General features: G+C 68.3%; 52 protein-coding genes, 4 pseudogenes and 2 riboswitches. Of the genes and pseudogenes, 26 read left to right on the top strand and 30 right to left on the bottom strand.

Annotated elements, in window-relative coordinates; all coding sequences use genetic code 11:
- Window positions 1-20: 20 nt before the first annotated feature.
- The 3 genes from ACFFIO_RS09050 to ACFFIO_RS09040 all read right to left on the bottom strand — a co-directional run bounded on the left by ACFFIO_RS09050 (window position 21) and on the right by ACFFIO_RS09040 (window position 3,545).
- Window positions 21-1,436, bottom strand: coding sequence for an ATP-binding protein (locus tag ACFFIO_RS09050; protein ID WP_378041243.1), 1,416 nt, complete (start codon window positions 1,434-1,436; stop codon window positions 21-23).
- Between the two features lie 141 nt (window positions 1,437-1,577).
- Window positions 1,578-3,203 carry an AMP-binding protein gene (locus ACFFIO_RS09045; RefSeq protein ID WP_378041242.1) on the bottom strand — a complete coding sequence of 542 codons (1,626 nt, stop codon included), beginning with the start codon at window positions 3,201-3,203 and terminating at the stop codon, window positions 1,578-1,580.
- 210 nt (window positions 3,204-3,413) lie between these two features.
- A complete protein-coding gene (locus tag ACFFIO_RS09040; protein WP_378041255.1) occupies window positions 3,414-3,545 on the bottom strand; it encodes a hypothetical protein in 132 nt (43 codons plus the stop codon).
- Window positions 3,546-3,575: 30 nt separating this feature from the next.
- On the opposite strand from ACFFIO_RS09040, the gene ACFFIO_RS09035 reads away from it, so the two are divergent.
- From ACFFIO_RS09035 to ACFFIO_RS09020, 4 genes are all read left to right on the top strand, one after another.
- Window positions 3,576-5,585, top strand: a complete 2,010-nt coding sequence (locus ACFFIO_RS09035) for a heavy metal translocating P-type ATPase (protein WP_378041254.1) — start codon at window positions 3,576-3,578, stop codon at window positions 5,583-5,585.
- Window positions 5,586-5,595: 10 nt separating this feature from the next.
- On the top strand, window positions 5,596-6,162 hold the full coding sequence (locus ACFFIO_RS09030; protein WP_378041241.1) for a hypothetical protein: 567 nt from the start codon (window positions 5,596-5,598) through the stop codon (window positions 6,160-6,162).
- 103 nt (window positions 6,163-6,265) lie between these two features.
- Window positions 6,266-7,426, top strand: a complete 1,161-nt coding sequence (locus ACFFIO_RS09025; protein WP_378041240.1) for a CueP family metal-binding protein — start codon at window positions 6,266-6,268, stop codon at window positions 7,424-7,426.
- A 42-nt stretch (window positions 7,427-7,468) separates the two neighbouring features.
- Window positions 7,469-8,878 carry a cytochrome P450 gene (locus ACFFIO_RS09020; protein WP_378041239.1) on the top strand — a complete coding sequence of 470 codons (1,410 nt, stop codon included), beginning with the start codon at window positions 7,469-7,471 and terminating at the stop codon, window positions 8,876-8,878.
- A gap of 10 nt (window positions 8,879-8,888) precedes the next feature.
- Here ACFFIO_RS09020 and ACFFIO_RS09015 read toward each other — a convergent pair whose 3' ends face one another.
- A complete protein-coding gene (locus ACFFIO_RS09015) occupies window positions 8,889-9,371 on the bottom strand; it encodes a pyridoxamine 5'-phosphate oxidase family protein (RefSeq protein ID WP_378041238.1) in 483 nt (160 codons plus the stop codon).
- Between the two features lie 176 nt (window positions 9,372-9,547).
- Between ACFFIO_RS09015 and ACFFIO_RS09010 the strand changes: the two genes are divergently transcribed.
- Window positions 9,548-11,101 carry an SDR family oxidoreductase gene (locus tag ACFFIO_RS09010; protein ID WP_378041237.1) on the top strand — a complete coding sequence of 518 codons (1,554 nt, stop codon included), beginning with the start codon at window positions 9,548-9,550 and terminating at the stop codon, window positions 11,099-11,101.
- 4 nt (window positions 11,102-11,105) lie between these two features.
- Here ACFFIO_RS09010 and ACFFIO_RS09005 read toward each other — a convergent pair whose 3' ends face one another.
- Window positions 11,106-11,339 carry a hypothetical protein gene (locus ACFFIO_RS09005; protein ID WP_378041236.1) on the bottom strand — a complete coding sequence of 78 codons (234 nt, stop codon included), beginning with the start codon at window positions 11,337-11,339 and terminating at the stop codon, window positions 11,106-11,108.
- 196 nt (window positions 11,340-11,535) lie between these two features.
- Window positions 11,536-12,051: a MarR family winged helix-turn-helix transcriptional regulator gene (locus tag ACFFIO_RS09000; protein WP_378041235.1), complete on the bottom strand. Its 516-nt coding sequence runs from the start codon at window positions 12,049-12,051 to the stop codon at window positions 11,536-11,538.
- 83 nt (window positions 12,052-12,134) lie between these two features.
- On the opposite strand from ACFFIO_RS09000, the gene idi reads away from it, so the two are divergent.
- The 9 genes from idi to ACFFIO_RS08955 are packed head-to-tail and all read left to right on the top strand — an operon-like array spanning window position 12,135 to window position 19,616.
- Window positions 12,135-12,698 (top strand): isopentenyl-diphosphate Delta-isomerase, encoded by a 564-nt coding sequence (gene idi, locus ACFFIO_RS08995; RefSeq protein WP_378041234.1) that lies wholly within the window; start codon window positions 12,135-12,137, stop codon window positions 12,696-12,698.
- Complete coding sequence (locus ACFFIO_RS08990; RefSeq protein ID WP_378041233.1) at window positions 12,695-13,849, top strand: polyprenyl synthetase family protein; 1,155 nt, start codon at window positions 12,695-12,697, stop codon at window positions 13,847-13,849. The genes idi and ACFFIO_RS08990 overlap by 4 nt, the downstream gene beginning before the upstream one ends.
- On the top strand, window positions 13,846-14,700 hold the full coding sequence (locus ACFFIO_RS08985) for a phytoene/squalene synthase family protein (RefSeq protein ID WP_378041232.1): 855 nt from the start codon (window positions 13,846-13,848) through the stop codon (window positions 14,698-14,700). Before ACFFIO_RS08990 ends, ACFFIO_RS08985 begins: the two co-directional genes overlap by 4 nt.
- Window positions 14,697-16,559 carry a phytoene desaturase family protein gene (gene crtI / locus ACFFIO_RS08980; protein WP_378041231.1) on the top strand — a complete coding sequence of 621 codons (1,863 nt, stop codon included), beginning with the start codon at window positions 14,697-14,699 and terminating at the stop codon, window positions 16,557-16,559. The genes ACFFIO_RS08985 and crtI overlap by 4 nt, the downstream gene beginning before the upstream one ends.
- Window positions 16,556-16,957 carry a lycopene cyclase domain-containing protein gene (locus ACFFIO_RS08975; RefSeq protein ID WP_115932251.1) on the top strand — a complete coding sequence of 134 codons (402 nt, stop codon included), beginning with the start codon at window positions 16,556-16,558 and terminating at the stop codon, window positions 16,955-16,957. The genes crtI and ACFFIO_RS08975 overlap by 4 nt, the downstream gene beginning before the upstream one ends.
- Window positions 16,954-17,331, top strand: coding sequence for a lycopene cyclase domain-containing protein (locus tag ACFFIO_RS08970; RefSeq protein WP_378041230.1), 378 nt, complete (start codon window positions 16,954-16,956; stop codon window positions 17,329-17,331). Before ACFFIO_RS08975 ends, ACFFIO_RS08970 begins: the two co-directional genes overlap by 4 nt.
- A complete protein-coding gene (locus tag ACFFIO_RS08965; protein ID WP_378041229.1) occupies window positions 17,328-18,215 on the top strand; it encodes a prenyltransferase in 888 nt (295 codons plus the stop codon). The genes ACFFIO_RS08970 and ACFFIO_RS08965 overlap by 4 nt, the downstream gene beginning before the upstream one ends.
- A complete protein-coding gene (locus ACFFIO_RS08960) occupies window positions 18,205-18,822 on the top strand; it encodes a DUF2238 domain-containing protein (protein WP_115932248.1) in 618 nt (205 codons plus the stop codon). Before ACFFIO_RS08965 ends, ACFFIO_RS08960 begins: the two co-directional genes overlap by 11 nt.
- Before the next feature lie 56 nt (window positions 18,823-18,878).
- A complete protein-coding gene (locus tag ACFFIO_RS08955; protein WP_378041228.1) occupies window positions 18,879-19,616 on the top strand; it encodes a glycosyltransferase family 2 protein in 738 nt (245 codons plus the stop codon).
- A 258-nt stretch (window positions 19,617-19,874) separates the two neighbouring features.
- On the opposite strand, the gene thiD is transcribed toward ACFFIO_RS08955, so the two are convergent.
- The 5 genes and pseudogenes from thiD to thiO all read right to left on the bottom strand — a co-directional run bounded on the left by thiD (window position 19,875) and on the right by thiO (window position 24,353).
- On the bottom strand, window positions 19,875-20,693 hold the full coding sequence (gene thiD, locus ACFFIO_RS08950) for a bifunctional hydroxymethylpyrimidine kinase/phosphomethylpyrimidine kinase (protein WP_378041227.1): 819 nt from the start codon (window positions 20,691-20,693) through the stop codon (window positions 19,875-19,877).
- Window positions 20,694-20,844: 151 nt separating this feature from the next.
- Window positions 20,845-22,029, bottom strand: a complete 1,185-nt coding sequence (moeB, locus tag ACFFIO_RS08945) for a molybdopterin-synthase adenylyltransferase MoeB (RefSeq protein WP_378041226.1) — start codon at window positions 22,027-22,029, stop codon at window positions 20,845-20,847.
- Window positions 22,026-22,862: a thiazole synthase gene (locus ACFFIO_RS08940; RefSeq protein ID WP_115932245.1), complete on the bottom strand. Its 837-nt coding sequence runs from the start codon at window positions 22,860-22,862 to the stop codon at window positions 22,026-22,028. Before ACFFIO_RS08940 ends, moeB begins: the two co-directional genes overlap by 4 nt.
- A 3-nt stretch (window positions 22,863-22,865) precedes the next feature.
- Window positions 22,866-23,036 (bottom strand): annotated as a pseudogene (gene thiS / locus ACFFIO_RS08935) (sulfur carrier protein ThiS); the annotation flags it as partial.
- A gap of 68 nt (window positions 23,037-23,104) precedes the next feature.
- Window positions 23,105-24,353 (bottom strand): annotated as a pseudogene (thiO, locus tag ACFFIO_RS08930) (glycine oxidase ThiO).
- Window positions 24,354-24,398: 45 nt separating this feature from the next.
- Window positions 24,399-24,500: riboswitch (TPP riboswitch) on the bottom strand.
- 15 nt (window positions 24,501-24,515) lie between these two features.
- On the opposite strand from thiO, the gene ACFFIO_RS08925 reads away from it, so the two are divergent.
- From ACFFIO_RS08925 to ACFFIO_RS08915, 3 genes are all read left to right on the top strand, one after another.
- A complete protein-coding gene (locus tag ACFFIO_RS08925) occupies window positions 24,516-24,911 on the top strand; it encodes a thiamine phosphate synthase (RefSeq protein WP_378041225.1) in 396 nt (131 codons plus the stop codon).
- Window positions 24,823-25,221 (top strand): thiamine phosphate synthase, encoded by a 399-nt coding sequence (locus ACFFIO_RS08920; RefSeq protein WP_378041253.1) that lies wholly within the window; start codon window positions 24,823-24,825, stop codon window positions 25,219-25,221. Before ACFFIO_RS08925 ends, ACFFIO_RS08920 begins: the two co-directional genes overlap by 89 nt.
- Window positions 25,222-25,362: 141 nt before the next feature.
- The gene (locus ACFFIO_RS08915; RefSeq protein ID WP_308421946.1) at window positions 25,363-25,629 is read left to right on the top strand and encodes a hypothetical protein; all 267 of its coding nucleotides are present in this window, start codon (window positions 25,363-25,365) and stop codon (window positions 25,627-25,629) included.
- Window positions 25,630-25,637: 8 nt separating this feature from the next.
- Here the strand turns inward: ACFFIO_RS08915 and ACFFIO_RS08910 are convergent.
- The 3 genes and pseudogenes from ACFFIO_RS08910 to ACFFIO_RS08900 form a co-directional block, all read right to left on the bottom strand.
- Window positions 25,638-26,030, bottom strand: a pseudogene (locus ACFFIO_RS08910) (LLM class flavin-dependent oxidoreductase); the annotation flags it as partial.
- An 86-nt stretch (window positions 26,031-26,116) separates the two neighbouring features.
- Window positions 26,117-26,200 (bottom strand): annotated as a pseudogene (locus ACFFIO_RS08905) (hypothetical protein); the annotation flags it as partial.
- A gap of 22 nt (window positions 26,201-26,222) precedes the next feature.
- A complete protein-coding gene (locus tag ACFFIO_RS08900; RefSeq protein ID WP_115932243.1) occupies window positions 26,223-26,987 on the bottom strand; it encodes a 3-oxoacyl-ACP reductase in 765 nt (254 codons plus the stop codon).
- Between the two features lie 46 nt (window positions 26,988-27,033).
- Window positions 27,034-27,137, bottom strand: a riboswitch (TPP riboswitch).
- 277 nt (window positions 27,138-27,414) lie between these two features.
- Here ACFFIO_RS08900 and ACFFIO_RS08895 point away from each other — a divergent pair.
- A complete protein-coding gene (locus ACFFIO_RS08895; protein WP_378041224.1) occupies window positions 27,415-28,590 on the top strand; it encodes a zinc-dependent alcohol dehydrogenase in 1,176 nt (391 codons plus the stop codon).
- 117 nt (window positions 28,591-28,707) lie between these two features.
- Here the strand turns inward: ACFFIO_RS08895 and ACFFIO_RS08890 are convergent, their stop codons facing one another.
- Window positions 28,708-29,217, bottom strand: coding sequence for a pyrimidine dimer DNA glycosylase/endonuclease V (locus ACFFIO_RS08890; protein ID WP_115932241.1), 510 nt, complete (start codon window positions 29,215-29,217; stop codon window positions 28,708-28,710).
- A gap of 181 nt (window positions 29,218-29,398) precedes the next feature.
- Here ACFFIO_RS08890 and ACFFIO_RS08885 point away from each other — a divergent pair, with 181 nt between their 5' ends.
- The 3 genes from ACFFIO_RS08885 (at window position 29,399) to ACFFIO_RS08875 (ending at window position 32,751) form a co-directional block, all read left to right on the top strand.
- Complete coding sequence (locus ACFFIO_RS08885) at window positions 29,399-30,235, top strand: TspO-related membrane protein (RefSeq protein ID WP_378041223.1); 837 nt, start codon at window positions 29,399-29,401, stop codon at window positions 30,233-30,235.
- Window positions 30,236-30,350: 115 nt separating this feature from the next.
- Window positions 30,351-31,760: an MFS transporter gene (locus tag ACFFIO_RS08880; RefSeq protein ID WP_378041222.1), complete on the top strand. Its 1,410-nt coding sequence runs from the start codon at window positions 30,351-30,353 to the stop codon at window positions 31,758-31,760.
- 271 nt (window positions 31,761-32,031) lie between these two features.
- Window positions 32,032-32,751, top strand: a complete 720-nt coding sequence (locus ACFFIO_RS08875; RefSeq protein WP_366218486.1) for a class II glutamine amidotransferase domain-containing protein — start codon at window positions 32,032-32,034, stop codon at window positions 32,749-32,751.
- Window positions 32,752-32,863: 112 nt separating this feature from the next.
- Here ACFFIO_RS08875 and ACFFIO_RS08870 read toward each other — a convergent pair whose 3' ends face one another.
- From ACFFIO_RS08870 to ACFFIO_RS08845, 6 genes are all read right to left on the bottom strand, one after another.
- A complete protein-coding gene (locus ACFFIO_RS08870) occupies window positions 32,864-34,315 on the bottom strand; it encodes an alanine/glycine:cation symporter family protein (protein ID WP_378041252.1) in 1,452 nt (483 codons plus the stop codon).
- A 79-nt stretch (window positions 34,316-34,394) separates the two neighbouring features.
- On the bottom strand, window positions 34,395-35,294 hold the full coding sequence (locus ACFFIO_RS08865) for a PaaX family transcriptional regulator (protein WP_378041221.1): 900 nt from the start codon (window positions 35,292-35,294) through the stop codon (window positions 34,395-34,397).
- A gap of 47 nt (window positions 35,295-35,341) precedes the next feature.
- Window positions 35,342-36,622, bottom strand: coding sequence for a cytochrome P450 (locus tag ACFFIO_RS08860; protein ID WP_366218488.1), 1,281 nt, complete (start codon window positions 36,620-36,622; stop codon window positions 35,342-35,344).
- A gap of 1 nt (window position 36,623) precedes the next feature.
- Window positions 36,624-38,267, bottom strand: coding sequence for a phosphonate ABC transporter, permease protein PhnE (phnE, locus tag ACFFIO_RS08855; RefSeq protein WP_378041220.1), 1,644 nt, complete (start codon window positions 38,265-38,267; stop codon window positions 36,624-36,626).
- 1 nt (window position 38,268) lies between these two features.
- Window positions 38,269-39,057 carry a phosphonate ABC transporter ATP-binding protein gene (phnC, locus tag ACFFIO_RS08850; RefSeq protein WP_366218490.1) on the bottom strand — a complete coding sequence of 263 codons (789 nt, stop codon included), beginning with the start codon at window positions 39,055-39,057 and terminating at the stop codon, window positions 38,269-38,271.
- Window positions 39,047-40,039, bottom strand: coding sequence for a phosphate/phosphite/phosphonate ABC transporter substrate-binding protein (locus ACFFIO_RS08845; RefSeq protein ID WP_366218491.1), 993 nt, complete (start codon window positions 40,037-40,039; stop codon window positions 39,047-39,049). The genes phnC and ACFFIO_RS08845 overlap by 11 nt, the downstream gene beginning before the upstream one ends.
- Before the next feature lie 405 nt (window positions 40,040-40,444).
- Here ACFFIO_RS08845 and ACFFIO_RS08840 point away from each other — a divergent pair, with 405 nt between their 5' ends.
- From ACFFIO_RS08840 to ACFFIO_RS08830, 3 genes are all read left to right on the top strand, one after another.
- On the top strand, window positions 40,445-43,228 hold the full coding sequence (locus ACFFIO_RS08840) for an alpha/beta fold hydrolase (RefSeq protein ID WP_378041219.1): 2,784 nt from the start codon (window positions 40,445-40,447) through the stop codon (window positions 43,226-43,228).
- 139 nt (window positions 43,229-43,367) lie between these two features.
- A complete protein-coding gene (locus ACFFIO_RS08835) occupies window positions 43,368-44,267 on the top strand; it encodes an enoyl-CoA hydratase-related protein (RefSeq protein WP_378041218.1) in 900 nt (299 codons plus the stop codon).
- A gap of 31 nt (window positions 44,268-44,298) precedes the next feature.
- Window positions 44,299-45,153 carry an SDR family oxidoreductase gene (locus ACFFIO_RS08830; RefSeq protein ID WP_378041217.1) on the top strand — a complete coding sequence of 285 codons (855 nt, stop codon included), beginning with the start codon at window positions 44,299-44,301 and terminating at the stop codon, window positions 45,151-45,153.
- 7 nt (window positions 45,154-45,160) lie between these two features.
- Here ACFFIO_RS08830 and ACFFIO_RS08825 read toward each other — a convergent pair whose 3' ends face one another.
- Complete coding sequence (locus ACFFIO_RS08825; RefSeq protein WP_115932235.1) at window positions 45,161-45,430, bottom strand: DUF6480 family protein; 270 nt, start codon at window positions 45,428-45,430, stop codon at window positions 45,161-45,163.
- Between the two features lie 103 nt (window positions 45,431-45,533).
- On the bottom strand, window positions 45,534-46,400 hold the full coding sequence (locus ACFFIO_RS08820) for a metal-dependent hydrolase (protein WP_378041216.1): 867 nt from the start codon (window positions 46,398-46,400) through the stop codon (window positions 45,534-45,536).
- Window positions 46,401-46,596: 196 nt separating this feature from the next.
- On the opposite strand from ACFFIO_RS08820, the gene ACFFIO_RS08815 reads away from it, so the two are divergent.
- The gene (locus ACFFIO_RS08815) at window positions 46,597-46,860 is read left to right on the top strand and encodes a hypothetical protein (RefSeq protein ID WP_378041215.1); all 264 of its coding nucleotides are present in this window, start codon (window positions 46,597-46,599) and stop codon (window positions 46,858-46,860) included.
- A gap of 48 nt (window positions 46,861-46,908) precedes the next feature.
- On the opposite strand, the gene ACFFIO_RS08810 is transcribed toward ACFFIO_RS08815, so the two are convergent.
- From ACFFIO_RS08810 to ACFFIO_RS08780, 7 genes are all read right to left on the bottom strand, one after another.
- Window positions 46,909-47,199: a DUF4287 domain-containing protein gene (locus ACFFIO_RS08810; protein WP_378041214.1), complete on the bottom strand. Its 291-nt coding sequence runs from the start codon at window positions 47,197-47,199 to the stop codon at window positions 46,909-46,911.
- 80 nt (window positions 47,200-47,279) lie between these two features.
- On the bottom strand, window positions 47,280-49,400 hold the full coding sequence (locus ACFFIO_RS08805; protein ID WP_378041213.1) for a GmrSD restriction endonuclease domain-containing protein: 2,121 nt from the start codon (window positions 49,398-49,400) through the stop codon (window positions 47,280-47,282).
- A 72-nt stretch (window positions 49,401-49,472) separates the two neighbouring features.
- Window positions 49,473-49,814: a hypothetical protein gene (locus tag ACFFIO_RS08800; protein ID WP_115932227.1), complete on the bottom strand. Its 342-nt coding sequence runs from the start codon at window positions 49,812-49,814 to the stop codon at window positions 49,473-49,475.
- Window positions 49,815-49,979: 165 nt separating this feature from the next.
- Entirely contained in the window at window positions 49,980-50,768 is a 789-nt protein-coding gene (locus ACFFIO_RS08795; RefSeq protein WP_378041212.1) for an Ltp family lipoprotein, read from the bottom strand.
- 288 nt (window positions 50,769-51,056) lie between these two features.
- Window positions 51,057-52,142 carry a Fic family protein gene (locus ACFFIO_RS08790; protein WP_378041211.1) on the bottom strand — a complete coding sequence of 362 codons (1,086 nt, stop codon included), beginning with the start codon at window positions 52,140-52,142 and terminating at the stop codon, window positions 51,057-51,059.
- Between the two features lie 336 nt (window positions 52,143-52,478).
- A complete protein-coding gene (locus tag ACFFIO_RS08785; RefSeq protein ID WP_378041210.1) occupies window positions 52,479-53,327 on the bottom strand; it encodes a phosphatidylinositol-specific phospholipase C/glycerophosphodiester phosphodiesterase family protein in 849 nt (282 codons plus the stop codon).
- 164 nt (window positions 53,328-53,491) lie between these two features.
- Window positions 53,492-54,403, bottom strand: coding sequence for an HNH endonuclease (locus ACFFIO_RS08780; protein WP_378041209.1), 912 nt, complete (start codon window positions 54,401-54,403; stop codon window positions 53,492-53,494).
- A 211-nt stretch (window positions 54,404-54,614) separates the two neighbouring features.
- Here ACFFIO_RS08780 and ACFFIO_RS08775 point away from each other — a divergent pair.
- On the top strand, window positions 54,615-55,863 hold a 1,249-nt coding region (locus ACFFIO_RS08775; protein WP_378041208.1), incomplete at its 3' end, for an ISL3 family transposase.

The following is a 55,863-nucleotide window of genomic DNA, read 5'->3' as shown; positions in this document are numbered from 1 at the left end:
TCATGTCAGCGGTGCGAGTATCAGTCGACCAGGCGCCACGTTGCGCGCGGATCCTTGGGGGACTTGCCCTCCCAGGCAACCACCCCGGCCTCCCGCAGGGTTTCGAGTACGGTCCGGACCCATGGCCTGGACCGCCCGGACTCTTCCACGATCTCTCCCGTGCCGATGGCACCGCCGTGCTGCCGGAGCATCCGGACCAGGTCGTCGGCTCCGGCGGGCAGCTTGCTCTCCAGCTCTGGATCGAGCCGTGACGTGGCCGCCAGTGTCAGGCGAACACTTCCGCCGGTCTGTTCGTACAGCGGGTCGACGAGGCCCAGCCCGCGCATCTCCTCGAACATGCGGCGGATTCCCTCGCCGCGCTCCAGCGTGATCCCCAAGTCCGAACACACGCGGGCAATGCGCGGATTTCTCGCATACCGGGCGATGTCCAGGGGATGGGTCGGGTCGGCGAGTCCTGGAAACCGGCCGGGGCTCTCCACCTCGATCCGGTCGGGAAAGATGCTGACGCGGATATGGTCACCGGCGAGGCTGTAGGAGCGGTGGACCACGGCATTGACCAGTCCCTCCAGCCATACATCGTCGGGTAGCAAGGGGATGTCCTCGAACCGGCGGGATGCGCCCAGGGCGCGGCGCTTCGGCATCCACTGCGAGATGCATTCTGCTGCCTGGTCGATGATGGTGGGGATGGGTCCCTCGAAGCGTCGGTCTTTGCCACTCTCGAGAGACTGCCGTGAACCGGTTCCAGGATCCCGTTCGGAGAAGCGCATCACGCGGACCAGAGCCTGGGGTAGGTATTGCTGGGGGGAGTGGCCCAGTAGCAGGACACCAGCCACCGTGAGGTCGCCCGTGCGTGTCAGCAGACTGCGCGCCCTGAGCGCCGTCGGGTCGTCTGCGCCAGCGCCGATGGCGTCGCGGTAACGCTGGAGTTGATCTGACTCCAGGTCATCAGTGCTTGCCCCTGGTGCTGCTTCTCCCTCGAACTGCGCTGAGCCTCGGTCATACGCCAACTCACGCCGTTGGTTGAATCCCAGTTTCCGAGTCTCGTCGCCGACCCGGAGGTAGGCATCGCCCTTGCTGGTTTCGTAGACCTGGTCGCCGGGGCGGACGTGTATCAAGAGGACGGAACGGTCATCTCCCACGCTGACTTCCTCGGTCTCCATGCGGACCGGCGGATTGGTGTGGTCCATGGCCGCTTGGCGTAGGGCACTGTTCCGGGCTGGTGTGAGGAGATGCCCGTCGTACTCGCCATCGTGCACACCGATGGCGACAGTTCCACCCTCTGCGTTGGCCAAGGCCACCAGTAATGAAGCGAGGTCCTTGGGTGCTACTCGGGCGGACTTCCGGTCGAACCACTGGTCTTCAGTGGCTTCCTGCAGCGCTTTGAGTCTGGCGTCTTCCGGAAGAGAGGCGATGTGACTTGCGGGGGTGCCATGCATGAAGCCACTCTAAGCTACTCTAAAAAATTTAGAGTAGCTTAGAGTGGCTTCGAGCGGCCCAGGGGGAGCCGGAAGGGCGATGGCCTCGCAGGCAAGAGAACACTCGCAACTTCTGCTCGCAGAACACCGTCGGGGAGCAGGTCAGCGGGGGCTCTCCGCCAGCAGGTCCATCGCCTGCGCTCGAAGGTCCACCTTGCGGACCTTGCCGGTGACCGTCATGGGGAACTCCTCGATGACCTGCACGTAGCGGGGCACCTTGTAGTGGGCGATCTTCCCGGAGCAGAACTCGCGCAGCGAGTCGGAGGTCGGTTCCGGGGCGCCCTCGCGGATCCGGATCCAGGCCATCAGCTCCTCGCCGTACTTCTCGTCCGGCACCCCGACCACCTGGGCGTCCACGATGTCCGGGTGCGTGTAGAGGAACTCCTCGATCTCGCGCGGGTAGATGTTCTCGCCGCCGCGGATCACCATGTCCTTGATGCGACCGGTGATCTGCACGTAGCCGTCCGCATCCATCAGGCCGATGTCCCCGGTGTGCATCCAGCCCTCGGCGTCGATGGCCTCGGCGGTCTTGTCCGGATCGTTCCAGTAGCCCTTCATCACGGAGTAGCCCAGGGTCTGCAGCTCGCCGGCCTCCCCGCGGGGCAGCACCTCACCGGACACCGGGTCCACCACGCGGACCTCGAGGTGGGGCCCCACGCGCCCCACGGTGCCGACGCGCTGGTCCAGGCTGTCCGACGTCGTGGTCTGCAGGGAGACCGGGGAGGTCTCCGTCATGCCGTAACAGATGGAGACGTCTCGCATATTCATCTGCTCGATCACCTGGCGCATCACGTGCTCCGGGCAGGGCGAGCCGGCCATGATGCCGGTGCGCAGGGTGGAGAGGTCGTAGGAGGCGAAGTCCTCCAGGCCGAGCTCGGCGATGAACATGGTCGGCACCCCGTACAGGGAGGTGCAGCGCTCGGTGGCCACGGCGTGCAGGCTGGCGGTGGGGTCGAATCCCGGGGCGGGGATGACCATGGCCGCTCCATGGGTGGTGCACGCCAGGTTGCCCATCACCATGCCGAAGCAGTGGTAGAAGGGCACGGGGATGCAGACCCGATCGGCCTCGGTGTACTGCACGCGCTCGCCGACGAAGAAGCCGTTGTTGAGGATGTTCCGGTGGGACAGGGTGGCGCCCTTGGGGAAGCCCGTGGTGCCGGAGGTGTACTGGATGTTGATCGGGTCGTCCGCGGTCAGGTGCGCGGCGATCCGCTCCAGGCGGACCGGGTCCGCATCCGTGGTGGCCAGCCGGTTCCAGTCCTCGCCGCCGATGATCACCACGTCCTGCAGCTCCGGACAGTCGGGCTTGACCTGGGCCAGCATCGCCTCGTAGTCCGAGGTCTTGAACGAGCTCGCCGCCACCACCGTGCGGACCCCGGACTGGTTGAGCACGTACTGCAGCTCGTCCGTCCGGTAGGCCGGGTTGATGTTCACCAGGATCGCGCCGATCCGGGCCGTGGCGTACTGCGTGAGCGTCCACTCGGGCAGGTTCGGCGCCCAGATCCCCACCCGGTCAGCTGTCTCGATGCCCATTTCCAGCAGTCCGGTGGCCACGCGGTCGACGTCGGCCGCGAACTCCGCGTACGTCCAGCGCCTGCCGCTCGGCACGTCCACCAGCGCTTCGCGCTCGCCGAAGGCGGCGGCGGTCCGGGCCAGGTTCGCGCCGATGGTCTCCTCCAGGAGGGGGGTGGTGGTCTCACCGCGGTCGTGGGAGAGCTGGGTGGTCATGGGACTCCTGTCAGCGGGTGTGATCGGGATCACGAGGGTCGGTCGATGCCGACTCTAGTTACTGATCGCTAACTGGTCTAGTGGCGAAGGGTCTCGCGGCGCGGGTCTTGATTCATATACCCCCCGGGGGTATTGTTGCCGCGACGGGGCCCCGGGGGCGAGGCATCACCAGGAACACGAGGGAAAGGAACGACCGTGAGCAAACACGACTCACTCGATCAGCACGCCGGTCATGATCATCGCCAACAGCCGCAGAGCGAGCACGGCAGTCATGGGGAGCCCGGCGGTCATGACGGTCACAGCGAGCACGGCGGCCACGGCGGTCACGATCACTCGCACCATGTCGATCAGTTCCGCCGCCTGTTCTGGATCATGCTCGCGATGGGCGTCCCAGTGGTCGCGACCTCGCCCATGTTCGGCATGATCCTCGGCTACGAGGTTCCCGGCTGGGCCTCCTGGATCGCCCCGGCACTCGGCACCGTGATGTACCTCTGGGGCGGCCAGCCGTTCCTGACCGGGGCGTTCAGCGAGATCCGCCAGCGCCAGCCGGGGATGATGCTGCTCATCGGCCTGGCCATCACGGTGGCGTTCCTGGCCTCCTGGGGCGCGACCCTCGGCGTCCTGCACCACGAACTCGAGTTCTGGTGGGAACTGGCCCTACTGATCGTCATCATGCTGCTGGGCCACTGGGTGGAGATGCGCTCCCTGGCCCAGACCACCTCCGCCCTCGACTCCCTGGCCGCACTGCTGCCGGATGAGGCGGAACGCGTCGATGGACCCGACGGCGGCACCATCACCACCATCGCTCCGGCCGAACTGCGCCACGGGGACGTGGTCATCGTCCGGCCGGGAGGCCGGGTGCCGGCCGACGGCACCGTGGTGGACGGTTCGGCGTCCATGGACGAGTCGATGATCACCGGTGAGTCGGCCAGCGTGCGCCGGTCCGAGGGTGATCCCGTGGTGGCCGGCACCGTCGCCACGGACTCCGGGATCCGCGTGGAGGTGACCGCTATCGGCGAGGACACGGCTCTGGCGGGCATCCAGCGGCTCGTCACGCAGGCCCAGTCCTCATCCTCGCGTGCGCAGCGACTGGCGGACCGGGCGGCCGCCTGGCTGTTCTGGTTCGCCCTCGGGGCCGCCGTCATCACCGCGATCGTCTGGACCGCCCTTGGGATGCCGGACGAGTCGGTGGTCCGCACCATCACGGTGCTGGTCATCGCCTGCCCGCACGCCCTCGGCCTCGCCATCCCGCTCGTCGTCTCGATCGCCACCGAGCGGGCAGCCCGCGGCGGCGTGCTCGTCAAGGACCGGCTCGCGCTGGAGGCCATGCGCACTGTGGACACGGTGCTGTTCGACAAGACCGGCACCCTGACCAAGGGTGCTCCGGCGGTCACCGGCGTGGAGCCGGCCCCCGGGTACGACGCCGGCCGCCTCCTGGCGCTCGCGGCCGCGGCCGAGGCGGATTCCGAGCATCCGCTGGCGCGGGCCATCGTCGCCGCGGCGGCCGAACGGGACCTCGAGGTGCCCGCCGCGAGCGGTTTCTCCTCCTCTCCAGCGGTCGGGGTGCGGGCCGACGTCGTCCTGGGTGCGGACGGGGACACGGACGAGCACCGGGACCGAGGCGGGGAAGGGGCTGAGGCCCGGGCCCACACGGTGATGGTGGGTGGGCCGTACCTGCTGGAGCAGGTGGGGATGGCCGAACTGCCGATCGCCGACGACTGGCGTGAGGAGGGGGCGATCATCCTGCACGTGATCGTGGACGGCCAGGTTGCCGGCGCGCTGAGACTGGCCGACGAGATCCGGCCCGAGTCCAGGGACGCCGTGGCCGGGCTGAGGGACCGCGGCGTCCAGGTGGTCATGATCACCGGCGACGCCGAGGCCGTGGCGGCCGCCGTGGCCGGCGAGCTGGGCATCGAGCGCTACTTCGCCGGGGTGCGGCCGGAGGACAAGTCCGCCAAGGTCAAGCAGCTGCAGGAGGAGGGCGGCAAGGTGGCCATGGTGGGAGACGGTGTCAATGACGCCCCGGCGCTGGCCCAGGCCGACGTCGGGATCGCGATCGGTGCCGGCACAGACGTGGCCATCGCCTCGGCCGGCGTAATCCTGGCCTCCGACGATCCGCGGGCGGTGCTGTCCGTGGCGGAGCTGTCCCGTGCGAGCTACCGGAAGATGAAGCAGAACCTGTGGTGGGCCGCCGGATACAACCTGTTCTCCGTGCCCCTGGCCGCCGGCGTCCTCGCACCGATCGGATTCGTGCTGCCCATGAGCGTCGGGGCGATCCTGATGTCCCTGTCCACCGTGGTGGTGGCGCTGAACGCCCAGCTGCTGCGGAAGGTGGACCTGCGGCCGGCTGCCGTGGCCGGTGGAGCGGGCGCAGGATCCTAGACTGGACGCCGTGTTCACCCTGTCCAGCGCATCGAGCGGGAGCCACCTGCGAGCAGGCTCCCGTCCTGTCCTGCGGGCCGGTCTGTTGGCCCTACTGGTGGCGCTCGGGTTCTTGGCCATGCACACCATGCATGGGCACGAAGTAGTGGCGGGTTCGGACGTGGTCCAGGGTGCCTCCGTAAAGTCCGGCCATGCCGACCATGCTGCGGGTTCCCCTGCCATGGGGCACTCCGGTGACGGGCGCACTGTGTCCGTGGCCGGCGTCGGGATGCACCATGCCGACGGCACTGCGGGCAGCACGATCGCGGCCGCCGCGGCCGCCGCGGCCGCCACGGCCGCCACGGCCGGCGGCGGCGCGACGGGAGACCTTGACTGCGAGGGCTGCCCCGCCGCCCACCTCGGCCTGGCGATGACCTGCCTGGTGGCGTTGCTGCTGGTGCTCTTGGTGCTGACACCGCCACGCCTGCAGCGGGTCTCGTTCGGCCAGAGGCTGCGCGCGGGACCGAAGACAGGGCTGGCGCACCCTGTCGTGCCGCGGCCACCTTCCCTACAGGTTCTCTGCATCAGTCGGACGTGAGTGGCTGGCATCCACGCTCCGTGGGATGCCTCAACCCCCTGTGCCTGGCCGGCCGATCAGCCGGGCACGTCCCCGATCAACGACTGCAGAGACGAGATCCACCATGAACACCACCCTGAAGAAAAACACCCTCATCCTGGGTGCGGCCCTCGCCGCGGCACTGACCCTGAGCAGTTGTGCCGGAGACACCGGGACGAGACCGAGCGATAGTGCCGGCACGTCATCGACCGAGTCGCCAGCGGCCTCCAGCGGGGAGGCGGGCCAGGCCGACGTCATGTTCGCGCAGATGATGGTCCCGCATCACGAACAGGCCGTCGAGATGTCCGACATCCTGCTGGCCAAATCTGGTCTGCACCCGGAGGTTGCCACCCTGGCCGAGGGGATCAAGGCCGCACAGGCTCCGGAGATCAAGCAGATGAACGCGTGGCTTGAGGCCTGGGGCGTGGATCCGCAGGCGGTGGATCACGGCTCGATGGACCACGGGGGCATGGACGGCATGCTGGCGCCCGCCGAGCTCGAGAGGCTGGAACAGGCCGACACGGCGGAGGCGACCCGCCTGTACCTCGAGGGCATGATCGAACACCACCAGGGGGCCGTGCAGATGGCCGAGGATGAGGTTGCCGACGGAGAGCATCCGGAGGCCGTCGCGCTGGCCGAGGCCATCATCGAGACGCAGAATGCCGAGATCCGCGATATGCAAGAACTGCTGGATGCCGGACCGGCTGCGGCAGGTCGAGACGGTGCCGCCGGCTCGGATTCCCCCGTGGTGGACGATCCGGACCTGCTGGCCGATCACGACTTGGCCGGTCTGGACGCCAAAACGATCATCGAGCGTCTGGATACCCAGGCCGTGGCCGAGCGGCCCGCCGGCCTGGTGGCATCCGTCCAGTCGGAACAGCTGATCGTGGCCGACGCGCGCGGTCGGCAGGCAGCGGTGCCGATGCCGGCCGACGAGGTCTACGTCTCCGCGGCGCCGTACGAGTCGCAGACGCACGAGTGCCACTTCCACAGTCTGACGACGTGCCTCGGTGAACTCCGGAATCAAGACGTACGCGTCACCGTCCTGGACCAGGCGACCGGTGAGGTCCTCGTCGAGGAACGGCTCCAGACCTTCGACAACGGTTTCGTGGGGCTGTGGCTCCCGAGGGGGATCGACGCGAAGCTGACGGTGGAGCATGACGGCAAGACGGCGACGTCGATGGTCTCCACCCGCAACGCCGACGACCCGACATGCCTGACGGATCTGCGACTGACCAACACCTGACCGGTATTGCCGGGGCTATGACCGCCGTGGAAGTCTGGCGTCATGTCTGACGCAACGCCAAACCTGCCCGACGCGGCCGTGCCGAGCCTTAGCCCGGTGGACCACGCCCGAGTCCTCACGCGGGTGCTGCTCAGTCCGGTGGTCAAGGGGCCGATCGTGCGCCGACCGAGGGTTGTCGGCCTGGCCGAACGCATCGACCTCGACTCGGCCGGGGTGGCCGAGATGCAGCGGTTGCGCAGTCGCTACGGAGCCGGCCCGGTGCAGTTGCGGATCCCCGGCCGCCGGATCGCCCTGCTATTGGCCCCGGAGGACGTGCACCGGGTGCTGAACGAAGGCCCCGAGCCGTTCTCGCCGGCCACGCTGGAGAAGCGCGGAGCGCTGAACCACTTCGAGCCGGGCAGCTCGCTGGTCTCCTCGGCGCAGCAGCGGCTGTCCCGCCGCCCATTCAACGAACAGGTCCTGGAGACGGATCGTCCCGTCCACAGCCACGCCGAGCAGATGACGGCCATCATCACCGAGGAGGTCGAGGCCCTGCTGGGGCACGCGGACTTCACCGGGACACTGGATTGGGACGGTTTCGCGGTGATGTGGGGCCGGATGATCCGGCGCATCGTGCTCGGTAACGGGGCGCGCGAGGACGATCAGGTCACCGATGACCTCCGCCGGCTGCGGGATCGCGGCAATCTCTCCTACCTCATGCCCCAGAACCGCCGGTTACGGGAGAGGTTCCTCGGGCGGCTGCAGGTATACGTTGACAGGGCGGAGCCGGGGAGCCTGGCGGCGATGGTCGCGCAGACCCCGGCGCCGGCGGATGCCGAGCCGGTCCAGCAGATGCCGCAATGGCTGTTCGCCTTCGACGCCGAGGCGTGGGCGACGTTCCGGGCGCTTGCACTGCTGGTGTCCCATCCGGGTGCGGCCGAAGACGCCCGGGCGGAGATGGCGGGCGCGGTGCCTGCTTCGCCCGGCGCCGAAGCAGCGCCGCGCACCGAGGGTCGTGCGGATGCGGGTCCAGCGGGGCCGTGCGGTCCCCGGGATCAACCCTTGCTGCGTGCCGCCGTCCTGGAATCTCTGCGCCTGTGGCCCACCACTCCGCTGATCCTGCGGGACAGCACCGCCGACACCCGCTGGCGCAACGGCACCCTCCCGGCAGGCGCCGGACTGGTCATCTTCGCACCGTTCTTCCACCGCGACGACCAGACCCTGCCGGAGGCCCACCGCTTCAGCCCAGAACTGTGGTCCGGTGACCGGGATGACAGTGACTGGCCGCTCGTGCCGTTCAGTGGCGGACCCGGCATGTGCCCGGGACGCAACGTCGTGCTGCTGACCGCCAGCCTGGTGCTCGGGGAAATGCTGCGTCAGCGGCGGCTCACGGCAGAGAAGCCGTTGGATACCGGCAAGCTGCCCGGAACGCTCAGCCCGTTCCACCTGCGCTTCGCCGTCCGGCGGGGTTGAACGCGGCGGATCAGAGCTCGACGGTGTTGCTCTCCCCGGGGCGGGCGGGTTCATCACTGACCATGCCCTTGATGACCTCCACCACGGTGGCCGGAAGGCCCGGGGAATCCCAGTACTCACCCGTGTCCGGGTTCACCTTGAGCAGGACGATGTCCGAGTCCTCCGGCTGGGATTCGCCGAAGAACGCCTCGGTGGTCTTGGACCAGTAGCGCTTCTTGCGTTCCACGTCCCCCTCCACAGTGGCGGTGCCGGTGATGGAGGCCCAGAAGCCCTTCTCGGCCACGGTCACGTTGACCGGCTGGCTCCCGGACACCTCGCCGATCTTCGGCGTGCTGACCCGAGTGATGAACCAGATGGTGTGGTCCGGCTCGATCTCCTGGATGGCCATCGGCCGGCTGACGATGCGCCCACCGGCATCAGTGGTGGCCAGCATGGCCACGCCCGCCTTCTCGGTCTTCTCCAGCAGGGTCTTCACAGGATCGTGGTCAACCATGGTTCCTCCTCGGTGGTGTCGATCCGACTGGTCCGCAGACCATCGGGTGGATGTCGCCAGTCCAGCACAGATGGCACGGAGCGCAACAGGGGTGCAGGCTGGTGGGGTCACATGCACGGGAAGCTCCCAGCGGGGAACCGTATTCAGCTCCCAGGGTGACCCGTACGGTGGGGCTCATGACTTCCGAACCACTGTCGCCACTACAGCTGTCTCTCCCGGCCGGAGAGGGGCGCCGCGTACTGGTCACCGGAGCCACCGGTTATGTGGGCGGCCGGTTGATCCAGGAGCTGCTGGCCGCCGGCTTCACGGTGCGGGCCACCGCCCGGAATGTGGAGGACCTCTCCCAGCGGCCGTGGGCCGGGTCGGTGGAGACGGCCCAGGCGGACCTGCAGGACGATGAGCAGGTGCGGGCGGCGATGCAGGACGTGCACACGGTGCTGTACCTGGTGCACTCCATGGGATCCGGCAAGGACTTCATGGAGCGAGAGGCCGCGATGGCGCGCACCGTGGCGCAGGCCGCCGCCGAGGCCGGCGTCCACCAGATCGTCTTCCTGGGAGGGCTGCATCCGGACAAGCCGCTGGAGGAGCTCTCAGACCACATGCGCTCCCGCGAGCAGGTCTCCCGGATCCTGCTGGCCGGCGAGGTCCCCGCGCTGGTGTTCGAGGCGGGAGTGGTCATCGGCTCCGGCTCGGTGTCCTTCGAGATGATCCGTCACCTGGCCGAACGGCTGCCGGTGATGCCCGGGCCCAGCTGGCTGACCAACAGCATCGAGCCGATCGCGATCCGGGACGTGCTGTACTACCTGGCCCACGCCTGCGCGCTGCAGGAATCGGTCAACCGCACCTTCGACATCGGCTGCGGGCAGGAGCAGTCCTTCGCCACCATGCTGAAGGAGTACGCCGACGTCGCCGGCCTCTCGCCCCGCAAGGTCTACGCCCTGCCCATCCCGGCCCAGCGGCTCTCCGGGTTCTGGATCGGCGTCGTCACCCCGATCCCGCGGGGCATCGCCATGCCGCTGTCCGCCTCGATGGCCGAGGACGCCGTGAGCGAGGAACACGACATCGCTGACCTGATCCCCGACCCGCCCGAGGGGCTGACAGGCTTCCGTGAGGCCTGCCGGCGGGCGATCGAACGCCAGCGTTCGGGAACCGTGGACCAGACCTGGGATGACGACGTCCTGGCGACGATGGCGCTCGACCCGGCCGAACCGCTGCCCTCCGACCCGGAGTGGGCGGGGAACACGGTCTTCACGGACGTCCGGGAGCATGACGGCGAGGCCTCGCCCGAGGCGGTCTGGCAGGTGGTGGAGTCCATCGGTGGTCAGAACGGCTGGTATTCGGCACCGGTGCTGTGGCGGATCCGCGGGCTGATGGACCAGGTGATGGGCGGCTACGGGTTGGCGCGTGGTCGGCGGGACGCCCGCCGGCTGCGCGTCAACGACCACGTCGACTGGTGGCGCGTGGAGAAGATCGAGCCGGGACGCTCGGTCACGCTGCGGGCGGAGATGAGGGTCGGCGGCCGGGCCTGGCTGCAGTTCAGCGTGGAGGGGCGCGACGGCGGCGGGTCACGTCTGCGCCAGCGTGCGGTGTTCTTCCCCTCCGGCCTGGTCGGCCGCGCCTACTGGCGGGCCATCCAGCCGTTCCACGCCCTCGTCTTCCCGACGATGGCCAAGAACATCATGGCCGCAGCCGCTCCCCAGCCCAGCGGGGAGCGGCCCGGCGCTCGGTGACGGCTCAGCGTTTGAGGGGCGAGCGGTCACCCTCTTCCAGCTTCAGGGCCACTCCGAGGGCGAAGAACGTCGGGGTCCATTCGCCGACGAACAGGCCCCAGCGGTCTGACTGCGACTTCGAATCGTCCTTCTTGCCCCGGGAAATGGCCCAGGACAGGAACGTCAGGCCGATGGAGGCGAAACCGGCGGTGTAGAGGTGGTCGGACTTGATGCCCATGTCGGACAGCTTCTTCAGCATGGTCTTCCTTCCCTTGGAACGGAGTCCGAACCGTATGGCTGCGGTGTGGAAGCCGCGTGGGTCGACGTCAGGTGGGGTCCGGACGCGAACATTCGATCATGGCCGGGAATGGAATTACTAGCCTTGCTAGCGAGTTGCGTTGACAAGGGTCACGAAGGAATCACAGGTTCATCGCGAATGCGGCCGTCCGGACCGGTCAGCGGTCTGACGCGTCGCCTCGGGTTTCCGGGTCGAGGCAGTCGGCCATCGATTCCAGGAAATCCGTCACGGCCTGGCGGGACTCCTCGGGGACTCCGTGGGCGATCTCCAGCATCCGTTGGTGCATATCCGTCAGCCAGTCGCGGACCTCCGCATGGGCATGGTCCGTGGCTGTCACGATCACCGAGCGCCGGTCGTCAGGGTGCGGATGGCGTTGGACGTGACCGGACTCGGTGAGGCGGTTGAGCAGTTTGGCCGTGGACGCTGTCGAGATGTCCAGGTGGGTCGCGAGCTCCCTGGCCGTCACCGATGACCCTGCTGCGTTGTGGGCGATGATGTGGCGCAGCGCCTCGACGTCCGTGGCATTCAGGTCCATGTCGAAGCTCATGCGCCGCCGCATCCGCTGATCGGCTCGCCGGAACCGGCGCAGGGCGTGGAGCAGGCCGACGGTGGGATCGGAGTCCTCGTACCAATAGGGTGACGAGGAGACGCCGCGTCCCGGTGGATTGTCCATGGTGGTCAATGCTAATGTCGGGATCACTAGACAGGCTAGCTAGATTGTCGAGTGAATTTTTTGATCGCACGAGGGAGAAGCCAGTGAGCACCGTTCCGGAAGACCACGTGGTGCTCGTGGACGAACACCGCAACGCCCAGGGCCTCGCTCCCCGGGCCACGGTCCACACCACGGACACCCCTCTGCATCTGGCGTTCTCCTGCTACGTCTTCCGCCCGAACGGGGACCTGCTCCTCACTCGCCGTTCCCTGGCAAAGGTGGCCTGGCCCGGGGTCTGGACCAATTCGTTCTGTGGGCACCCGAGGCTCGACGAGTCGTATGAGCAGACCATCGAGCGGTATGCCGTCCATGAACTCGGCCTGCAGGTCAAGTGGCTCCACTGTGCCCTCCCGGACTTTCGCTACCGTGCCGTCGATGTCTCCGGGATCGTCGAGAACGAGATCTGCCCCGTCTACGTGGCCACGGCTCTCGGGGAACCCGTGCCGAACCCGGACGAGGTCATGGATTATCGCTGGGTCCCGGCGGATGAGGTCGCGGCTCTCGTCCGGGCCGCCCCCTGGGCCGTGAGCCCCTGGATGGCCGAACAACTCCCCGGCGTGCTCGCCTACCGGACGCATCCGGCCGCGACCGAGGGGGAGAAGGCATGAAGGACACCTCCGACGGGGTCACGGAGGAGCTGGACCGGCTGTTGGCGTCCGGCGTGGACCGCTCTGCCCGGCTGGGACAGGACCACCGCGATCTCTGGGAGGCCCTCTCCCTGGCCTCCGGCGGCGGCAAGAGGTTCCGTCCCGGTCTGGCGGTTGCCACACATGACGCCCTCGGCGGGACCTCGACGGAGTCCGTGGCTCGCGTCGGCGCAGCCCTGGAACTGCTGCACACGGCCTTCGTGGTGCATGATGACGTGATCGACGGTGACGATGTGCGCAGGGGGCGCCCCAATGTCTCGGGGACCTTCGCCGCCGCCGCCCGGGATGAGGGAGCGGACCGGCCCACAGCCCGTCACTACGGTGAGGCTGCCGGAATCCTGGCCGGTGATCTGGCCCTGGTCTCCGCGGTCCGGCTGGTCGCCCGGTGCCCGGCGCCGGCTGCCCTCGTGGACGAATTGCTGGACCTGCTCGAGGACACGGTGCACGCCACCGCCACGGGCGAGCTGGCGGACGTGCGGCTCGGGCTGCACCTAACAGGGCGTCCGGTCACCCTGGACGAGGCCCTGCGGGTGGCTGAGCAGAAGACGGCCGTCTACTCCTTCCAGCTCCCGCTCCAGGCTGGGGCCATCCTCGCCGGCGCCCCCGCGGACGTGACTGCGGCCCTGGCGCGCCTGGGCCGTCTGGTCGGCATCGGCTTCCAGCTGTTGGACGATCTCCTTGGGGTGTTCGGTAATGAGACCCGCACCGGCAAGAGCGCCCTGACGGACCTGCGCGAGGGCAAGCACACCGCCTTGCTGGCCCACGCCCGGACCACCCCGGCCTGGCCCGACCTGCAGGGCCTGGTCGGGGATCCGGACCTGGACCACCACGACGCCGGCCGCGCACGTGCCCTGCTCGAAGACTGCGGCGCGAGGGACACCGTCCAGGAGCTCGCCGACCGCCACCTCGAGGAAGCGCTCGCCGCCGCCGCGCGAGAGCCGATTCCAGCCGCGCTGGCTCGAGTCCTCACCGATCTGGTCGGCGACATCCGGGACACCGCCGCCCTGGCTCTTGACGGTCCGGTGACCGGCAGGAGTGCGGACGCCCCGGGAACGCCACGGACCCCAGAACCGGCACAGTTCGCTGACGCCTCCCGGGCGGGGGCCCGATGAACGTACCAACCGCCGCCAACCGCTACGACCGGGTGGCCCAGGCCAGTGCCGCTGAGGTGATCAGCGGATACTCGACGTCCTTCGGCTGGGCCTCCCGGTTGCTCGCCGAACCCGTGCGCTCCGACGTGCGCAGCATCTACGCCCTGGTGCGGGTGGCCGATGAGATCGTCGACGACCCGGACCCGGTCCTCACGCCGGCCTTGCGGGCGAGCCAACTGGACGGACTCGAGGCCGAGACCATCAAGGCCCTGGAATGCGCTCGCAGCACGAATCTGGTGGTCCATGCGTTCGCGAGCGTGGCCCGCCGGTGCGGCATCGGCACCGAGCTCGTGCAACCGTTCTTCGCCTCCATGCGGGCGGACCTGAGCCAGAGTTCACATGACAGCCAGAGCCTGTCCGAGTACGTCTATGGCTCGGCGGAGGTGGTGGGGCTGATGTGCCTGAAGGTCTTCACCGCCGGTGACCCCGGATCCTTCGAGCGCCTCGCCCCGGCCGCCCGCAGCCTCGGCGCGGCCTTCCAGAAGGTGAACTTCCTCCGAGACCTCGCTGATGATCATGACCTGTTGGGCCGCACCTACTTTCCGGGACTCGACCCGGCGACCTTCAGCGACACCCACCGCGACGCCCTGCTGGATGACATCGACGCAGACCTGGCCGTGGCCGCCACGGCGATCCCCCACTTGCCGTCCAGCAGCCGACGCGCGGTCCAGGCCGCCCACGGACTGTTTGCCGCCCTGTCCCGGCGCCTGCGGCAGACCCCGGCCGCGCAGATCCGCCAGGCGCGGGTGCGCGTCCCGGACCCCGAGAAGGCCCTCATCCTGTTCCGGGCGCTGACGGGATGGTCCCCATGAGCGCCGGACACCGCTCGAGAACGACGGCGGCGCACGACGCAGGCGCCGGGGCTCTCCGGCCGGAGGGCGAGGGTCGGGTCCGCCCAGACGGCGAGGATGCGTCCGGCCCGAACGGCGAGAATGTGGTGGTGATCGGCGGGGGCATCGCCGGTCTCGCCTCCGCCGCCCTGCTGGCCCGCGAGGGGTACAGCGTGGACCTCGTCGAAGCGCGGGACGCCTTCGGTGGCCGCGCCGGCAGCTGGGAGCACGAGGGCTTCCGGTTCGACACGGGGCCGTCCTGGTACCTGATGCCGGACGTCTTCGACCACTTCTTCCGACTCCTCGGCACCACCGCCGAGGCGGAACTCGACCTGCAGCAGCTCGACCCCGCCTACCGGGTCTTCTTCGAAGGCGAAGGCGAAGGCAATGACGGCGGCCGGCCCGAACCCCTCGACATCGCCGCGGACCGGGATACCAACATCGCCCGGTTCGAGGCGGTCCAACCGGGCGCAGGCCGGGCCCTGGCGCGCTACCTCGACTCGGCGCAGCGCACATATGACATGGCCATCGAGCGCTTCCTGTACACCTCCTTCTCCTCGATCCGGCCGTTCCTGTCCCGGGACGTGGCCGGCCAGGCCCACCGGCTCGGGCCGCTGCTGCTGCAGTCCTTGGAGAGGTTCGTGGCCCACCGCTTCACGGATTCGAGGATCCGTCAGGTCCTGGGCTACCCGGCGGTCTTCCTGGGGTCCTCGCCGGACCGCACCCCCGGGATGTACCACCTGATGAGCGCCCTGGACCTGACCGGCGGGGTGCTGTACCCGCAGGGCGGCTTCGGCCACCTCATGGACGTCATGGTCCGGCTGGCCCGTGAGTCCGGCGTCCGCCTGCATGCGGGCACCGCCGCGACCGCGATCCTGACGGAACCTGCTCTCCGGGATCTCAGCGCTCACCAAGATCACCAAGCTCACCCAGCTCCTCGCGATCACCGTGCCCGCCGCAGCGGAGGCCGAGGTCGCCGTCTACGAGCTCGCGCCACCGGCGTCCGGGTCCGCGGACGGGACGGGGAGGAGCGGGAGCTGCCGGCCGGCGTCGTGGTCTCCGCCGCGGACCTGCACCACACGGAGACGACCCTGCTGCCGCGCTCGCTGCAGACGTTTCCCGAACAATGGTGGCGTCAGCGCACCAGCGGGCCGGGCGGCGTCCTGGTGATGCTGGGGGTGCGCGGTCCGCTGCCGGAGTTGCCGCATCACAGCCTGTTCTTCACGCGGGACTGGACGGCCAACTTCTCCGCGATCGCCGCTGGGACCGTGCCGGAGCCGGCCTCGGTGTACGTGTGCAAACCCTCGGCCACGGACCCTGGCGTGGCCCCGGAGGGACACGAGAACCTCTTCGTCCTGGTGCCCATGCCCGCCGATCCGGACCTGGGCCGCGGCGGCCTGGACGGCAACGGTGATCCGGTGATCGAGTCGATCGCGGATGCCGCCCTCGAGCAGGTGGCCCGCTGGGCCGGCATCCCCGACCTGGCCGAGCGGATCGTGGTCCGCCGCACCGTGGGGCCCACAGACTTCGCCGAGGACCTGGGCGCCTGGCGCGGCGGCATCCTGGGGCCGGCGCACACGCTGGCCCAAAGTGCCTTCTTCCGGGCCGGCAACGTCTCCCGTCGCGTGGAGGGGCTGTACTACGCCGGTTCCAGCACCATCCCCGGCATCGGTCTGCCGATGTGCCTGATCAGCGCCGAGATCCTGCTCAAGCGGTTGCGCGGGGACCACTCCGCCGCCCCGCTGCCGGAACCGGAATTGCGCCCTTCGGGGATGCGCCCTTCGCAGTTACCCCCCTTCGGGCTGCTCGGCACACCGCTGCCCACCCCGGGGCAGCCATGACGGCGTACCTCTACCTGGCCGCCCTGATCATCTCGGCCGGCTGCATGGCTCTGCTCGACCACCGCTTCCGGCTCGTGCTCTGGCGCGCGCCGCGGGCCGGGACGATCACCGTGGCGATCGGCATCGCGTTCTTCCTCGCCTGGGACCTGGCGGCGATCGCGTCCGGGCACTATGCCGCCGGCCAGAGCGAGGGCATGACGGGGATCATGCTCGCCCCCGAGCTGCCGCTGGAGGAGGTCGTCTTCATCACCTTCCTCTCCTACCTCACCCTGGTGCTGCGCGGGCTGATCGTCCTCCTCCTGCGCCGGGCCGGTCGTGGCGAACCTCCCGGAGCCAGCCTGCACGACGCCGGCCGGCCGTCCCCGCGCCCGGCCGCCGGTCAGGAGGTGGCGCAGTGAGCTACCTTGCGCTCGCCGGACTCTTCCTGTTACTCCCGGTGGCCGTGGCCGCCTACGCCTCCTGGCGCCGTGGACTGGGGCGGCGGTGGTGGGCTGCCACCGCACTGACCATCGCCGTGCTCGTGGTGCTGACCGTGGTGTTCGACAACCTGATGATCGCCGCCGACCTGTTCCGGTACAACGAGGAGCTGCTCACCGGCTGGCGGGTGGGCCTGGCCCCGGTCGAGGACCTGGTCTGGCCGGTGGCGGCGGGACTGCTGCTGCCCGCGGTCAGCGCCCTGCTGTCCGGGGCCAGGCGGAACGGGTCGAGCCGGGTCGAGCCGGGACGGAATGACGCCGGTCGGCATGAGGCGGGACGGGAGGTGGACGCATGACGACGGTCAGCGCCACCGCCCCCGAGGCGGCCCGCCAGCTGCTCGGATCCTCCCGCCCGATCAGCTGGGTCAACACCGCCTACCCCTTCGCCGCGGCGTACCTGATGGCCGGAGGCGGCTCCACCGTGGAGCTGATCGTGGGCGTCCTCTTCTTCCTCTTCCCCTACAACCTGTTGATGTACGGGATCAACGACGTGTTCGACTACGAGTCGGACCTGCGCAACCCGCGCAAGGGCGGGGTGGAGGGCATCGTCCTCTCCGATCGATGGCACCGCTTGACCCTGTGGTCTGCCGGACTGCTCTCGCTGCCCTTCGTGGTGTTCCTGCTGGCAGCCGGCACGCTCGTGTCCGGCGTGGTGCTCGCGGTGGTGCTGGCCGCCGTCGTGGGATATTCGGCCCCGCGGATCCGGCTGAAGGAACGGCCGCTGCTGGACTCCATGACCTCGTCCACGCACTTCGTGGGCCCCGCGGTTTTCGGGCTGGCGCTGGCCGAGGCCCCGCCGACCCCGGCCGTGGTGGCCTCCATGGTCGCGTTCTTCTTCTGGGGCATGGCCTCGCAGGCCTTCGGTGCGGCGCAGGATGTCACCGCGGACCGTGAGGCCGGCATCGGCTCCATCGCCACGGCGCTGGGAGCCCGCGGAGCCGTCCGCACCGCGATGGTCCTCTACGCCGCCGCCGGACTCGTGATGCTGCTGGCCGGGTGGCCCGGTGCCCTGGCCGGGGTGCTGGTGCTGCCGTACCTCGTCAGCATCCTGCCGTTCCGCTCCCTGCCGGATGAGCGGTGCGAGGAGGCGAACCGGGGCTGGCGGCGGTTCCTCTGGCTCAACATGGTGACCGGGTTCCTCGTGACCTTGCTGCTGATCTGGATCGCCCGTGGCGGCTGAGGCGAACGCCAGCCGCGCGGCGCGGTTGTGGCAGGAGGCCGTGAGGACGCTGCGGGTGGACGGACCCCTGCCTGTGCGCTTGATCGCCGACGCTGCCGCCCTGCTCACGCTCCTCAGCCTGGTCCTGGGACTGTGGGACAGCGGGGTGGCCGTGGCCCTCTACTCCCTGGTGCTCCTGGGCCAGACCGTGGTTCGCCTGACACCGCTACGGGCGTCCGTCCAAGCCGGAACCGCCGTCATCCTGCTGGCTGCCGCCTGGGCGGCCCTGCTGGACGCGTACCAGCTGATCCCGTGGCTCGACCTCGTCACGCACGTGGTGGCCACCGGCCTCCTGGCCGCCATCGGTACCGCCGCGCTGCTGCGTAGCGGCTGGCTGCAGACGGGTCCCTCAGCCGGCCGCGCTGGCCAGACCCTGCTCACCGCCGGATTGGGCGCCCTGCTGGCCGTGCTCTGGGAGGTGGGCGAGTGGTTCGGCCACACCCTGCTCGATCCCGCCATCCAGGTCGGCTACGAAGACACGATGGGTGACCTGGCCGCCGGGGTGCTCGGCGCGCTGCTGGCCGGGCTGTTGCTGGACCGGCTCGTGAAGGACGGGCCGTGGCCCTGAGTTCCGAGACGCACGGTTCAGTGCCAGTACCAGCACCAGCTCCGAAGCGGGAGTTGGTGAGTGTGGTGATCCCCGCCCGAGACGACGCCGTCCTGCTGGACCGGTGCCTGCGCGCCCTGGCGCAGCAGACCGTGGCGCCGGCCGAGGTGATCGTGGTGGACAACGCCTCCGAGGACACCACAGCGGCTGTGGCCGCGTTCCACGGGGCGCGCGTGCTGGTGGAACCGACGGTCGGCATCTGGGCCGCGGCCGCCACCGGTTACGACGCCGCCGAAGCCCCGGTCATCGCCCGCCTCGACGCCGACTCGCTGCCCCGCCCAGACTGGGTCGAGCAGATCACCGAGGCCATGGCGCAGCGCCCGGAGGCCGCCGCAGTCACCGGCTGGGGTCGTTTCGTGGACCTGCCCCGGCTGATCGGCATCCCTGCGGCTGCGGTGTACCTGGGGGCCTACTACGCCCTCGGTTACGCGGCGTCCGCCCGGGCGCCGCTGTGGGGCTCGAACATGGCCATCCGTCGGTCGGTCTGGCGGGAGGTGCGAGGCCGGGTGCACCGCACGGAGCGGGAAGTGCATGACGACATGGACCTGGCCCTCGCGTTGGGGCCTCACCACATCGTGGCCACCGTGCCCCGCATCGTGGTGGGGGTCTCGGCCCGCTCACTGCGCGGGATGGCCCAGCTCGGCCGCCGTTTCCACCGCGCCCTGCGCACCCTGTCCCTCAATTGGTCTCGGGTGCCCCCGTGGAAACGGTGGGCCCTGCGGTTCGGGTGGGGTGTTCGCCATGCGCCCCACTGACGGTTCTGAGTGCACGCACTGGCTGTTGCCCGTCAACCCCGCCGCCCACGCTGAACATCTGCCTGCAGATTGGCGGACGAGGCACGACGCGACGGGTGTCTGGGAAGCGATCGGCCGGACCCAGGCGATCGACCGGTGGTGTCTGAGCAGTGGCTTCCGCACGATGCGGCCCGGCGGATTAGCCCCAATACCGTTCGATCAGATCACGATCGCCTCTTCCGACTGGCGATCCGCTGGTGGATCATGTGCCGGTCTGGATCATGGCGACTTCCAGAGATCGTAGAAGTGGTGGACGGGTCCGGGGCCCTGGCCGATCTCGAGGGAGTCCGCGGCCCGCAGGGCCCCGGTCAGCCAAGACTTTGCCCGGTCTACCGTCTGCGGCCATGACGCGCAGCGCGGTACCAGGGCGGCCATGGCCGAGGACAGCGAGCAGCCGGTGCCGTGGGTATTGGCCGTCGGCACCCGCGGCCCGGTGAACAGGTGCTCTCCGTCGGCGTCGAGCCACAGGTCGGTGGCATGCCCACCAGCCAGATGCCCGCCCTTCAGGAGCACCCGCCGGGCGCCGATGTCGAGCAGGGCCCGGGCCTGGGTGCGCATGCCTTCCATGTCGGTGGCCTCTGCCTGGTCGAGCAGGACCGCGGCCTCGGGGATGTTGGGGGTGATGACAGAGCTGTAGGGCAACATCTCGCGGATGGCAGCCACGGCGTCGTCGGCCAGGAGGCGCGAGCCGCTGGTGGAGACCATCACCGGGTCCAGAACCACGGCCGGACCCTGTCCTTCGGCCAGCTCGCGCAGGAAGTCCGCCACGGTGCGCACGGTCGGGGCGCCGGCGAGCATCCCGATCTTGATGGCGTCCACGGGTATGTCCGCCAGAAGGGTGTCGAGCTGGGCGCGGACGAACTCCGGGGGGACGGCGTGCACGCCGGTCACGCCCTGGGTGGACTGGGCAGTCAGCGCGGTGATCACGGCGGTGCCATAGACGCCCAACGCCGAGAACGTCTTGAGATCGGCCTGGATGCCAGCCCCGCCGGAAGGGTCCGAGCCGGCGATCGTCAGGGCGACCGGTGGTCTGCTCACGAGTTCACTGCCCCCCACCCAGTTCTGCCGGCGTGGGTCGGACCTCTGCCGGGCCGGTATCAGAAGGTACGGAGTCTTCAGGCACGGACATCCGCGGTGTTCCTCTCGCTTGCATTCGGTGGACCTGTGGACTTCGTGGCGTCGGGCTGGCTCAGTAGGCAGGTTTCTCCGGTTCGACCTGCGCCACCCAGGCCAGTACCCCGCCCTCGAGGTGGCGGATGTTCTCCTCCCGCCCTGCGAAGTACGGGCGCAGCGTGGCCAGGGCGGTGGCGGAGCGGGTCCCGGCCTTGCAGTGCAGCACGAGGTCGGCGCCGCGGGTCTCCGCTGGCAGTGCGGCTTCTCGGCGGTCGAGCAGCTCCTGCAGCGGAACGGGCCGTGCGCCCGGTATGCTCACCAGCTCGCGTTCCCAGTCCTCGCGGACATCCACCAGGGTGAAGGCAGCCTCCCCGCGATTCCGGCGCTCGAGCAGGTCCGCCAGCTCGGGGGCGGTCAGCGTCTCGTGCAGGGCGACCGCGGCATCGCCCGGTACGGCGCAGTTGAGGTCAAGGTCGTTCACAGCTGTGACCGGGACCGCGTCTGGGTCCGGGTCCAGACGGAGTTCCCGCCAGGTCATCTCCAGGGCGTCGTGCACCAGGACCCGTCCGACCAGGGGATCCCCGATGCCGGTGATGAGCTTGATGGCCTCGGTGGCCATGATGGAGCCGATCGTGGCCGGAAGCACCCCCACCACCCCGCCCTCAGCGCAGCTGGGCACCTTCCCGGGCGGTGGAGCCTCGGGGTAGAGGTCCGGGTAGGTGGGTCCGTGCCCGGCCCAGAAGACGCTGACCTGCCCCTGGAAGCGCAGGATCGAGCCCCACACGCACGGTCGGCCGGTCAACGTCGCGGCGTCGCTGACCAGGTACCGGGTGGTGAAGTTGTCCGCGCCGTCCAGTACCAGGTCGTACTGGCCCACCAGGTCCACGGCATTGTCCGCGGTGAGTCGGACCGCGTGGGTCCGCACCTCCACCAGGGGGTTGAGCCGGGCCACCGCGTCGGCGGCGGAGTCCGTCTTGGGCCGACCGAGGTCGGCAACCGTGTGGATTACTTGGCGTTGCAGGTTGGAGACCGCCACCACGTCGTCGTCGACGATCGCCAGGGTTCCGACCCCGGCGGCGGCCAGATACTGCAGGGCCGGGGCGCCCAGACCGCCGGCCCCGATGACCAGGACCCGGGCGTTCTTGAGTCGCCGCTGTCCGATGGCCCCGACCTGGGGCAGGGACAGGTGGCGGGCATAGCGCCCGATCTCCTCCAGGGTCAGCTCGGGGCCGGGTTCCACGAGCGGGGGCAGCGAGCTCATCGGCCCTCCCGGACGGGTGCCCAGTCTCCGCGCGGCACGTCCTCCGGGTCGTCGGTGTCGACCAATCCGGTCATGGGTGAGGAGGCCACGGCGTGGCGGCGCGCGGGGATGCGACCGGCACCAGCGGCCAGCCGTCCGGCGGCCACGGCGTGGCGCATGGCAGTGGCCATGGCCACGGGATCCTGGGCCCGGGTCACCGCGCTGGCCAGCAGCACGGCGTCGCAGCCCAGTTCCATGGCCAGGGCGGCCTCGGAGGCGGTGCCGATGCCCGCGTCGAGGACCACGGGCACGTCGGCGCGGGAGGTGATGAGCTCGATGTTGTGCGGGTTGAGGATGCCGAGCCCGGTGCCGATGGGTGCGCCCAATGGCATGACGGCGGCGGCGCCGAGGTCCTCCAGGCGGTGGGCGACGGCCGGGTCGTCGGAGGTGTAGGCGAAGACCTTGAAGCCGCGGGCCACCAGCTGCTCGGTGGCGTCCAGCAGTTCGACGACGTCGGGCAGCAGCGTGTCCTCGTCGGCGATGACTTCGAGTTTGACCCAATCGGTCTCCAGCGCCTCCCGGCCCAATTCGGCGGTCAATAGGGCGTCGCGGGCGGTGTAGCAGCCGGCGGTGTTGGGCAGGATCCGGATGCCGTTGCGCTCGAGCAGGGAGAACAGCGTGTCCCCCTGGCCGGGGGCGTAGCGGCGCAGGGCCACGGTGGTCAACTCGGTCCCGGAGGCGAGAAGGGCCTGCTCCAGGGTGTGCAGGGAGCTCAGACCCCCGGTGCCCATGATCAGTCGGGAGGAGAACTCCGCACCGTCGAGGAGCAGCGGGTCCGGGTGCGGCGTGGTCATGTTTCAGCCTCCTTGGACGGCGGTGATGATCTCGATGCTCTGGCCCTCGACGACGGGCGTGCGGTACCAGCGGCTGCGAGGGAGGACGATGGCGTCCACGGCCACTGCCATGCCCAGGCGGCCCCCGTCCAGCGGGCGGCCGTCGGGGCCCAGAGGCCGGCTGATGGCCTCGGCGACGAGGTCGACGATGGTCGTGTCCTCGGGCACGGCATGCGGGGTGCCGTTGAGGGTGATGGCGGTCATCAGGTCCTCCTGTTCTCGGGGGCGGAAGCTTGGGCGGCGACCGTGCGCCGAGCGAGGCCCGAGGGGTCGAAGCGGTGGGGGTCGGTAGTGGTCAGGTGCGCGGCGTCGGCGTCCGGATCGGTCCCCGCCTGATCGGTGACCAGCTGGGCGGCAAGGCGAGCGGCCAGTGGGGTGAGCAGCACCCCGTGGCGGAAATGACCAGTGGAGACCACCAGGCCGGGCACGGGTTCGCCGTCGGGCGTGCGGATGCGGCCGAGGTAGGGCGCGTCGTCGGGGGTACCGGGGCGGGCGCGGGCCATGACCTCCCTGAGCTCCAGGTCGGCAACGCCCGGCACGAGGGCCTGGGCGTCGCGCAACAGGCGAAACACCCCGCCGGCGCTGACGCCACCCAGGTCGTCCTCGCGAGACGTGGCACCGATCACGATCGTGCCGTCGACGCGCGGCACGAGGTAGACCGGCACCCCGTGGACCAGGCCACGAACGGTGCGCTCGATCAGTCGCTGCGGGCCAGCGGGGAGCCGGGGCGCGAAGGATGTCTCCATGTACCGGACGAAGCGGCAACCGACAGGTGTCAGGCAGGCCATCCAGTGCACCGGTACCCATACCCAGGGCCAGGATCGTCTCGTCAGCAACCACATCCTGACCGTCCGTCAGTACGACACCGGTGACCACGCCCTGCCCGTCCCACAACAGTGCCCTGGCCTGCACGCGGAGAAGGCGCACTGGCCCACCATCCACGTCACCGGCGAGGAGCACCCCGGTCACGTCTCGCTCGACCAGGGCCGCCAGCAACCCGGTCACCAGTCGGCGCGGGTCGATCTGGTGGTCGGTGGGGATGCGGAACGCCGCGGACAGACGCGGGGTCAGGGCCGGTTCCAGGGAACGGGCCGCGCGGAGGGTCAGCGGTTCCACCGCCATGCCATGGCTCAGTTGCAATTGGCGAAGGTCAGCCAGTGCCTGCCGGTCGGAGGAGTCGACTCCGCAGACCAGGGTCTCGGTGGCCCGGTACCCCACGGATGCTCCGGCAGCCTGCTCGACGGAAGCAGCGAAGCCCGGGTATTCGGCAGCCGAAGCGCCCATCAGCGGGTACAAGGACTCCTGCTGGTACTGGACTTCGCTGACCGGAGCCAGCATGCCGGCCGCCGCCCGCGACGCCCCCGCCCCCGGGTCTGGGTCGATCAACGCGACGGAGCGACCGCGGCGGCGCAACTCCCAAGCGGTGGCCAAGCCAACCAGCCCGGCGCCCACGACGGCGACGTCGACCGCTCTAGTCCCGACACCAGGATGCACAGAATTCACCGGCACGTCCTTTCCTCCGGCGGCATGACCCGCATCAGGTGTGGCGGTCGGCGCTCAAGCCTTCTCAGCCCCCGAGGGGCTCCCGCAGAACCCGCTGACTATCACCAGCGTGTGACCCACCATACCCCCGCGTTCCCCGTACCAGCAGACCGCAACTCGCGCCGTGCCCGCGCCGAAAGGCTCGCCGACGCCCGGCTCTACCTATGCACCGACGCCCGCCAGCAACAGGGTGACCTCGAGGATGTCCTGAAGGCCGCGCTCGCCGGTGGGGTCGACATCATCCAGTTGCGGGACAAGACCTTGGACACCGATGCGGAGATCTCCGCACTGCACCTGCTGGCCGACGTGGCGGGCGAAAACGAGAAACTGTTCGCGGTCAACGACCGGGCCGACGTGGCCGCCCCACGTCGGCGCCGACATCTTCCACATCGGCCAGCACGATCTCTCCCCCGCCCAGGCACGGTCCCTACTCGGCTCCGAGGTGCTGATCGGACGTTCCACCCATGATCTCGATCAAGCCCGTGCGGCAGTCGAGGATCCCGAGGTCGATTACATCTGCACCGGACTGCTGTGGGAGACCCCCACCAAGCCCGGCCGTCCCGCCACCGGCCGGGGTTTTGTCCGGGATGTTTCCGGGCTCATGGAGGGATCGGCGGCGGCGGGCACCCCGTGGTTCGCCATCGGTGGCATCGACGTCGACCGGCTGCCCGAGGTCCTCAATGCCGGGGCGAGCCGCATCGTCGTCGTCCGCTCCATCACCAAGGCCCCCGATCCCGGCGTCGCGGCCCGGCAACTGCGCGGACTGATCCGCGACTGAGCCCTGGACGACGTGGTCGACGAAGTCGTCCAGGTCGTTCGGTAGCCACGGTGGCATGAGGTTGAACCCGTCAGCGGCACCGCAACGGAACCACTCCTCGATCTGGTCGGCGATGTGCTCGGGGGTGCCGACCATGGTGCATTGCCCTCCTCCGGCCGCGAGACGGCCCAGCAGCTGCCGCACCGTGGGCTCCTCGACCTCCACGATCCGCAGGATCGTCGCGTAGCGGCCCTGTGGACCGCTGAACCGCTCGAGCGGGGGCAGTTCGGGGACCGGGGCGTCCAGTTGCCAACCGGTGCAGTCCTGCCCGATGAAGGTGCCAGCTGGGCCAGGGGCTGCTTCGCGGGCAGCAGTGCGTCCGCCCGGGACTGCTTCGCCACGGCCTCCGCCTCCGTGGAGCCGACATAGGTCACGAGTCCGGGCACCACCGCCACCGATGCTGGGTCCCGTCCGGCTGAGCCGATGCGCTTCTTCAGGTCCGCATAGTCACTCTGGGCGGCGGGCAGGTCGTAGGCGACGGCATAGATGCCTTCGGCGTACCGGGCGGCCAGTTCGCGCCCCGGCCCGGAGGCTCCGGCATGGAACAGCACCGGGCGGCCCTGGGATGATCGCGGCACGGTCAGTGGGCCCGACACCCGGAAGTGCTCCCCGGCGTGGTCGATCGGCCGGACCAGGGCTGGGTCTGCGTACATGCCATCTGGTTCCAGGACCAGTGCCTCATCGTCCCAGGAGTCCCACAGCCGTAGCGCCACCTCGATGAACTCGGCGGCCCGCTCGTACCGCTGGCCGTGGCCGGGTAGCGCCTCCATTCCGTGATTGCGGGCCTCGGCATCGCGAACATGGACGTGACCACGTTCCAGCCCACCCGGCCGCCGCTGATGTGATCCAGTGACGCCAGCATCCGGGCCGCGAGGAACGGCTCGGAGAACGTGGTCGAGACGGTGCTGACCAGCCCCACGTGCGACGTGGAGCGGGCCATGGCCGTCATGCCGGTCCTCCACTCAATCCATGACCAGTCCGCCGTCGACCACCAGGTTCTGCCCGGTGACCGACCGGGCCCAGGGGCAGGCGAAGAACAGGACGGTGTCGGCGAACTCCTCCGGGGTGATGACCCGACCCAGGGGCGTGCCGGCGGCGATCGCCTCGAAGACCTCCTCGGGAGTGGCCGCGCTGGCGTCAGTGGTGCGTAACAGGCCCCCGGAGACCATGTTCACCGTGATGCCGTGCCGTCCCAGGTCCTTGGCCGTCGTGCGGGTGAGCGACAGCAGGGCCGCCTTCGCCGCTGTGTAGTCGTGGTAGGGCACCACGGGGTTCTGGAACAGGTTGGTGCCGACGTTGATGATCCGCCCGAAGCCCTTCTCCCGCAGGTACGGAAGGGCCGCCTGGATCGTGTTGAGCGCCCCCCGGACGCTGCCGGCGAACTGAGCGGCGAAGTCCTCCCAACCGATCTCCGTCACCCCCGGGCGGGCGTCGCCGTTGAAAGAGAAACCCATCAACGCACTGTTCACCACGGTCGTGACCGGGGCCCCGAAGTGCTCCCGTCCCGTAGCCAGCAAGGCGGCTACTTGCCCCGGGTCGGTGACATCGGCGGGCAGGGCCACGGCCCGGTCCGAACCGAACCGGGAGGCCAGCTCCTCAGCGGCCTGCCGGCTGGTGTGGTAGTTGACGAGAACCCGCGCCCCCTGACCGGCGAAGGCCTCGACGATGCTGCGGCCCAGGCCGCGACCCCCTCCGGTCACCAGGACAATCTGCTCTGCGATCTGCACGGACGCTCCTCAAGGCCGAGGCGAAGGAGCGCAGGCCCGGAGACAACGCCAACCGGGCGGACATCCCTTCGCCAGTACGAACTGGATCAGGTTCAACGGGTCTCATCTCAGCTGGTCGCCAGGTGGGCACCAGCACCCCGTGTCACTGGCCCCGAGCATAGCCGACCCCTTCTCAGCGGTAGGTCGTGGTGTCAGATCAGGAGCACATCACACCAGGGGCCAAGCCAGCGCGCAACATGTTCGCGATCACCCGCGCCAGACAGGTCGAGAGAACCACGAACTGACGAAAACTGCCGGACCCACGCACCGTTTATCGGGCAGTCCCAGTAGTAGGTTATCGGGCAGTCCCAGTAGTAGGGTCGGTTCGACCGAATATATCAGCAGGCTGCCGTTCCCGGTGGGGCGGCGGCCCTGAGAAGGAGGACAGATGAAGGCTTTGACATGGCAGGGAAAGCGTTCGGTGAGCGTCGAGGAGGTTCCGGATCCCCGCATCCAGCAACCCACGGACGCGATCGTGCGGATCACCTCGACCGCCATCTGCGGGTCGGACCTTCACTTGTACGAGGTGCTCACCCCGTTCATGGACAAGGGCGACATCATCGGCCACGAGCCCATGGGGATCGTGGAGGAGGTCGGCTCCGCCGTCACCCAGATCAAGGCCGGGGACCGCGTGGTGATTCCCTTCAACGTCTCCTGCGGCCACTGCTTCATGTGCAAGCAGGGCCTGCAGTCCCAATGCGAAACGACCCAGGTTCGGGAGTACAACAGCGGTGCAGTCTTCCTGGGCTATTCCCGCCTCTACGGCTCGGTGCCCGGCGGGCAGGCCGAGTACCTGCGCGTCCCGCACGCGGACTACGGGCCCATCAAGGTCCCGAACACCGGTGAGGACGAGCGCTACCTGTACCTCTCCGACGTGGTACCCACCGCCTGGCAGGCCGTGCAGTACGCCGCGCCCCCGCAGGGCGGCTCTCTGGCCGTGCTGGGCCTGGGCCCGATCGGCCAGATGTCCGCCCGGATCGGCCGCCACCTGGGCTACCGGGTACTCGCGGTGGACCCGGTCGCCGAGCGGCGGGCCATGGCCGAGCGCCACGGCATCGAGACCTTGGACTCCTCCGGCGAGGTGGCCGATCAGCTGAAGGACCTCACCGACGGCCGCGGCCCGGACTCCATGGTGGACGCGGTCGGGATGGAGGCCCACGGCTCTCCCGTGGCCGGGGTAGCCCACCAGGCCGTAGGGCTGCTGCCGTCCCCGCTGGGCCGCAAGGCGATGGAGACGGCCGGGGTGGACAAGCTCGATGCCCTTTACACCGCCATCGAGGCCGTCCGGCGCGGCGGGACGATCTCGATCAGCGGCGTATACGGCGGCATGAAGGACCCCCTGCCGATGCTCACGATGTTCGACAAGCAGATCCAGTTGCGCATGGGCCAGTGCAACGTGAAACGGTGGATCGACGACCTCCTTCCGCTGGTCGATGACCCCTCGGATCCGCTCGGCGTCCTGGACCTCAAGACGCACACCGCGTCGTTGGACGAAGCCCCGGAGATGTACGAGAAGTTCCAGAAGAAGCAAGACGGCTGTATCAAGGCCGTCCTCAAGCCATAGTCGTGGACCCGCACGGGAGTCCGATCCCTGCGGGGCCGGGCTCCGGCGCGTCATGGACCAACGCACTCACTGGGACACAGCCGCAAGCCGCCACAACCTCATTGAACAGTATGGGGATTAGCCCAGCCGCTCCCACGACTCAATGTCGCCCGGAACGACCTCGAACAACGGGTGGACCTGCGGCACGCTGATGCCGACCAGGCCTTCCAGCCGTTCCGGGGTCCGCTGGCCGATCTTGGCCAGGAGGTGCTTCCACTCGTAGGCGACCTGGCCTTCCGTCACCGGGATCTGGGCGACCGGGAGTCGGGGGACGCCGGAGAAGGTTCCGTCCACCGGGAGGTCCCGGCCGGCGTCGTGCGCCAGTCCCGACGCCGGATGGCCGGGTCGGTCGATCCGGGTCACGTCGAAGTTGTAGCCGCGTTCGGCGGCCTCCTCCGCTGTGACGAGGAGGAAGGCCCCGACTGCGGCGGCGGGGTCCGGGTGCGAACGGAACCGCACGAGCTGCGGATGCGAACGGTATCCCTTGGTGCGACCGGCCAGCACGGCCTGGGCCAGCAGTGCCTCGCGCCATCCACCGGTGAGTCCTTGGCGGTCCAGGTAACGGGGATGGAGACTCCACAGTCGCATGCCCCCATCATCCCGCAGCCGACCGTTCTCACCGGACCTAACCCGCCTGACCGCACGAACGCGCACCGATACGTGACGTCGAGCCATGTCACCCGGCCGATCCAGCCTTTTATCTCGATGATCGAAATGGTTAGCTCGAATCACGTGCACGAGGACTGACCTGCCACCCGAGGAGAGACCCATGGATGCCACTGCCCCACGGACCACCGGACTTGCGATTCCGTTGCTGGTGCTCGTCAGCGGGATCGTCGCCACCGCCGGGGCGTTCCTCGGCAGCGGGGTACTCGGCGGCACGCCGATCGCCGAGGCGGCCGGTGGGTGGCTGAATGAGGACTCCACGCCGCTGGCGCCGGCCTCCGGCGCCTTCCGCATCTGGTCCGTGATCTACCTGGGACTGCTCGCCTATTCGATCTGGCAGCTGCTGCCCGCCCAGCGCCGGTCCGATCGGCAGCGGCTGCTGCGGCCGTGGGCCGTGGCCGCGATGCTGCTCAACGCCGCGTGGATCTGGGTGGTGCAGTTCGGCTGGCTGAACCTGAGCCTGGTGGTGATCGTGGCGTTGCTCGCCGTGCTCGGCCGCATCCTGATGCTGCTGGTCCGTACCGCGTCGGAGGGCAGGGCTGATGCCCTGATCACGGACGGGACCTTCGGCCTGTACCTGGGCTGGGTCACCATCGCCACCGTGGCGAACACTTCCGCCGTGCTGGGTGCCGCCGGCTTCGACGGCTTCGGGCTGCCGGTCACGGTGCTGTCCTCGGTGGTGCTGGCCGTCGCCGCGATCATCGGGGTGGCCACCGCCTGGCGCAGCGGCGGGAAGACCGCACCCGCCCTGGCTCTGACCTGGGGACTCGCCTGGATCACCGTGGGCCGCCTGGACGGCGGGCTGGAATCGACCGGCACCGCGGTGGCAGCGGGAGTCGCGGCGGCCGTGGTGCTGATTGCGGCTGTGGTGTTCCGGGTGGCGGCGGAGCGGCGGGCGGAGCCAGCCGAACGGGCCGGCCGGCGTCGTCTTGGCGGTTGAACAGAGGGTGTGAAGGCCCCGGGTGGGCTGGCCCCGGAGCCCACCGCACGGCTGGGCGGTACACCCGGTCAGGTCCGGCCCTACGATGGAGGACCACCGTTGGAGGGAGCCCGCCATGTCCGAACAGTCCTCATCAGCCGGGGCGGCCGGAACGGCCGGTGCGCCGGCCGCCACCCACGGCAAGACCCCGAAGAAGGCGGCCCTGGCCGCGTGGATCGGCTCCGCTCTGGAGTACTACGACTTCGCCGTCTATGGCACGGCCGCGGCCCTGGTGCTGAACCACCTGTTCTTCCCGGAGGACGCCTCACCGGGTATCGCGATTCTGCTCTCCATGGGCACCGTGGGGGTGGCCTACGTGGTGCGGCCCCTGGGCGCGCTCGTCATGGGGCCACTCGGGGATCGGATGGGCCGGAAGTTCGTGCTGATGTTGACCTTGTTCATGATGGGTGGGGCCACTTTCCTCGTCGGCTGTCTACCAACCTACGAGCAGGCAGGGCTGTGGGCCCCAGCCCTGCTCGTGCTCTGCCGAATCATCCAGGGTCTCTCCGCGTCCGGGGAGCAAGCCAGCGCCATCTCCGTGTCCCTGGAGCACTCGGACGAGCACCGGCGGGCCTTCACCACCAGCTGGACGCTGCAGGGTACCCAGTTCGGCACGCTGCTGGCGACCGCCGTCTTCATCCCGTTCACCACCCTGCTCACCGAGGAGCAGCTGTTCTCCTGGGGATGGCGCGTCCCGTTCTGGCTCTCCGCCGTAGTGGTGGTCGTCGCCTGGGTGATCCGCCGCCGGCTGGAGGAACCGCCGGCGTTCGAGGAGACCAAGGCGCACCTGCCGGGGGAGAAGCCGGCGACCCCGCTGAGCCTGATGGTCACGTTCCACAAGGCCGCCGTGGCCCGGATCGCCTGCGCGGCCATGATCAACACCGTCAACGTGGTGTTCCTCGTCTGGTCGCTCTCCTTCGCCACCTCGGTGGTGGGCCTGGACCGCTCCACCATGCTCACCGTGGCTGTGGTGGCCAATGCCGTGGCCCTGGTGGCCATCCCACTGGGCGCACTGCTGGCGGACAAGATCGGCCGGAAACCGGTCTTCATCGCCGGCGTGGTGGGACCCGCGGTGATGATGTACCCCTACCTGGGGGCCGTGGCGGCCGGGGACTGGACCCTGATCTTCGTCTACGGAGCCATCCTCTCCGGCTGTCTCTACTCGCTCTCGAACGGCATCTGGCCCTCGTTCTACGCCGAGATGTTCCCCACCCGGGTCCGCGTCACCGGCCTGGCCATGGGTACCCAGATCGGCTTCGCCGTCTCCGGCGGCCTCACCCCGATCGTCGCCTCGGCAGTGGCCGGCGCCCAGGGCACCAACTGGCTCGCTGTGTCCCTTGTAGTGAGCGGCGCCTGCCTGATCTCGGTGGTGGCAGCGCTGACGGCCAAGGAGACCAAGGACAAGACACTTGCGGGCATCGACGAACTACACACCACGCGCACCGAGGCCGCGGAGCTGGCCAAGCTGGACCGCGCCGCCCCGTAGCCCTGGCTCAGACGCCTCTGTCACATGTGACGTGCTCCAGGTCACATCCTTGGTACACTAAACATCACCCATTCGTGTTAACGGTCAAGCAGCGGCCGCGAACTCTTCGAACGACTCTCGAGGAGGCCTTCGTGCCCAACGCTGTTCCACTGACCACCACCTTTAGTGCTTCCTGCCATGGGACGGCTGGTCTCATCGAGCCCGCCCGGTTCCCATGGGCACGCGCACTGCCCGTGCTCATGGTGTCGTCCAGCCTGCGGGGGATGTGACGATGGGCATCGCCGGCGAGGTCTCCGTCCGCGGGGCGTGGGCCGATACCGCCAGTGTGGACAGGATGATCCAGGCCATGGACGCGGCGAGGGACGCGGGCGGACCAGCGGATCCGGGCATCTGTGACTGGGGTTGGGTGGCGGTGGGCCATCGCCCGACCGAGACCGGCGAGCAGGCCGGAGCCACGGCCCAGTCGATGCTCGATGAGCGGCTGGGCTGGTGCCTGATGTTCGACGGTCGGCTGGACAATGGACCGGACCTGCGTGACGACCTGGACGAGTGCTTCCCGTTCCGGTCGGGTTCGGACGCTGAGGTCGTGCTCGCGGCCTACCACCGGTGGGGTGAGCACTTCGTGGACCACCTGCAGGGGATCTTCGCCCTGGCCCTCGTGGACGCACCCCGTGAGAAGGTGCTGCTGGCCCGGGACCGGCAGGGAGCCCGGCTGCTGTACCTGAGCACCGGGGCCGGACGGCTGCGCTTCGCCTCCACCCTGCCCAGCCTGTTGGCGGCTGACGGTACCGACACCTCGGCCGGCCGGGCCGCGCTCGAACGCGATCCGGACCACCGCCGCATGGTTCCGCCCTCGCGGACGAGCCTCTCCGGCGTCACCTTGTTGCCGACCGCCACCCTCCGCGTGCTCGAGGCCCGCGGCCGCGCGCGGGACCGGGACTTCCACGACGACGAGGCCGTGCCGCGGCTCGGAGGCGTTGGAAGGAGTTGAGCCGGCCCCGCCGGACGAGGAAGGCCTGTCGCTACTCAGCGGCTCTGGAGTGCCCACCCCAGTCGGCGACGACGGCCGGGATGTCCTTCGCGGACGCCTGCCGGGGTTGCGGTCAGTCGCTCTTGGAGACCAGTTGCATGGCCTCGGTCTCACCTTCGCGCCACAGGCTCACGCCACGAGCCTCGGGAAGGCTGGAGGAGCGGAAGACCGGGTTGAGTCCGAGAGCCCGTTGCCGTTCGTAGTCCTTGAGCATCTTCACGGCCAAGCCGCCCAGCGGGATGATCGCGATCAGGTTGATGGTGGCCATGAATCCCATGAAGAGGTCTGCCACGTTCCAGATCAGGGCGACCGAACCCAAGGCACCGCCGAAGACGCACAGCACCACCAGGAGGCGGTAGGCGAGGATCCAGGGCCGAGCACGTTCGCCCGCCAAGTACTCGATGTTGGACTGGCCGTAGAAGTAATTGCCGAGGATCGACGACCAAGCCAGGAAGAAGATCACCACCGTCAGGAACGGGCCGACCCAACCTCCCAGTTGGGCTTCCAGTGCTGATTGGGTGAGGGACACACCTTCCACGTTCTCGGACCCGAAGCTCGGGTTCGACAGCAAGATGATGAAGGCGGTGGCCGAGCAGACAATGATCGTGTCGAAGTACACGCCGAGTGACTGAGTCAGACCCTGCTTCACCGGGTGGGAGACCGCTGCCGTGGCCGCCGCGTTGGGTACCGAGCCCATGCCGGCCTCATTCGAGAAGAGGCCGCGGCGCATGCCCTGCATCAGGGCGGCGCCGAAGGCAGCGCCCGTGACCTGTTCGAATCCCAGGGCATGGCCGACGATGAGGGCGATCATGGCGGGGACCTCGGTGATGTTGATCAGCACCACGATCAGGGCGATCACGATGTAGCTCACCGCCATGACCGGCACGATCACTTTGGTCACCGAGGAGAGCCGACGGATGCCGCCGAAGATGACAGCGGCGGTCAACACGGCGACGACTGCTCCGGTCACCACGGCGACCGTGGTGGATTCGCCCACGTTGGCCTGCACGGAGTCACTGATGGAGTTCGACTGGACGGCATTGAAGACGAAACCGTAGGTGACGGTGATGATGACGGCGAACAACGTGGCCAGCCAGGGCTGACGCAATGCGTAGCGGATGTAGTACGCCGGCCCACCGACGAAGCCGTCCTTGCCGCGCACCTTGTAGAGCTGGGCCAGGGACGATTCCACGAAGGCGGTGGCCCCGCCCATCACGGCCAGGAGCCACATCCAGAACACGGCACCGGGGCCGCCGACGCTGATCGCCAACGCGACGCCGGCGATGTTGCCGGTTCCGACCCGGGAGGCCGCGGACACCGTGAATGCACGGAAGGCCGAGACACCCTGCTCAGCATCGTCCCCACCAGGCCGTTCCACGACCGAACGGAACATCTCCGGAAGAAAGCGGATCTGGACGGCGAAGGTCCGGATGGAGAAGTAGATGCCGGCGATGACCAGAAGCGCGATGACCAGATACCAGTAGCGGTCATTGAACCAGAGGACGTGGCCGGCGAGGGTGTCCAGGAAGTTCTGCATGGGTCATGGTAGTCACAGCAGAGCGCCCTGGACCGAGGCGACTCGGGGCAACGGGCCTCGTCAGGGGTCAGCGGGGTGCCTCAGCGCCGTCCCGGTCGAGCAGCCGGTCCGAGGCCGCGAAGGTGTGGTGGAGCACCAGGGGCGCCAGCTCGGGCTGGTGCCGTTCGATGATCTTCCGGACGGCGTTCTCCGCGGAGGGCCCCAGGCCGTCATAGAACAGGGCGGTCGCCGTGGCGGCGCGGCGCAGCGGCGGCTCATCGGGCAGCAGGGCGTTGGGAAGCCGGGGGTCCTGGTGGGCGAGCGGCCGCCATTCGGAGAGGACCTCCGTGCGCAGGCGCAGGGCCTCCACGCCGGTAGGCCACTGGTCTCCGAGGTCCCGGGCCCGGGCCTCCCACCGCAGGGCGAAGGACAGGTACTCCTCGTCCAGGGCGTCCGCATCGAAGGCACGCCTCAGCTCCAGGGGAGAGACGAAGTCCGGCAGCCGGGCCCCCTCGAACAGGGACACGAGTGTCAGCACGGGTTCGTCGCCCTGCTTCAGGTGGGCGAACGCCTCCTCGGCGTGGCTGCCCGGCTTGATCCAGACCCCGTCATTGAGGTGACCGAACCGCAGCTGGCGCAGGGTGTCCCGCACGGCCCGGCGCAGGGGGGCCGCGGTCTCCGGCACCCGGTAGGTGATGATGGTCCACGTCCCGTCCCAGGGGCGCTCGCGGTGCGCCTGGAAGATCCGCTCGACGCGCTGGGCCTGGGTCTTCCGGCTGCCGGCGTGGACGGAGTAAGAGGTGCGCCGGCCATCCTTGTGGGCCACGAGGAACCCCCGCTGGGCCAGCCGTTGGATGGCGGCCCGGGCGCTGGAGGGCGTGATCTCGAGGGCACCGAGCAGCTCCACCAGGGCGCTGGAGGGCAGGGGTTCGCTGCGGCCGAACCAGTAGTCGCCGAGCAGCACTGTGAGCATGCGCTGCGGTGCCACACCGGATTGGTAGCGGGGGAGGTTCCCGCGGCTCGGATCCGTGGGGCTCACGGCATCCCGTCAGCGGGGCGCAGGGTCAGCGGAACGGAGCGGGGGCCGTATTCGAGCCAGTTCATCATCACGATGTCCCCTGCCAATGAGAAGGTCTCCGTCCGGGCGAGTAGCTCCTCGAGGGCGATGAGCAACTCGAGTCGTCCCATCGTAGCGGCCGGGCACTTGTGGGAACCGCGCCCGAAGGCCAGGTGCGAGTTCTGCTTGCGCCGCAGGACGAAGGTGTCCGGGTCCTCGAAGCGGGTCTCGTCCCGGTTGGCGGAGGGGAAGATCAGGGCGATGGGCTCGTCCTGGGCCACCGCCCGACCGTGGATCACGGTGTCCCGCTTGGCGGTCCGCGCGAACACCCGGTACGGCGCATGCAGGCGGAGCATCTCCTCGATCGCCGAGGGCAGGTCCTCCGGATGGGCCCTCAAGTGCGCCTGGAGATCGAGGTCCGTGGCCAGGTGGGCGATGCAGCTGCCCAGCACGGCCTGGGGTGCTCCCATCCCGGCCACGATCAGCTGCCGGATGGTGGCGACGGCACTGGTCTCCGTGATGGCCGTGTCCGGGTCCAGGGCGGCGCGGTGAAGGCCGGCCACCAGGTCCCGGGACGGGTCCGGGTCCTCCGCCAGCCGCCGGTCGTAGATCTCGCGGGCGATCTCATAGAGCCGCTTGCTGCACTCCTCGATCACCGAGTTGTCCATGTCCTGGATGGCAAAGCCGTAGCGCACGCCGATCTCGCGGATCTCCCGGGTCTGGTCCCGGGCCAGTCCGAGCAGGGAGGCGAAGCAGTCCATGGCGAAGGGGGCCGCCAGATGCCGGACTCCGTCCGGGGAGGACTCCGTCAGCATCCCGTCCACCAGCCGGCGGGCGCTGTCCCGGAAGGCGCCGGCATGCTCGGTAACCACCGAGCGGCGGAACACCGGATCGATGGCGGTGCGGTAGTCGGTGTGCTCCGGCGGATCGAAGTGCAGCGGCGGCCGTCGGGACGCCCGGGGGACGTGCGGCACCACGTTCTGCTTGGCCGTGCTGAACAGTTCGTCGTCCTGGGTGATGGCCAGGATGTCCTCATAGGTGGTGGCCGCCCAGAACCCGCCGTAGTCCGCGCTCCAGGGGAACGGGTTCTGCTCGCGCAGGGCCGCATAGTCGGCGTGGGCGGAGCCGAACGTCTCGTTCCGGTCGGGGGACCACTCGGATTGGCGCGCCTCGCCAGAATCCTCGGGAGCTGAGTTTCCGGTGAACGGGCAACGGCCGGTGCCGGCCGTCGTCGTGCTCGGGGGGTGTGGGGTTGTCATCTCAGATGACCTTCCTGCGCGCCCAGCGCGCCATTTGCTCGACCGCGACCACCACGACGATGAGGCCGATGAGGATCCCGGCGGTGGACTGGTAGTCGATCGAGGTGACGGATTCGTGGAGCAGGAAACCGATGCCGCCGGCGCCGACGATCCCGAGGACCGCCGATTCGCGCAGCGCCAGGTCCGCGGTGAACAGGCTGTTGCCGATGAAGGAGGGGGCGAACTGGGGCCAGGCGCCGGACACGAAGGCCTGGAGCCGGCCGGCGCCCACGGCCTCGAGGGCGCGGATGGGGCTCGGGTCGATGTTCTGCAGCGCATCCGTGAAGAACTTGGAGGCCAGCGCCGTGCAGGAGATGGCTAGCGCCAGGAATCCGGCGAACGGTCCCAACCCCAGGGCGGCCACGAACACGATCGCGTAGACGATGTCCGGCACGCCGCGGACCACCACGATGACACCACGCAGCGCCCAGCCGAGCAACGGCACCTTCACGAAGTGATCCGTGGAGAACACCGCGATGACCAGTCCGATCAGCACGCCGAAGGTGGTGGCCGTCAAAGCCATCACGAGGCTCTCGAAGAGGCCCAGGGCGATCTCCGCGGTGAACACCGGCGGCACGAACCCGGTGAGCATGGCCACGGCGTTCTCCCAGCCCCGGGCCAGCCGGTCCGGGGAGATGCTCAGCGCGGACAGGGACAGGATGAAGAGCACGACGCCGGCCAGCAGCCCGGCGCTGCGGCCCACCCGGGGTGCGTTCCAGCCGGGGGAGGAGAGCTCCTTGCCCGGTGGGAACGTCATCGAGTGTTTGGTGTCCCCGGCATGCTCGGACACGGCGCGCTGCACCAGGTTCGAGATGAGCTCGAGGACGAGCAGCAGGACGATGATGACGGCGATGATCCCGGCGGCGCGCGGGTAGTCCAGGCTGCCGATGGAGCGCTGCAGGGCCACGCCGATGCCGCCGGCGCCCACGAGGCCGAGTATGGAGGACGCGCGGATGTTGATGTCCAGGCGGTAGAGGACGAACGAGGTCATCTGCGGCAAGGCCTGGGTGAAGGTGGTGGCGACGAAGACCTGGAAGCGGTTCGCCCCGGTGGCGTTCACGGCCTCCCGGGGTGCGGCAGAGATCTCCTCGAAGACATCCGTCATCATCTTGCCGATCATGCCCACGGAGTGGAACGCGATGGCCAGGGCTCCGGCTGCCGGGCCGAGCCCGAAGATGCGCACGAAGATGATGGCGAAGACGAGGGAGGGCACGGCGCGGCTGACCACGATCAGCGTGCGGCAGAGCCACTGGACCCAGCGCGGCCCGGTGAAGGTGTTCGCCGCGCCGGCCGCCAGCGGGATGGAGACCAGGGCCGCGATGCCGGTGCCGGCGATCGCGATCTGCAGGGTCTCGAGGACGAGTGCGGCCAGTTCCGGCACGGGGCCTGTGGTCGCGGGGAACATCCGGCCCAGCAGCCGGGTGATGTCCTCGAAGCCGGCGGCGATGGCCGCGGGGCGGACGTCGATCCACCACAGTCCGAAGACCGTGACGGCCCCCAGGATCAGCGGGATCACCCAGGTGGCGGCGGGAGCCCGGGGCGGCCGGGCCAGCGCGGGCTCCGGAGTCCGGCCCCGGGTGCCCGGCGGCATGAGCGTGGTGGGCATGTCAGGCACCCCGGTGGGCTTGGTAGATGGCGCGAATCTCCGGCTCGTCCGTGGTGTGCGTGGGCTTGTCCAGGATGAACTGCCCGTCCCGCACCGCCACGATCCGGTCCGAGACCTCCAGGGCGAGGTCCACCTGGTGCAGGGAGCACACCACGGTGAAGCCGTCCTCGGCGCTGAGCTTCTTCAGGGTCTCCAGCACGGAGATGCTGGCCGCCGGGTCCAGGGAGGCCACGGGCTCGTCCGCGAGCACTAGCCGGGCGTCCTGCATCAGCATGCGGGCGATGGCCACGCGCTGCTGCTGGCCGCCGGAGAGGGTGTCACACCGCTGGAAGCGCTGGTCCACCAGGCCGACCCGCTCCAGGTTCTCCACGGCGCGTTCGCGCAACCGCTTCGGGTAGGTCGTGATCCCGTAACGGGGCATGCTCAGGGAGCCCAGGGCACCCATCAGCACGTTCTCCAGCGCAGTCAGCCGGCCGACCAGGCCGAACTGCTGGAACACGAAGCCGATCTCGGTGCGCAGGCGCCGAAGCTCGCGCCGGCTGCAGCGGGCCGGCTCCCGGCCGAGGACCTGGACGTGGCCCTCGGTCGGTGAGTGGCTGCCGTTCAGCAGGCGCAACAGGGTCGACTTGCCGGCACCGGAGGGGCCCACGAGGGCGATGAACTCGCCGGGGTGGATCTGCAGGTCCACCCCGTGCAGCACCGTGTTATCCCCGAACCGCTTGACGACCCCGTCCAGGGTGATGCTGGGGGAGTGTTGCGCGGTCTCGGCCGCGGGCTTCTCAAGCGTCATCACGGCAGACCTCCGCCTGGGTGGTCTCGCAGATCTCGCGGATCGGATCGTAGTCGGCGTCCGTAGCCGGCTCGAAGGCGAAGGCGCCCGTGCCGCCCCACTCGCAGGCGGGGCTGCCGGCCACGTCCTCGCCCCACGGGGCCGGGGCTTCACGCTGGGCGCCCTCCTCGCAGAAGCCGGCCTCCACGGCGGAGACGGCGTCGTACTTCTCCATGGCGCGGGCCACGCCGTCCTTGATGTCCTGGGAGAGCCAGGAGCCCACCACCATGGGCGTACCCGGGATGGGATCGGAGGTGAAGAACGTCTCCGTGTCCCCGTCCTGGATGATTCCGCGGGCCGGCAGGAGCTCCGTCACGAAGGTCTCGGCCACGAACGCCGCATCGCAGTCACCGGCGATCATCTGGGTGACCGCGACGTCATGGGAGCCGGCAAAGACGGGGTTCAGGTCCTCCTCCGGGTTGATGTCCGCTTCCATCAGGGCGGCCGCAGCGGCCAGGTACCCGGTGGTGGAGGCCGGGTCCGTGAAGCACACGTCCTTGCCTTTGAGGTCTTCCAGTGAGCTGATGCCGCTGCCGGGTGCGGTGACGCCGAGGGAACTGACCGAGCCGGAACCGGGCTCGGGGGAGAGCTGGTCCTTCGCCACCGGCTCGACCTCCGCCACGTCCGAGGCCAGGTAGTAGGAGAACGCTCCGTAGACCGCGATGTCCACGCGCTCAGAGACCTGGGCCTCGATGACGCCGGCGTTGTTGCTGACGGCCTGGATCTCCACCGGCAGGCCTGTCTCCTCCTCGATGGCCGCGACCACCGGTTCGAAGGAGGCCAGCAGTTCCTCGCTGTTGTCCGTGGGGACCACGGCGAAGACGAGTTCGGCGGGGGCATCACTCGTGGTGTCTGCCGGGCGGGCGTTGGGGCTCTCGCCGCAGGCTGTCAGGGCGATCGCGGCTGCGGCCAGGAGGCCCAGGGTCTTGAGATGGGTGCGCATGGTCTCTCCTCGGGAAAGTCCAGATGGGGGTCAGGGGTGGTTCCGGCGTGGTTCTGCTGTGGGCCAGGCGTGCGTCCAATGGAGGTCAGGTAAATGTCTGGTCGGTTGAATAAGTGTGGCCAATTGATGCGAGTGGCAGGAGGTGCAAGGTGAACGTGTTTGGTATCACACCAGAATCAGTTGTAGATGTCAATGGAAATCTCGGAGGAGTAGGCGTTGACAGCCGCGCAGAGGCGTGCCACGGTATGAGCCATCCCACGCATGTCCTCGACGACGATGGCGGTCACCAGCCGCAGTTAGTCATTGAAGCGGCACAAAATATGCAGTCTGTGTACCTCTGGCACCCCATGCGCGTCTCGTGGTCCTCATTCCTCGTATCTCCTGCACCGAAGGCGAGCCCGAAACATGTCCACTGCCCCTCCCCAGAACTCATCTGACCGGAATGACGACCACAGCCGTCGCCGGCCCCACGCCCGCACCTTCCTGACTCGCACGGATCAGGCGCCGGGGAAGCCGCGCGGACGCGTTCTCGCCGGCGCCACCCTGGCCACCGCGCTCACCGCGTCACTGCTGGGTCCCGCACCCGCGCTGGCCGGGCCGGTGGGAGCGGTGGGTTCCGGGCCGACGTCGTCCACGGCCAGTGGACCGGGCGCCTCCGAAACCGTCCGCGGAGACCTGCCGAACGGCGGGCACTACGTGCTGATGACCCCGGAGCGATGGAACGGCACCGTGCTGATCTGGAACCCCGGCTACGGGGGCGGCGGATCCGACCCGTCGGCCGGACCCAGCGAAGGAGTGGTCGACTGGCTCGTGGAGCGCGGATATGCGCTCGCGGGGACTTCCGCGGCCGAGGGCGGATGGGCCGTGGAGGGGCTGCTGGAGAACCAGCCGCTGGTGATGGACGCCGTCCGTGACCGGCTGGGGGAGCCCGAGGACGTCATCGCCTGGGGCTCGTCCATGGGCGGGCTGACCTCGGTGGCCGCCCTGGAGCAGCATGCGGGCATCATCGACGCGGCCTTGCCCCTGTGCGGTTCCGTGGCCGGGGCTATCCCCATGCTCAACGGCAGCCTGGATGGCACCTTCGCCCTGCGGACCCTGCTGGCTCCCGGGGACGAGCGCCTCCAGCTGGTCAACATCAGTGATGAGGCCGAACGCCAGGCAGCCTTCCGTGAGGTGCTGGATGCGGCGCAGGCGACGCCGGAGGGCCGCGCCCGCATCGCGCTCGCCGCGAGCCTGGCGCAGATCCCGACGTGGACGCAGGCGGAGGACGAGAAGCCCTCGGCGAGCGACTGGGCCGCCCAGCAGGACCAGCTCTACCAGGCGTTCATGTTCGGGGTGGTCTCGCCGCGGCAGCCCCTCGAGGACCGTGCCGGCGGCAACTTCTCCTGGAACACCGGAGTCGACTACACGGAGGCCCTGCAGGGCTCCGACCAGCAGCAATTGGTGCGGAACCTGTACCGCCAGGCCGGGCTCTCCCTGGACCAGGACCTGGAGACCCTGGCGGGCGCCGAGCGGATCTCCGCGGATCCGGAGGCGGTTGCCTACATGCAGCGGAACGCGACGCCGGCCGGCGAGATCGACGGCCCCGTCCTGTCCCTGCATGAGACCGGGGACACCGCGCCCACCGTCACGCAGGCCCGCACCTATGCGGATCGCGCGCGGGAGAACGGGGACGAGTCCCTGCTGCGTCAGGCGTTCGTGGACCGGCCCGGCCACTGTGCCTATGCCGATGCGGAGATCGCCGTCCTCGTGGAGGCGATGCAACAGCGGTTGGACACCGGTCGTTGGGGCTCCACCACGAAGCCGTCACACCTGAACCGGGCCGCCGACCGCATCGCCCGCCGTGACGGACTGGACCGGGGTGGCTCGTTCGCCGCCGCCCGACCTGACCCACAGAACCGCCCGGAACGGGGGCCGGCCCCCGCGGCGGTGTCCCATCAGGGGATGCTGGGCGGGGAGCGGGCGTACGCGCTGCACCAGCCGGCGGAATGGAACGGTGACCTGGTGGTGATGCCGGGGCGGGACGATCTCACCGGGGTGACCGCTCAGTGGCTGGCCGAACAGGGGTACGGGACCATCGGGTATGAGCTGAGCGACGGCTGGGACCTCGTGCTGGACGAGGCCAATGCCGAGGCCGCCGTGGAGACCTTCGAGCGACTGGCCGGTGACGCCGATGACGTGGTGGTGGCCGGTCGATCCCAGGGCGGGCTGACGACCAGGATCGTCGCGGATGCCGCCCCGGAGTGGCTGGCCGGCTCCCTGCCGATGTGCGGTGGGGGCGCGGGGGCCATCAGTACCTGGAACTACAAGCTGGACACCGCCTTCGCCCTGCGCGAGCTGGTCGATCCCGACTCGGCCATGCAGATTCAGGGCATCGAGGACCGTGCGGCCGAGCTGCAGGCCATGAATGACCTGGTGGCACTGGCCGATTCCACCGAGCAGGGCAGGGCCCGTGCCGTGCTGGCCGCTGCCCTCAGCAAGATTCCCGCCGTGGACCCGGAGACCGGCGGGGAGATTGATCGTCGGCGTCTGGACGAGAGAATCGACCGGTACATCGAGCACCTGCCGTTTGCGATGGGCAGCCACGTGCGTGCCGGTTATGAACAGACCGTGGGCGGCACCTTCTCCTGGAACACGGGAGTGGACTACCGGCGCGAGCTCCAGCGCTCCGGCCGCTGGGCCGAGGTGAAACAGGCCTACCGGGAAGCCGGGCTGTCCCTGACTGAGGACCTGCGCACCCTGGATGAGACCGAACGGCTCTCGGCCGATCCGGAGACGGTCCGGCTGGTGGAGCAGACCGCCACCTTCACCGGACGGCTGCAGGCCCCGGTGCTGTCCCTGCACACCACCGGGGACGGGGCCGGGACCATCGCCGATGATGCCGCCTACCGGTCCACCGTGACCGCCGCCGGGTCCGCGCGCCAGCTGCGCCAGACCTTCGTGGCCTCCGAGGGGCACTGCACCTTCACCTCCGCGGAGGAGGCAGCGGCCCTGACTGCCCTGTTCGACCGGATCGAGACCGGCACCTGGCCGTCCACCACACCGCGGCAGCTCGACCGCCTCGCCGCCCGCGTGGACGCCGGCTCGGACCTGGACCTGGGAGCAGCGCGGTTCACCTCGGGCGAGGTACCGGGCCAGCCGGCACGGATGTGGGACGTGCGGAACTGGGGTGACTACCGGGCGAAGTGATCGCCGGGAGAACCTCCGGATCGCTTCGGCGCCGTGCCCTGCTTAGCCTGCCCGTGCCATGATCGAAGGACACGTGCCCGGCGGTGGGACCGCCGGGCCGTACCGATAGAGGACCTCCAGCCCTGAAGGAGCTGCGCCCATGGCCCAGGACCCGATGCAACACACCGGCCGCGAGACCACTCAGGACGTCGTCGTCGAGCTGCAGGACGCCATCCTCACCATCACGCTCAACCGCCCCGCGAAGAAGAACGCGCTGACAGACCCCATGTACGGCCTCCTCGCCGACGCTATCGAACGAGCGGAGTCAGACCCGGACGTCCGGGTGGTCCTGCTCCGCGCCGAGGGAGACCTCTTCAGTGCCGGCAACGACATCGCGGACTTCAGCCGCCTGGCCGAGCAGATCGCCGGCCACACCGCCGGAGGCGGTGCCGGCCAATCTGCCGACCAGGCGGCCACCGGGACCGTCGCGGCCGAGCCGGGTGGGCCGGCGTCGGCCATCACCGGACAGATGAACGTGTGGCGGTTCCTGCACGCGCTGGCGGCCTGCACCACGCCGGTCGTGGCAGCCGTGCAGGGCAAGGCCGTGGGCGTGGGGACCACCATGCTGTTGCACGCGGACTACGTGGTGCTGGCGGAGGGGGCCCAGCTGATCACCCCGTTCGTGGACCTGGCCCTCGTGCCGGAGGCTGCGTCCACCCTGCTGTTAACCCAGCGCATCGGCCACGTGCGGGCCTTCGCGATGTTCGCACTTGCCGAGCCGTTGGCCGCCGAGGATGCCGTGGCCACCGGCCTGGCAAACCGCGTGGTCCCGGCGGAGTCGCTGCTGGACACGGCGCGGCAGGTTGCCGGCGAGCTCGCCGCCAAGCCGGCGGGCTCGCTGACCGCCACCAAGCACCTGATGCGGAATGCGGAGGCGCTGGCGCCGGTGATCGACCGCGAGATCGCCGTGTTCACCGAGCGCCTGGCCGGTCCGGAGGCCCGCGAGGCCTTCGCGGCCTTTGCCGAGCGGCGCTCCCCAGACTTCTCGCCCTTCTCCTGACTCGCCTGACATCCGAACCGGAGGCAACCCCATGACCGAGAACACCGCCCGTCCTGACTCCGAACGCTCCCTGGCCGGCCGCACGCTGCTGATGTCCGGAGGCAGCCGGGGCATCGGGTTGGCCATCGCCCTACGGGCCGCCCGGGACGGGGCCAACATCGCCCTGCTCGCCAAGACGGCCGAGCCGCACCCGAAGCTCGAAGGCACCGTCCACACGGCGGCCGCCGCCCTCGAGGAGGCCGGCGGGCGCGCCCTGGCCATCGTCGGGGACGTGCGCGACGACGGCTCGGTCGCCGACGCGGTCGCCCGCACCGCGGAGCGCTTCGGCGGGATCGACATGGTGGTGAACAACGCCAGCGCCATCGACCTCTCCGGCACCGCCGACCTGCCGATGAAGAAGTACGACCTCATGCAGGACATCAACACCCGGGGCTCGTTCCTGCTGGCCAAGACGGCACTGCCCTGGCTGGCGAAGTCACCGGCCGCGCACATCCTGACGCTGAGCCCGCCCCTGAACCTCAACCCGGCGTGGGCCGGACGGCACCTGGGATACACGATCGCCAAATATGGGATGTCCCTGGTGACCCTCGGCCTGGCGGAGGAGCTGCGCGGGCAGTCGATCGCCGCGAACAGCCTGTGGCCGCGGACCACGATCGCCACGGCCGCCGTGCGCAACCTGCTGGGCGGTGAGGAGATGGCGGCCCGGTCCCGCACCCCGGAGATCATGGCCGATGCCGCCTGGGAGATCCTCACGCGGGATCCGGTGGAGTGCTCCGGGAACTTCTTCCTGGATGACGAGGTGCTCGCCGAGGCCGGGATCACCGATCTCTCGGTCTACGGTGGCCCGGCGGAGACCCTGGAGCGGGACCTCTTCCTGGACGGCTGAGTGCCGGTCAGAACAGTCCGGCGATCGAGCCGATGATCCAGAAGACCACGAAGACGAGGACCAGTACCAGCAGGGCCACCAGCCAGACCTTGTTCATGACCCCCGCGCCACGCCGGTCCACGTCGAGCTCGTTGTTGGTGGGCTCGGGGCTGGCGCCCTCGGCGGGCGGGGTATCGCCGTCGATGCTGTGACCCGACGTCTCACGGGTGGCTTCGGCTGCGTTCTCGGGATTGCCCGGGGTCTCTTCGGGACCGGTTTCGGGATTGGTGTTGGCCACGGCTACCTGCCTCCTGCGGTCGGTTGCTCCGGGCGTGCGTAGGCACAGGCTAACAAGACCTCCGGCCCGCAGAGAGGGTGGATCTGCGGCGCCTTGAGGATGGTTACCACCGGGCGAGCAACTGGGCGCCCTCCGTGAAGACTCCCATGAGCGCCGCCACCATGCCGGTCACGGCCACCAGTGAGACCACCACGGCCACGGCCCACTCGCGCCGCGACCCGGTGGGTCCGAGGAGCGGTAGTTTCATCCGGCCGCCAGTACTCCACAGCACGCGGGTCAACGGCGTCCTCGGCAGGGTGCGTGGCGGCCGCAGCTTCAGGGGCCAGAACGGGTTGCATCCGCCGTCGGTCAGCATGTCTCCGGCGATATGGACCGCGACCCCCAGTGCCACCGCGAGGACGAACCAGAAACCCTGCTCCCCAGACCCGAGGGCCGCCAGCGCGCCCAGCGGCACGGCGAGCAGCCAGGGCACCTTCCGTGCCCCGTCCGGCATGAACTTCAGGGCTTTCACCGCGAAGGAGGCCAGTAGTACGGTCCCGAGGCCGGCGCCAACCTGCACGGTGCCAGTGGTGGTGGGCATGACCAGCAGCGACAGCAGCCACGCGATCAGGGTGAAGCCGGCGAGGCCGAGCAGGGAGTGGGTGCCGTTGCGGTGACCGCCGGCCACCTTCCCGAGCAGGATGCACAGCCATTCGGAGACTGGCGGCAACGAGTGCGCGATCGAGGCGTGGCGATGGTCGGCATCCGGCAGGAGTGCGGCACCGGCGGTCACGATGGCGCCGGTCAGGATGCCGAGGTCCGTGATCCCCGGGAGCAGTCCGAAGCCCAGCGGGATCGCCTCGGGCAGCACCAGCGCGGATTCCGGTCCGAAGAGCCCGACGCCGGCCAGCGGGCCCAGCGGCACCGCATAGTCTGCGGCGAGCAGCACCCAACCCGCCGCCCCGGTGGCGGCATGGTGCGGTCCCATCATGGGCAGAGTTCCTTCCGGCAGACATGGAGGGGCCGTCGCGAAGGCACCCGTGTGGTCAGCTATCCATCAGACCACGATGCACGGACAGGCGAAGCACAGGCATACAAGGAGGCTATTCAGGGCCGTCGAGTGGGTTGGTCGGCCACGTGACGTCGATCCGGAAGCTGACGGAGAGGAGCATGGGAGACTAGCGACCATGGCGGGCCACGAGACGACGACACTGCTGACCGAGGCACTCCAGATCCTCAAGGACACCGACGTTGATGACAGCAGGGTCAAGGCGCGGGGACGCCGCGCCCATGCCCGCGTCCTGGCCATGATCAACTTCGCTGACGAGACGGCACGGCTCAGACGCGAGCAGCGCATTGCCAACCTGCTGATGCTGGCCCGGATGAGCCACGATGACTCGGAGTGGGCTCTCGACGAGGCACGCAGCATGCTGCACGAGGAGAAGCTCTAGTCGACTGCTACGGCCGGTTGCCCGGTCGGGCCGAGTCGGTCACGCGTATCAGGCGGGTTTGGTGGCCTTGCCGTCGAGCCAGAGCACGTCCGTCTCGTCCCGGTGCGAGCCCGTGGTGCCCACGTGCTTGGCATCGATCTGTGGGCCCTTCTTGATGACGTGGACCAAGGCCATGCCGTGTCCGCGGCCGAGCCCGTAGTCGGTCTTGAGCCAGTCGAGGACCTCGCCGGCCCTCACCGAGGCGTCGTTGTAACCACGGCTCTGCGCGATTTCGAGCAGTTGGCGCGGGGTGAGACCGGTTTTCTCCTCGATGGTGTCGAGGTAGGCCTGGAAGGACATGGAGGCTCCTGTGGTCGGTGTCCGCGGCCGGGTGGGCACCATTGTCTGCCATGCCGAAGCAGACGGCTACATCTTCGAGCCTATTCGGCTATGGGGAGGGTCGGGGGAAGCTGTCGCTGGGCAATGAATTCCGCCCTGACATTCATGAGGCGTTGGCCGTCTCTGATGGCCCAGAAGTACCATCCGTTGGTTGCGCGCTTTCGCAAGCTCTTGGCCGCGGCGGAGGGTGATGCGTAAGTCTTGCCTTGCACCTCTAATTTTCCGCCATCGAGGACCGTGGCTGTGGAGCCCGGGAAATCTCTGTGGGTGGAATGCAGGGTTTCGCCGACGGATAGCACTCCTGCGTCAATGAGGTGTCTTAGGTCGATACCCTCCACTGACTTGGCTTGTGGATCAACCACTGTCCCCTGATGCCCGTAGGGGGTGGGCCAGACCTGCAGCAACGTTCCAATGAGTTCGTCGGTCCGCCGGTCGATGAGTGTCTCATCCCATCCGCTGTTCTCCGTCTCGCTGAGGATGCGGCCCGTAAGCGTCAGGGTGTTGTGTTGCAGAAGCGCTTTGCGTTTGATGTCCCACGCAGCGTTGGAGACCTTGGAGTTGAGAGACTGCGTCAACAACGTGAGATTGCCCAGCCGATGCACTCGAGAAGATCGCGCCTCCACTTCTTCGGGCGTCCCTGCTGGCCAAGACTCTTGCCAAGACTGGGGCAGCACGTGCTCTATGGGCAGTCGATTGCGCTCTACTTGGGGCTGGTGAGTCTCCGACCGATAGAAGTTTTCGGCGGATTCGAGGATCATGCGCATACGCGCACGTGGATAACGCCGATACACAGATTCCGTGGCCAATGCGGAGCGGACTTCCATGTCCCCAGGCCAGTAGGTACTCGTGACATTCAACCGAGTCAGGTGGGTGGTGACCCGATCCACGAGGTCAGCATCGGCAGTGTTTTGGATGCTGCGGATGACCTCAGCGACGATGCGACCAAGATCAGAATTGGACAGGCGAAGAAGCTGCCGCCGGTAGACCCAGCTTTCCGTGCTGCGGATGATCTCTTCGGCTACAGCGGGCGGGATGTTCCTCAGTGGGTCTGTTAGGAACAAGAGGAGCGGCTTCAACAGTTCGACGCCACTGGCCCTCATCCGGTAGACCGCCATTTCAACTGCCGAAAGATGTCCGTCATTCTTGGCAGCTGCCTCGGTCCATGACTCATACATGTCGGCTTGGCGTCGAATCCGTGGAAGCAGATCCTTCATGGAATCACCAGTGTTATTGACGTATCTCTTGAAGGCACTGAACGTATTATGCGGACTGACTTCATCGCCCAACCGAGAAATGAGCCATTGGTTGAGGAACAAGGAGCTCCGGCCGACTTTTTGGCGCCCCACACTGACAGAGGATTCCCAGAACTTGGTCTCGAAGGGCCAGTCTCGCTCATATGCACTTTTGCTGTCCGCGCCTTCGCCTTCGAGGCGTTGGAATACGAAGTTGCGGACCAGATCGGCCGCGGTCAAGGGAGTGCCGCGGGCATTGAGTGTTTCGAAGATCTCTTGGGAGTCCTCGTCCGGGGTCAGATCGATCGAAACCAATTGGAGGCCGCCCTGGAGTACCTCGGCGAGGTGATCGGCACGCAGCGCGAACGCTGGGTCATTGGGCGAGCCAAGCCACTCTTCGGTCACACGTCGAAAGTACCGGTGTGCCCGAGCGATTCGTGATCCGTGGTTCACCAACTCGTCGTAAGACAGCGAAGGGTCTGCATTCATGACTTCGTCAAATGCTGCTCGGTCTTTGTTGAGATGCCTGACTTTGAGCGGACTCTCTCCGTGAGCGATGTAGTGGGACGGATTGTGGGTCAGGCCCTCCAGTTGCTGTGCTGGACTGTCCCAACCCGCGTCGCGCAGCAGTGCACTGGTGGCATCCATGAGTAGTTGCAGTGTCGTGAGGCGTTGCTGGCCGTCGACCACGTTCCAAACACCCATGTTGCCTGAGGCTGGCTCGGCAGCTTGTAGGACCACTGCACCCAGAAAATGGGAAACTGGCTTGAACGGGGTCCTCATGCGATTCTCGACCGTGCGGCGAATGTCCTGCCAGAGCGGAGCCCATTGTTCTTCTTCTTCCCAGACGTAAGGACGTTGGAACAATGGAATATTGAAGTGTTGGGGGAGGTTAAAGAGCTCCAGCGGGGTGCGTTTTCTCGTCTCCATCTGATGATCCTTTCACGATGCACAGTCACCGTGGGTCACTGCGCCAGAGCGCCTGAAGTCAATTGTCTAAAGTTAACTGATCATTTGTCGGTGCGAGGCGAATACGATCTCGCGAAACGCTGCTTCGAACTCTTCGAATGTGCTGAACCCAGACAGGCCCAGATACCGCAGCGTCCGCGTCGCGTCGGTCTGCTCGCTGGTCTCGCGCAGGTACCGGACCACAAGGTTCAAGAATCCCGCGAAGGCGATCAGCGCCACGAGGGCGAAGACCAGGGACGCGACGCAAAGGATGACGAAGAAGTTGAGTCCATAGCCTTCCATCCCGAAGTACCAGGGGACCACGGAGGCTGCTCCGCCCGTGACGATGGCGCCAATGGTTCCTACGGCAAACCAGCTGCCGACGCTGTCCGACATGGTGGAAGCACTTCCGATCTACGGAGCGTTGTGTGTGAGCGAGTGAGAAGAGGCAAGTGCGGAGACCTGGGCCACGGCACCGTTGGGGAGGAACGACGGCGGCCCCGCCGGGCCCGCTGTCAGCCGGCCCGGCGGGGAGGGCCCGGTCAAACCGGGCCACGCTGACTACAGGCCCGTCTGGCTCACACCATACTGAGCTTGCTCCGCTGTGAAGCCCTCAAAGATCAGCTGGTCGATCAGGCCGGCGCGGGAGAACGACGTGTAGTCCAGGTAGTTGGCGGCGGACTTGGCCGCCTGCTCGTTCCAATCGACCGTCACGCGGTCCACTGCCCACGTTGCATCTGCAGTTGAGTACTCCTCGAACTCCAGTTGACCGATGAGCCCAGTCCGGGAGAAGGCCGTGTAGTCGAGGTAGTCCTCGGCCGACCGCAGGGCGTTCTGCTGGCTCAGGGTGCCGCGTTCGGCTTCTGCCTCAGCCTCTGCGGCGGCTTCTGCCTCCGCTTCCGCAGCGGCTTCCTCGGCGGCACGGGCCTCCTCTTCTGCTTCGACCTCTTCCTCGGCTTTTTGAGAAGCCTCCGCCTCTTCGGCTGCTCTGGCCTCAGCTTCGGCCTTCTCGGACGCCTCAGCCTCCGCACTGGCCGATGCCTCGGCCTCCTGCGCCGCCTCCTCTTCTGCGGACGCGGTGGCCTCCGCTAGCTGGACGTCTTCAGTTGCCGAAAGGGTGGCGGACGAGCTCGAGGTGACAGCCGTCGGGTCGGTATCGCCACCACCGCATCCTGCAACACCGGTGACGATGGACAGTGCCAAAACACCCGCCGGTAGGATGGCGCGCTTCTTCTTGTACCAGGGGCGTGTGGCCCGGGTAGCTGCTCTGGTGGCCTTGCCGTTAGGCGGGGTACCGCCGGTGATGGGGTCCTGGGGGTATCCGTGAGGGGAGGGGTGGTTGTGAGACATGGAAAGGTCCTTCATGAGGATCGCGAGGGAAGCGATTGACGGTGCGAACCGGTGCAGCGGAGGGGTTCCGCCATGCCGGCTCTCCGGGTCTGCCGGAACAGAGGCCGATGAAATCCCTCCAGATGAGGGGATCGACCTGTTCTGGACCCTACGGATGGGGGTGGACGCGATAAGGGAGTATGCCACCGGCATGCGCACACCCGAGGGGCTTTTGTGCGCGAGTCGGGGACGAATGCTCACGGAACCGCTGTTGCGTGAGCATCTTCAATCAGACGGTCACAGAAGGGATCAACCGTCGCGTTCGAGGAGAACACCCACGATGCGGGGGGCAAAGTAGCGGCGACGGTAGGTGCTGCCCGGGTCGAGGACCTGCAGGACCCCCACATCCACGAGTTGGTCGATGATCTTGCGCGCTCCACCAGTGGAAAGCCCCAGCTCGCGAGCTGTGATCGCTGCCGTGAAAGTAGGTTGCGCGGTGGCCAGGTCGACCATGGCGTGGGCGCTTTCCGATCGGATGGTGGAGGATCGGACGGTGTCCTTCAGCTCGGCTTGAACGGTGCCGAGGCGCAGCATCTGCCGGTGGGTCGAGACCGCCGCCTGTTCCAGCCCTTGGGCGAAGAAGCGAAGGAAGGAATCCCAGTCGCCGTCGGTGCTGACGCGGAGCAGGTGGTCGTAGTAGTCAGTTCGGCGAGCTTCGAACCAGGGGGAGACTGTCAGGGTCGGCTCGCTGAGCAGCCCCAAGGCCAGCAGGTCCATGACGATGAGATACCGCCCCAAGCGCCCATTGCCGTCCCGGTACGGATGGAGGGTCTCGAACTGGTAGTGGGCCATGCCGGTCTTGATGAGGGGATCGATCCTGCCGGTGTGGTCGGAGGCCTTCCACGTCATCAGCTCGTCCACGCCGGCAGCCAACTGGTCGCCCGGGGGCACGGGCACAAACCGGGCGGCCTCGGTGGGAAGTGCATCTGGTCTCGCCCCTTGCTGCCTACCGATGACGACCTGGCTGTGCCGAAGCCGACCGGATTCCGAGTGGAGAGGCGTGCCTGACATCAGGATGTCCTGCAACTCGTTGAGCAACGTCGTGGACAGGGAACGTCCTGCGGCCTGCGCTGCGTAGCCGTGGTTGGCCATGCGCACGTAGTTGAGGATCTCACGCATCTCGGAGGTGGCCGCATGCTCGACATCGGCGGTCACGACGTCGGACAGCGGTGCGTAGGTGCCCTCCAGGGCCGAGGTGCTCTGGGCCTCCTGGCGCAGTGTTGGCTGGCGGAGTAATTGTGGGTTGGGCAGTTGCCGTGCCGTGTTGTCCAAGGCGGCCAGTGCAGAGCGGGCGTTGCCCAAGGACAGTACGGTCTCCATGGACAACTGGGGCATGGAGTCCGGGAGCCCATGGGGGAGAAATGCCTTGTGCTCCCATGAACCCAGGGAAGGGTCGGAACCGCGAACGGTGACGAGATCGCCTGTCGCCTGCTCGCCGAAGAGTGTCAGATCCACATGCTCACACTACGGGCGTTTCGTGACCATGTCAGCCATCAATGCTCACAAAACGATTAATCTGTCATCATTGATCGCCTTGAAGCGACACCACGGCTTCGATCGGCGACCCTCACTCGGGAAGGTACAGGCTGGTCTCCTCCTCTCGGCCTCCACGCAGTCCTGCTTGGCGCAGGCCGGGGATTCACGAGCCAGGGTGGCCTCAGTTCATCCCTGTCAGTGGCCGAGGAACGTCTGGAGGCCGGCCAGGTCGTCGGTGTTGATGTGGTCCACGCCGGCGGCCTCGAGCTCCGCCCAGAGGTTCTCGCGAGCCTGTCCGGCGATGTCGTTCGTGGCCCAGAACCTGACACGGTAGCCGGCGGCGTGGGCCTGGTCCACGTACTCGTACAGGCGCTCGCGCTCAACGGCCGGCATCTCGCCCACGCCTTGCCACGTGAACAGCTTGGTCCAGTTCTCGCTGATCAGCGGCATGAATGCCGCATCCATGCCGGAGCCAAGGTCCGCGGACCTGCCGTCGTAGGCGGAGTAGCGGGTGTCGGCGGCCTGCATGTCCGCCAGCGGGCGGTTCCCACTGATGACGGCCTCGACCGCGCGGTCCTTGACCTGCCCGTTCTTGTAGCGGGTAATGAACTGAGAGTGCTCGGCTAGCTCGTCCTCGATCGCGGCCCAGGTGGCCGGGCCCTCGCTCTTGATGTCGATCAGGAGTTGAAAGTCTCCGTCGTAGCCGGGGTAGAGCTGCTTGCCGTTGGGGGAGACCAGCTCGGACAGTGGCTCGAGGTAGGCCTCCTCCAGGGTGGGGGCGTCGTCGAGTTCCCAGGAGTCGTGGGCTACGAGCAGCTCGCCGTCTACGAGCCAGACATCCGCTTCCACGGAGGTGAAGCCGTGCTCCAGGGCGTCTAGCAGCGGGCGCTCGTGCTCGTAGTCGTTGTGGGCGTGAGCCTGTGCCAGAGGGGTACCCAGCGTGACAGCGGGAGCAGAGGGGGTCGCCGCGGTGGCGGCCTGCGGGCCGGCCAACAGGAGTGCGACGGCGGCGCCGGAACCGAGCGTGCGGATGAGGGACTTCATGGCGTGGAGACTTTCCAGTGGGGAACGGGACCCCTCGATCCTTCATCGGCCGGGTTTCCACCGCAGTGCCCCGCGGTGAATATCAAGGCAACAGCGGGTGACGCTGCCCGGATCCCGTCGCCTGGGCTCAGTGGATGGTCAGTGGCGTGGTCGGATACCGGCTGTTACCGAAAGACCATCTTGTTGGATTTGGTGCGGTTGCACTTCCAACAGAGCGTCTGCAGGTTCTCGATAGTCGAAAGCCCACCCTTGGAAACGGGGACGATGTGATCAACTTCGAGCAGGAGGTGGGGTTCCTTGGTCAGAGAGATCGAGCAGTTCTGACACGTGTGGTTGTCGCGATCCTTGATGAAATTTCGAAGTCGGGCCGTCATGAGGGCCCGCTGCCCTGCGGCGCTGCGCTTGAACTTGATCTTTTCGGAGAGACGCTCAGAAACCGCATCAATGGTTCTTGTGTCCAGCTTGATTGTCGTCTTCTGCGAGCTGTTGCCACCCGCACTGACGTACTCAAACTTGTAGGTGGGGTAGGGGACGCTGATGGGGGAGAGCTTGACTCCGGCGTGCTGCATGAACTCTTCCGCGTAGTACTCCAGGATGAATGCCGGCGGGACGAAAGATTTTGTGATGCTCTTTTCTCGTTGCTTCAGATTGATGACCGCGTTCTCAAGCTGGGCGAGTTCCGATCCAAGAGCTTCTACTTCAGCTAGTCGCGGTTCCTCAGCTTTGATGTTGAAATACTTCATCAGGTACTTGATGGGGTCTGCTTTGGCGCTGCGGACGACCTGGAGAGAACAGTTGTGCACGTTGGATGCCGTGTACTGCGCTACATTGCGGTCACGGCGGTAGTTATGAGTGCTGGTGTTCTCAAAGGCCGCAAGGTGCGATTGGGAGCCCGTGGACGAAATGCCGAGTGCAAAGGTGCCGCGGCTGCGGATCTCGGACGTGTAGGCGGCGATCTCGTTGTGCTCGGCCACGAAGGAAGCGATCTCCGACTTCTTCTGCTGAAATTCTTCGCTGGCGAAATACTTGTTCTTGCGTACGTCCCGAATGATTCCTGGAAGCACTGCCGCGGCCACCACGATGACGAAGACGATCAGTGCGATGTACCAGTACTCAACGATGAAGACTAGAACGGCTGCGATGAGGCCAATGGCGATGAGGTAAGGGGCTCATCACAAACGAGGGTGTAGAGCGCGGTCTCGGCGGGGCGGCGCGTCGGTGGCTGGATAGAGGTCGAGGCCTTTCGAAGATGGAAGTTCCTACACAAGCCATCTGAAAGACCTCGACGTGTCCAACGCTACCTTCCACGACTGTGACCTGACCAAGTTCTGCCGCCTCGACGAACTCGGCCTCGAAGCCACCGGCCAACGCCTAGAACCCGGTCGGGCGGTGCTGGCCTGCCGAGTGGTCGAGCCGGATGACTGGTGCCACCGCTGCGGATCCCGGGGCACCCCAAGGGGCACCGTGATCCGTCGACTGGCGCACGAACCGCTGGGCTGGCGGCCCACCATCCTGCACATCACGGTCCGCCGCTACCGGTGCGCCGGCTGCGCCCACGTCTGGCGTCAGGACACCACCGCCGCGGCCGAACCCAAGTCCAAGATCTCCCGCCGGGCGTTGCGCTGGGCCCTGGAGGCCCTGGTGATCGGCCACCTGACCATCGCCCGGGTCGCCGAAGCGCTGGCGGTGCGGTGGAACACGGCCAACGATGCCGTCCTGGCCGAAGGCAAGCGGATGCTCATCGACGACCCGACCCGGTTCGACCGGGTCACCGCAATCGGCGTGGACGAGCACGTGTGGCGCCACACCCGGCGCGGCGACAAATACGTCACCGTGATCATCGATCTCACCCCGCTGCGCGCTGGCACCGGGCCGGCCCGCCTGCTGGACATGGTCGAAGGCCGTTCCAAGCAGGTGTTCAAGACCTGGCTGGCCGAACGCGACCAGTCCTGGCGGGACAACGTGGAGGTGGTGGCCATGGACGGCTTCACTGGGTTCAAGACCGCCACGGAGGAGGAACTGCCCGAGGCCACCGCGGTCATGGATCCCTTCCACGTCGTCCGTCTGGCCGGCGATGCCCTCGAGCGGTGCCGGCGCCGAGTCCAGCAACAGGTCCACGGCCACCGCGGCTGCAAGGACGATCCGCTCTACAAGGCCCGCCGGACCCTGCTCACCGGGGCTGACCTGCTCACCGAGAAGCAGTACTCCCGCATCCAGAACGTCTTCGAGACTGATGAGCACGTGGAGGTCGAGGCGACCTGGGCGTTCTACCAACACATGGTCGCCGCCTACCGGGAACCAGACCGGACCAAGGGCAAGACGATGATGCAGACGCTGATCACCAAGCTGGGCCGGACGGTGCCGACCCAGCTCACCGAACTGGCAGCGTTGGGCAGGACGCTGAAGAAGCGGGCGGCGGACATCCTGGCCTACTTCGACCGCCCCGGCACCTCCAACGGCCCCACCGAGGCCATCTGTGAGTCTGGATCTGGCTGGTCTGGGACTGGCCGGTCAGGATGGATGTCGGTCGTATCGA

Origin of the sequence: Citricoccus parietis (assembly GCF_042433045.1) — a bacterium.
GTDB classification, from domain to species: Bacteria; Actinomycetota; Actinomycetes; order Actinomycetales; family Micrococcaceae; genus Citricoccus; species Citricoccus parietis.
Note: the sequence above shows the minus strand (reverse complement) of the source record. Positions and strands in the feature narration are given on the sequence as shown.

Excerpts from the sequence above, each read along its gene's own strand:
- ACFFIO_RS09050 (WP_378041243.1), bottom strand. The coding sequence starts at position 1,436 with ATGCATGGCACCCCCGCAAGTCACATCGCCTCTCTTCCGGAAGACGCC.
- ACFFIO_RS09045 (WP_378041242.1), bottom strand. The coding sequence starts at position 3,203 with ATGACCACCCAGCTCTCCCACGACCGCGGTGAGACCACCACCCCCCTC.
- ACFFIO_RS09040 (WP_378041255.1), bottom strand. The coding sequence starts at position 3,545 with ATGGTGCGAGTGATCGTGACCGCCGTGGCCGCCGTGCTCGCTGTGACC.
- ACFFIO_RS09035 (WP_378041254.1), top strand. The coding sequence starts at position 3,576 with ATGCTCGCGATGGGCGTCCCAGTGGTCGCGACCTCGCCCATGTTCGGC.
- ACFFIO_RS09025 (WP_378041240.1), top strand. The coding sequence starts at position 6,266 with ATGAACACCACCCTGAAGAAAAACACCCTCATCCTGGGTGCGGCCCTC.
- ACFFIO_RS09020 (WP_378041239.1), top strand. The coding sequence starts at position 7,469 with ATGTCTGACGCAACGCCAAACCTGCCCGACGCGGCCGTGCCGAGCCTT.
- ACFFIO_RS09015 (WP_378041238.1), bottom strand. The coding sequence starts at position 9,371 with ATGGTTGACCACGATCCTGTGAAGACCCTGCTGGAGAAGACCGAGAAG.
- ACFFIO_RS09010 (WP_378041237.1), top strand. The coding sequence starts at position 9,548 with ATGACTTCCGAACCACTGTCGCCACTACAGCTGTCTCTCCCGGCCGGA.
- ACFFIO_RS09005 (WP_378041236.1), bottom strand. The coding sequence starts at position 11,339 with ATGCTGAAGAAGCTGTCCGACATGGGCATCAAGTCCGACCACCTCTAC.
- ACFFIO_RS09000 (WP_378041235.1), bottom strand. The coding sequence starts at position 12,051 with ATGGACAATCCACCGGGACGCGGCGTCTCCTCGTCACCCTATTGGTAC.
- ACFFIO_RS08990 (WP_378041233.1), top strand. The coding sequence starts at position 12,695 with ATGAAGGACACCTCCGACGGGGTCACGGAGGAGCTGGACCGGCTGTTG.
- ACFFIO_RS08985 (WP_378041232.1), top strand. The coding sequence starts at position 13,846 with ATGAACGTACCAACCGCCGCCAACCGCTACGACCGGGTGGCCCAGGCC.
- crtI (WP_378041231.1), top strand. The coding sequence starts at position 14,697 with ATGAGCGCCGGACACCGCTCGAGAACGACGGCGGCGCACGACGCAGGC.
- ACFFIO_RS08975 (WP_115932251.1), top strand. The coding sequence starts at position 16,556 with ATGACGGCGTACCTCTACCTGGCCGCCCTGATCATCTCGGCCGGCTGC.
- ACFFIO_RS08965 (WP_378041229.1), top strand. The coding sequence starts at position 17,328 with ATGACGACGGTCAGCGCCACCGCCCCCGAGGCGGCCCGCCAGCTGCTC.
- moeB (WP_378041226.1), bottom strand. The coding sequence starts at position 22,029 with ATGAGCTCGCTGCCCCCGCTCGTGGAACCCGGCCCCGAGCTGACCCTG.
- ACFFIO_RS08940 (WP_115932245.1), bottom strand. The coding sequence starts at position 22,862 with ATGACCACGCCGCACCCGGACCCGCTGCTCCTCGACGGTGCGGAGTTC.
- ACFFIO_RS08895 (WP_378041224.1), top strand. The coding sequence starts at position 27,415 with ATGAAGGCTTTGACATGGCAGGGAAAGCGTTCGGTGAGCGTCGAGGAG.
- ACFFIO_RS08890 (WP_115932241.1), bottom strand. The coding sequence starts at position 29,217 with ATGCGACTGTGGAGTCTCCATCCCCGTTACCTGGACCGCCAAGGACTC.
- ACFFIO_RS08885 (WP_378041223.1), top strand. The coding sequence starts at position 29,399 with ATGGATGCCACTGCCCCACGGACCACCGGACTTGCGATTCCGTTGCTG.
- ACFFIO_RS08880 (WP_378041222.1), top strand. The coding sequence starts at position 30,351 with ATGTCCGAACAGTCCTCATCAGCCGGGGCGGCCGGAACGGCCGGTGCG.
- ACFFIO_RS08875 (WP_366218486.1), top strand. The coding sequence starts at position 32,032 with ATGGGCATCGCCGGCGAGGTCTCCGTCCGCGGGGCGTGGGCCGATACC.
- ACFFIO_RS08860 (WP_366218488.1), bottom strand. The coding sequence starts at position 36,622 with ATGACAACCCCACACCCCCCGAGCACGACGACGGCCGGCACCGGCCGT.
- phnE (WP_378041220.1), bottom strand. The coding sequence starts at position 38,267 with ATGCCCACCACGCTCATGCCGCCGGGCACCCGGGGCCGGACTCCGGAG.
- phnC (WP_366218490.1), bottom strand. The coding sequence starts at position 39,057 with ATGACGCTTGAGAAGCCCGCGGCCGAGACCGCGCAACACTCCCCCAGC.
- ACFFIO_RS08845 (WP_366218491.1), bottom strand. The coding sequence starts at position 40,039 with ATGCGCACCCATCTCAAGACCCTGGGCCTCCTGGCCGCAGCCGCGATC.
- ACFFIO_RS08840 (WP_378041219.1), top strand. The coding sequence starts at position 40,445 with ATGTCCACTGCCCCTCCCCAGAACTCATCTGACCGGAATGACGACCAC.
- ACFFIO_RS08835 (WP_378041218.1), top strand. The coding sequence starts at position 43,368 with ATGGCCCAGGACCCGATGCAACACACCGGCCGCGAGACCACTCAGGAC.
- ACFFIO_RS08830 (WP_378041217.1), top strand. The coding sequence starts at position 44,299 with ATGACCGAGAACACCGCCCGTCCTGACTCCGAACGCTCCCTGGCCGGC.
- ACFFIO_RS08820 (WP_378041216.1), bottom strand. The coding sequence starts at position 46,400 with ATGATGGGACCGCACCATGCCGCCACCGGGGCGGCGGGTTGGGTGCTG.
- ACFFIO_RS08815 (WP_378041215.1), top strand. The coding sequence starts at position 46,597 with ATGGCGGGCCACGAGACGACGACACTGCTGACCGAGGCACTCCAGATC.
- ACFFIO_RS08810 (WP_378041214.1), bottom strand. The coding sequence starts at position 47,199 with ATGTCCTTCCAGGCCTACCTCGACACCATCGAGGAGAAAACCGGTCTC.
- ACFFIO_RS08805 (WP_378041213.1), bottom strand. The coding sequence starts at position 49,400 with ATGGAGACGAGAAAACGCACCCCGCTGGAGCTCTTTAACCTCCCCCAA.
- ACFFIO_RS08800 (WP_115932227.1), bottom strand. The coding sequence starts at position 49,814 with ATGTCGGACAGCGTCGGCAGCTGGTTTGCCGTAGGAACCATTGGCGCC.
- ACFFIO_RS08795 (WP_378041212.1), bottom strand. The coding sequence starts at position 50,768 with ATGTCTCACAACCACCCCTCCCCTCACGGATACCCCCAGGACCCCATC.
- ACFFIO_RS08790 (WP_378041211.1), bottom strand. The coding sequence starts at position 52,142 with ATGCCCCAGTTGTCCATGGAGACCGTACTGTCCTTGGGCAACGCCCGC.
- ACFFIO_RS08785 (WP_378041210.1), bottom strand. The coding sequence starts at position 53,327 with ATGAAGTCCCTCATCCGCACGCTCGGTTCCGGCGCCGCCGTCGCACTC.